The sequence below is a fragment of the Geodermatophilus nigrescens genome (genome assembly GCF_900129495.1).
In the GTDB taxonomy this organism is placed as follows: domain Bacteria; phylum Actinomycetota; class Actinomycetes; order Mycobacteriales; family Geodermatophilaceae; genus Geodermatophilus; species Geodermatophilus nigrescens.
In genome coordinates this window covers 1-56,046 of record NZ_FQVX01000001.1, presented here as the reverse complement: position 1 = coordinate 56,046, position 56,046 = coordinate 1, and the positions used below count along the sequence as shown (strand labels likewise).

Here is a 56,046-nt window from a genome sequence, read left to right as displayed (position 1 = left end):
CCCGCGGGCCATCATCAGGCCGATGCCGCGGGTGCCGCCGGTGACGACGGCGACCTTCCCGGTGAGGTCGAACAGGTCCACGCGGTGCCTCCTCTGGGTGGGTGCCGTGCGACGGCCCGGCCACTGTGCCAGCCTCTCCCCCCGTGACTCCCGGAGCCTCCCCGTCCCTCGGCGCGACCAGCGAGGTCGGCCGGCTGCGCACCGTCGTGCTGCACCGGCCGGGCGCCGAGCTGCGCCGGCTGACCCCGCGCAACAACGACCAGCTGCTCTTCGACGGCGTGCCGTGGGTGGCCCGCGCGCAGGAGGAGCACGACGCGTTCGCCGCGGCGCTCACCGCACGCGACGTCGAGGTGCTCTACCTCGGCCGGCTGCTGGCCGAGGTGCTGGAGGTGCCCGCCGCGCGCGAGGAGCTGGTGGCGGCCGCCGTCGACGACCCGCGGCTGGGCGCCACCCTGAAGCGCGCCACCACCGCGCACCTGGCCGGCCTCGCGTCCGACGACCTCGCCGCCACCCTGATGGCCGGCCTCGCGCACGACGAGCTGCGCGGCGGGCGCGGGCTGGCCTACGAGCTCATGGACCGCGGCGACTTCGTCGTCCCGCCGCTGCCCAACCTGCTGTTCACCCGCGACTCGTCGGTGTGGGTGGGCGACCAGGTGGCCATCACGTCGCTGGCCATGCCCGCGCGGCACCGGGAGAGCTCGATCACCCGGGCGATCGCCACCCACCACCCGCGCTTCGCCGGCACCGGCCAGCTCTACGACGCCTCGCTGGAGCACCTGGAGGGCGGCGACGTGCTGCTGCTCGCCCGGGGCGTGCTCGCCGTCGGCGTGGGCGAGCGGACGACGCCGGGGGGCGCGGAGCGGCTGGCCCGCCGGGTGTTCGCCCGCGGGCTGGCGCACACCGTGCTCGTCGTCCCGATCGCCCAGGAACGGGCGACGATGCACCTGGACACGATCGCCACGATGGTCGACGTCGACGCGATGGTCATGTACCCCGCCGTCGCCGACTCGCTGGTCGCCTGGACGGTCACCGCCGAGGAGACGCCGGACGACGACGACACCAGCGACCTGGTGGTGCGCGGCCCGCAGCCGTTCGTCGTCGCCGCGGCGCAGGCCATGGGCATCGACCGGCTCCGGGTGATCGACACCGGCCTGGACCCGGTCACCGCCGAGCGCGAGCAGTGGGACGACGGCAACAACACCCTGGCGCTCGCGCCGCGGCTGGCCGTGGCCTACGAGCGCAACACCGTCACCAACGCCGCGCTGGAGGCGGCCGGCATCGAGGTGGTCCGGATCGCGGGGTCCGAGCTCGGCAGCGGCCGCGGCGGCCCGCGGTGCATGTCGTGCCCCGTGTGGCGGGACGAGTCGTGACCGACACGGCGCGGCGCACGGGCCGCATCGCCGGGCTCGGGGGCGGGCTGGTCGGCTGGCTGGTCTTCGTCGAGTTCACCAGCGGCGTGCTGCAGGGCTACTACGTCCCGCTGCTGACCGACGTCGCCCGGCACCTCGACGTCCACGACGCCGACGTGAACTGGCTCGAGGCCGCCCAGCTCATGCTGTCGGCGATCGCCGTGCCGGTGCTGGCCAAGCTCGGCGACCTGTACGGCCACCGGCGGATGCTGCTGCTGTCGGCGGCCCTGGTCACCGCGGCCACCGGGGTGCTCGCCGTGGCGCAGGACTTCGGCGTGTTCCTCGCCGCCTGGGCGGTGCAGGGCGTCTACGCCGCGTGGCTGCCGCTGCAGGTGGCGCTCATCCACTCCCGCTCGCGCGGGCAGGCCGACGCCGCGGCCCGCACCCGCCGGGCCACCGGCCTGATCGTCGCCGCGCTGCAGGCCGGGGCGATCGTGGGCGCCCTCGGCGGCGGGCAGATCGGCGGCGCGCTGGGCGAGCGGTTCTGGCTGGTGCTGCTGGTCCCCGGCCTGCTCGTCGCGGGCGTCGTCGCGGTGGTGGCGCTGCGGGTGCCGGAGAGCACCGGCCGGCAGGACGGCGAGGTCGACGTCCCCGGCGTCGCGCTGCTCAGCGTGGTGCTGCTCGTGATCACCGGCGGGCTGACGTTCGTGCGGGTCAACGGCGCCGGCGAGCTCTGGCCGTGGCTGGTCACCGCGCTCGGCGTGCTGCTGGTGGTGCCGTTCGTGCGCTACGAGCTGCGCCGCACCGACCCGCTGGTCGACTTCCGGGTGCTGCGCTCGCCGAGCATGTGGCCGGTCCAGCTGACCGCCGGGCTCTTCGGCGTCAGCGTGCTGGGGGCGCAGGGGCCGCTGTCGACCTTCGCCCGCACCGACCCCGCGGTCCACGGCTACGGCCTGGGCCTGTCCACCAGCGAGGTGTCGATCGTCATCGGCGGCTACGTGGTGTCGATGCTGCTCGGGGCCGGCCAGTTCTCGCGGGTCTCGGCGGCCACCACGCCGCGGGTCACGCTCATCGGCGCCGCCACGCTCACCGGCCTGGGCTACCTGCTGCTCGTGCCGCTGCACGACACGCTGCCGCAGGTGCTCGGGGCGATGGTGGTCGCGGGGCTCGGCTCGGGCGCGCTGGTGGCGGCGCTGCCGGCCGCGGCCGCCGCGGCGGCGCCGGCCGGGCGCACCGGCGTCGCGACCGGGCTGACCAACACGACGAAGGTGCTCGGCGGCAGCCTCGCGTCGGCCGTGTTCGCCGTGGCGCTGGCCTCGGGCGCGCAGGGCACGGCCGGGTCGCTGTCGGGCTACGTGACCGTGTGGGTGGTCTGCGGGGTCACCGCGTGGCTGGCCGCGCTGTCGCTGGTGTTCGTGCCGCGGCTGGCGTTCTCCGACCGGCCCGAGGTCGCGGGCGTGCGGGAGGTCGCGTGAGGACCGCCCCGCTGCTGGCCGGCGCCGCGTCCGCGGGGGTGGCCGCCGGGGGCGCGGCGCTCGCCCGCCGGGTGGCCCGCTTCCGGCCCGCGCCGGCCGCCGTCCCGCCCGCCGACGCCACCGGCCTGGACGCCGACGCCGCGGCCGCCCGCCTCGGCGAGCTCATCCGCATCCCCACCGTCTCCGCGCGCGACCGGGCCCTCGTCGACGCCGGCGCCTTCGCCCGGTTCCGCGAGCGCCTCGCCGAGCTCTACCCGCACACCCACCGGGTGCTGGAGCGTGAGGTGCTCGGTCACGGGGCGCTCCTCTACCGCTGGCGCAGCGGCACCGAACGGCCGCCGCTGGTGCTCATGGCGCACCACGACGTCGTCCCGGTGACCGGGCAGGCGTGGACCCGCGATCCGTTCTCCGGCCTGGTCGAGGACGGCTGGGTGCACGGACGCGGCGCCGTCGACGACAAGGGCTCGCTCGTGGCCGTGCTCGAGGCGGTGGAGTCGCTGGCCGCCGCCGGGCACACCCCCGCCCGCGACGTCTACGTCTTCTCCGGCGACGACGAGGAGGTCGCCGGCGTCGGCGCGCAGCTGGCGGTGCAGGCGTTCCGCGACCGCGGGATCACCCCGTGGGCGGTGGTCGACGAGGGCGGCGCCGTGGTGAGCGGCGTCTTCCCCGGCGTGCCCGGCCCGATCGCCGTCGTGGGGCTGGCGGAGAAGGGCCTGCTCGGCGTCGACCTGGTGGCCACCGACCCCGGCGGGCACGCGTCCTCCCCCACCCCGGGCGGGGCGCCGGCGCGGCTGGCGCGGGCGGTGCTGCGGCTGGACGCCGCCCCGTTCCCGGCGCGGCTGCACGACGTCGTGCTCGGCATGGTCGACGCCGCCGGGCGGCACGCGCCGGGCGCGTACCGGGCGCTGTTCGCCAATGCCCGGGCGCTGCGGCCGGTGCTGGCGACGGCGCTGGCGCGGGCCAGCCGGGAGGCCAACGCGCTGGTGCGCACGACGGTCGCCGTCACCGAGCTCGAGGGCAGCAGCGCGCAGAACGTGCTGGCCACCCGGGCGCGGGCGCACTTGAACATCCGGATCGCGCTGGGCGAGACGGTGCAGTCGACGGTCGACCGGCTGCGGCGGGTGATCGCCGACCCCACCGTGGAGGTGCGGGTGACCGGCGGCAGCGACCCGTCGCCGGTGTCGCGCACCGACACCGAGGCCTACGCGGCGCTGGGTGCCGCGGTGCGGGCGGTGTACCCGGAGGCCGTCGTCGCGCCGTACCTGATGGTGCAGGCCAGCGACGCGCGGCACTTCGCGCAGATCAGCGACGCGGTCTACCAGTTCATGCCCTTCGACCTCTCCCGCGGCGAGCTCGACGCCCTGCACGCGGCCGACGAGCGGATCAGCGTCGCGGCGCTGCACCGGGGCGCGGTCTTCTTCCGGCACCTCATCCGCTCGCTCTGAGCGGTGCACGTGCCTCCCGGGCGGGTGTCCTCCCGGGCGGGGTCGTGCTCTGCACGCAGTGGTGTGCAGAGCACGAGCCGCCGCGGGAGGGCACACGGCCTCCCGGACGCGGTCGTGCTCTGCCCCGTCCGGCGGGGCAGAGCACGACCCGGCTCAGCGCAGGGTGACCTGGCGGGACAGCAGCCCGGCGCGGGCGCGGCGCTCGTCGGCCGACAGCGGGCCGGAGGCGGCCAGCGCCTGCTCCAGCCGGCCGGCGAACTCCCCGGCCGGGGCGTTCCACTCCTCCGCCGGGGTGTCGGCGGGCAGGTCCCACACCGGCACGACCAGCCCGTGGGCGCGGAAGGCGCCGGCGTAGCGGGTGCCCTCCCCGAGCACCAGCTCGTCGGCGGCCGACAGCCGGGCCAGCGCGTCGAGCAGCGACTCCTCGGCCTCGGGCCGCACCCAGCGCAGGTGCGCCCGCTCGCTGCCGGGCCGCACCCAGTACGCGGCGCCGTGCCCGTCGAGCCGGACCGTCGGCAGCACCGCCTCGTTGGCCTGCTGCAGGCCGGCCATGGCGGCGGCGCCGGCGTCGGTGCCCTCGAGCCAGAAGCCGAAGTCCTCGTGCACGGTCACCTCGAGCGGCTTCTCCAGGTCCAGCAGCTCCTGCAGCCGGGGGCCGGCGGAGCCCGCGGCGCCGATCGGGCCCGGGTCGACCGGCGCGCCCGCCGGGGCCTCGAGCGCCGCGGCCAGCGCCGTGCCGAGGTCGCGGCTCACGTCGTCGGAGGAGGCGGTGAGCTGGACGCCGAGCAGGATCTCGCCGTTGCTGCGCACCAGCGCGGGCGCCCCGCCGGGCAGCACGCTCGCGAGCGTGACGTCGCGACCGTCCGTGGTCGTCAGCGGCGCGGTGGCGGCGGGCACCAGCTCGCGCAGCGCCACCCAGTCGGGCTCGCCGGGCAGGCCCTCGAACGGGCGGGTCACCGGCGGCGCGTAGCCCGAGCCGTGGCAGTGCTTGTAGCGGCGGCCGGACCCGCAGGGGCAGGGGGCCTTGGGGTTGATCTCACCGGCGGCGGGCGCGGGCGCGGGACGGCGGCGGGTCGCGGAACGGGCCATGCGGCCCAGCGTAGAGAAGGGACCTCGCGCCCTAGGCTTCCCGCCGTGACCTCGCCGGCCGTCCCCCTCGACCTGACCGACGCGGCCGTCGTCGCCGATCCCTACCCGGCCTTCGCCGCGGCCCGCGCCACCGCGCCGGTGCAGTGGGACGAGCGCCTGGGCCTGTGGCTGGCCTTCACCCACGCCGAGAGCAACGCCGTGCTGCGCGACCGCCGGCTCGGCCGGATCTGGCGGGACCGCACGCCGGAGGAGCGGTTCGGGCAGTTCAACCTGATCCACCGCAACGCCATCCTCGAGATGGAGCCGCCCGAGCACACCCGGCTGCGGCGGCTGATCAGCGCGGCGTTCGCCCGCGGGCACGTCGAGCGGCTGCGGCCGTGGGTGCAGGAGCTGGCCGACTCGCTGGTCGACGGCCTGGTCGAGCGCTCCGGCGGCACCGCGGAGGTCGACGTCCTCTCCGAGATGGCCGAGGAGCTGCCGGTCGCCGTCATCGCCGAGCTGCTCGGCGTCCCGGCCGCCGACCGGCCGCTGCTGCGGCCGTGGTCCAACGCCATCGTGAAGATGTACGAGTACGGCCGCACCGACGCGGTGGAGGACGCCGCCGAGCGCGCCGCCGCGGAGTTCGTCGCCTACCTGCGGGAGCTCGCGGCCGAGCGGCGCCGCGCGCCCGGCGAGGACCTGCTCACCCACCTGGTCACCGTGCGCGACTCCGACGGCGACCGGCTGACCGAGGACGAGCTGGTCACCACCTGCATCCTGCTGCTCAACGCCGGCCACGAGGCCACGGTCAATGTGAGCGGCAACGGCTTGCTGGCGCTGCTGCAGCACCGCGACCAGCTCGCGCGGCTGCGCGCGGACCCGGCGCTGCTGCCCACGGCGATCGAGGAGCTCATGCGGTTCGACTCGCCGCTGCAGCTGTTCGAGCGCACCGCCACCGAGGACGTCGAGGTGGGCGGCGTGACCGTCCCGGCCGGGGAGAAGGTCGCCGCGCTGCTCGGCGCGGCCAACCGCGACCCCGCCGTCTTCCCCGACCCGGACACCCTCGACGTCGGCCGCACCGACAACCCGCACATCTCCTTCGGCGCCGGGGTGCACTTCTGCATCGGGGCGCCGTTGGCCCGCGTGGAGCTGCAGGCCTCCTTCGGCGCGCTGCTGTCCCGGACGTCGGACCTCCAGCTGGCCCGCCCGGCGCGGCGCCGTCCGGAGTTCGTCATCCGCGGCCTGGCCGAGCTGCCCGTCGTCCTCACCCGGTGACCGACGCCGCGGCGGTGCTCGGCCGGCTCCACGAGCTGGCCGACCCGGCGCGGCTGGCCGGCATGGCGCGCACCGGCGTCGGCGGCGCGCGGACCCTCGGCGTCACGGTGACCGAGCTGCGCGCCCTGGCCCGGGAGCTCGGCCGCGACCGCGCGCTCGCCGCGGCGCTGTGGGACACCGGCGTCCACGAGGCCCGGATCCTCGCGAGCATGGTCGAGGACCCGTCGGCGGTCGACGCCGCGCAGCTCGACGCGTGGGCCGCGGGGTTCGACGCCTGGGACCTGTGCGACCAGGTCTGCCAAAACCTGGTCCGGCACACCCCGCTCGCATGGGACCGCGCCCTCGCGTGGGCCGCGCGGCCGGAGCCCTACGTCAAGCGGGCCGGGTTCGCCGTCATGGCCGGCCTCGCGGTGTCGGAGAAGCGGGCCGGCGACGACCGGTTCGAGCCGTTCCTCCGGGCGGTCGCCGAGCACGCCGACGACGACCGGCCGGTGGTCCGCAAGGGGGCGAGCTGGGCGCTGCGACAGATGGGCAAGCGCAGCCCTGGCCTGCACGGACGCGCCGTGGCGACCGCCGAGGGCCTGCGCTCCGGGGGCCGGGGCGCCCGCTGGGTCGCCGCCGACGTCCTGCGCGAGCTGGGCCGGCGCACTCCCGGTAGATCGTGAGCGCCGTCACTGGCACGATGCCGCCATGCGCGGGCTCATGCAGGACTTCCCCCTCACCATCGACGCGATCTTCCGGCACGTCGAGCAGCACTACGGCGACGGGACGATCGCGACCAACAGCCCCACCGGCGTCACGCGGGTGACCTACGCCGAGTGGGCCGAGCGCACCCGGCGGCTGGGCGGCGTCCTGGACACCCTCGGCATCAGCGCCGACGGCCGGGTGGGCACGTTCGGCTGGAACAGCCAGCGCCACCTGGAGCTGTACTTCGCCGCCCCGTCGACCGGCCGCGTCCTGCACACGCTCAACATCCGGCTGTTCCCCGAGCAGCTGACCTACATCGCCAACCACGCCGAGGACGAGGTCGTGTTCGTCGACCGCTCGGTGCTGCCGCTGTTCTGGCCCCTGGTCGACACGATGAAGACCGTCCAGCACGTCGTCGTCATGGACGACGGCGGGGACAACGAGATCCCCGACGACCCGCGCGTCCAGGACTACGAGGCGCTGCTCGCCGACGCCTCGCCGGTCGACTTCCGCGTCACGGACGAGAACAGCGCCGCCTCGATGTGCTACACGTCGGGCACCACCGGCAACCCCAAGGGCGTCGTCTACAGCCACCGCTCGACGTTCCTGCACACCATGGGCGTGCTGCAGCGCAACGCCTTCGGCCTGGGCATCCAGGACGTCGCGATGCCGGTCGTGCCGATGTTCCACGCCAACGCCTGGGGCATCGCGCAGGCCGCCCCCGCCGCCGGCGCCTCGCTGGTCATGCCCGGCCCGATGATGCAGCCGGAGGCGCTGGCGAAGCTGATCGTCGACGAAGGCGTCACGTTCACCGCCGGCGTCCCGACCATCTGGCAGGGCGTGCTCCCCCACCTCGCCGGCAAGCCGCACAAGCTGCGCGACATCGGCTGCGGCGGCTCGGCGGTGCCCAAGGCGCTGTCGGAGGCCTACCGCGAGCAGGTCGGCCTGCCGATCCTGCAGGCCTGGGGCATGACCGAGACCCACCCGGTCGCCTCTTCCGGCATCCTGCCCCCGCGCTTCGCCGACGCCGACGACGAGACCAAGGCCGACCAGCGCGCCCGCGCCGGCATCCCGTTCCTCGGCGTCGAGGCGCGGATCGTCGACGCCGAGACGCTCGAGCCCCAGGCGTGGGACGACAAGGCCACCGGCGAGCTGCAGGTCCGCGGGCCGTGGTGCGCCCAGGACTACTACAACCCCGACGCCGGCGTCGTGCTCAGCACCGAGGACGGCTGGATGCGCACCGGCGACGTCGCCGCGATGGACGCGTTCGGCTCGATCCGCATCGCCGACCGGACCAAGGACCTCATCAAGTCCGGCGGCGAGTGGATCAGCTCGGTCGACCTCGAGAACGTGATCATGAGCCACCCGAAGGTGAAGGAGGCCGCCGTCGTCGGCATCCCGCACCCGAAGTGGGACGAGCGCCCGCTGGCCTGCGTCGTGCTCAAGGAGGGCGAGACGGCGACCGAGCAGGAGATCCTCGAGTTCCTCCAGCCGAAGGTGGCCAAGTGGTGGCTGCCCGACGCCGTCGAGTTCATCGACGAGGTGCCGAAGACCAGCGTCGGCAAGTTCTCGAAGAAGGACCTGCGCAGCCGCTTCGCGGAGTACGCGCCGAGGTCCTGAGGCGGAGGACTAGCGGACGAAGGGCGGCTGGCCGGTCTCGCTCACCAGGGGCCGGCCCGCCGCCTCCCACGCGCCCATCCCGCCGCCGACGTTCACCGCGTCGTAGCCGTTCTGGTTGAGCCAGGCGGCCACCCGCGCCGAGCGCCCGCCGCTGCGGCAGACGACGTAGAGCGGGTCGCCCTCGGGGACGTCGTCGAGGCGCGCGGGCACCTGGCCCATCGGGATGTGGGTGGCGCCCTCGGCGTGGCCGGTGACCCACTCGTCGTCCTCGCGGACGTCGAGGAGGACGGCGTCGGCGGGCAGCTCGTCGGCGGACACGGTCGGGACCTGCTGCGGCATCACGGCACCCATCCTCCCAGCCCGGACGCGCGGGCCGCCCTCCGCGCGGTCCTGGGAGGATGGGCCGTGATGTCCGCCGCCCCCGCGCCCCCGGTGTCCGAGCCGGCCTGGTCGCTCTCGCGCTCGGCGATCTGGCTCTGGGTGACCGAGGGGATCGTCGGCACGCTCGTCTACGGCGCGATCGTGACCGTCGCCGTGCTCCTGGTGCCGGCCTCGGTGGGCGGCCCGGTGCCGGTGCTGCGCTGGCTGCTGCCGGTGCTGGTCGGCGTCTACGCGGTCGTGGCGATCGGGATCCGGCCGTGGGTCCGCTACCGCGTGCACCGCTGGGAGGTCACCGCCGAGACGGTGCACACCCTCACCGGCTGGCTGACCCGCACCTGGACGCTCGTGCCGGTCGCCCGGATCCAGACCGTCGACGTCACCCGCGGCGTGCTGCAGCAGCTCTACGGCCTGGCCAGCGTCGCGGTGCTGACCGCGTCGTCGCAGGGCACCGTCCGGGTGCCGCACCTGGAGGTGGCGGTGGCCGAGCGGGTCGCCGAGGACCTGGCCCGCCGGGCCGAGCAGGTGCGGGACGAGGCCACGTGACAGGACCCGGCCCCTGGCCGGCGCCCACCACGCCGGTGGCCGCGCCGCCCGCCCCGCCGCCGCCCGCGCGCCGCACGTCGCCCCTCGTGGTGCTGCTGCACACCGTCACCTTCAAGCAGGCCCGGCAGGTCGTGCCGGCGGCGATCCCGGTGGTCGCCGCGGTCGGGATCGACGGGCCCGGCGTCGTCGTCGCGCTCGTGGTGGCGGTGACGGCGCTGTCGCTGCTGTTCGCCGGGCTCACCTGGTGGCGCACCACCTACGCCGACACCCCCGCCGCGGTGGTGGTCACCCGGGGCCTGCTCGCCCGCTCGGTGCGCACCGTCCCCAACGACCGCATCCGCGGCGTCGAGGTGGAGGCGCCCGCGCTGCACCGGCTGTTCGGCCTGGTCCGGGTGCGCATCGACGCCGCGGCCGGGGTGGGCACCGACGGCGACGAGGAGGTGGTGGTCGACGGCGTCCCGCGGGCCGAGGGCGACCGGCTGCGCGTCTCCGTGCTCACCCACCGCCGCTCGGCCCGGCCCGTGCCCCCGGGCGCCGACCCGGAGGCGCCGTTCGAGGAGCCGCCCGAGGAGGAGCTCGCCCGCTTCGACCCGCGCTGGCTGCTGTACGCGCCGCTGGTCGCGAGCTACCTGGCGGTGCCGCTGGCCGCCGTCGGGGCGCTGTCGCGGCTGCTGCAGGAGCTGCCGCGCGACCTGCGGCCCGACCTCGACGGCCCGGAGCTGACCGGCGGCGTGGTGGCCGTCGCCGTGGTGGCCGGGCTGGCGCTGCTCGCGGTCGGGGCGGTGCTCGGGGCGGCGGTGGTCAACTGGGGCTTCCGGCTGGTGCGCCGCGGCGGGTCGCTGGTGGCCGTGCGCGGGCTGCTCACCCGCCGGCACACCGAGCTGGAGGTCGACCGGGTCCGCGGCGGCACGCTGGCCGAGGGCCTGGGCATGCGGCTGGTGCGTGCGGCCCGGGTGAACGCGCTGGTCACCGGCCTGGGCGCGGCCAACCGGCGGGGGCAGCTGTTCCCGCTCGGCCCGCGGCCGGAGGCGGTGCGGCTGCTCGGCGTGCTCGTCGACGACCCCGGCCCGCTGCGGCCACACCCGCCCGCCGCGCGCCGGCGGGCCGTGTTCCGCGCGGTCCTGTCCGGCCTCGTCGTCACCGCGGGCGGGGCCTGGCTGTCGGCCGGCACCGGCTTCTGGGGCCTGCTCGCCGCCGGCATCGCGCTCACCGTGCTCGGCGTGCCGCTGGGGCTCGGGCGCTACGCCGCGCTTGGGCACGCCGCCGGGCCGCGGTCGTTCAGCGTGCGCAGCGGCCTGCTCGTGCGCGAGCAGGCGGTGCTGCAGCGCCGCGCCGTCGTCGGCTGGACGGTCCGGCAGACGTTCTTCCAGCGGCGGGCGGGGCTGGCCACGGTCACCGCCTGCGTGGGCGCCGGGGCCGGCGGCTACGCGGCCGTGGACATGGCCGCCGCCGAGGTCGCGGCGTTCACCGTGGCGGCGTCCGGCCCGTGGGCCGCCGCGGCGGGCGACGGCGCCCCGCCGGCCGCCGGCTGACCCGGCGTCCCGCTGGCCCGTCGGGGCCACCTTCCGGAACGCGGGCGTGTCGATCATGCGCCCGGGTAGCGGGGGCGCGATGCCCCCCGCACAGCCGGCTCCTGCTCAGCCCGGCCCGTCGGTCCCCTTCCGGAGGCCCGCGCGGCCGGCGAGTGCCGCCGCCTCCACGCGGGTCGCCACGCCCAGGCTGCGCAGCAGCGAGGCGACGAGCCGCTTGGCGGTGCGCTCCGAGACGTGCAGCGTCGTGGCGATGTCGACGGTGCTCGTGCCGTCGGCGACCAGCCGCCACAGCCGGCGCTCGTCGCTGGTGAGCCGGTCGGCGACGGTCTGCTCACCGGTCGGCGCGGCCTCGTCCAGCAGCTGGCGCAGCAGCGCCTCCGGCACCACCGACCAGCCGTCGAGGACCGCCAGCAGCGGGCGGACGAGGTGCTCGGGGTCGGCGGTCTTCGGCAGGAAGCCGGCCGCGCCCGCCCGCAGCGCCTCGAGCGCCGCGTCGGCCTCGGCGAGCCCCGACAGCGCCACCACGCGCACCATCGGGTCGGCGCGGCGGATGGCCGCGATCGCCCGCACCCCGCCCGGCGGCGGCATGTGCAGGTCCACGACGGCGACGTCGGCGTGGTGCCGGCTGACCATGGCCGCGGCGGCCGAGGCGTCGTCGGTGGTGGCCACGACGCGCACGCGACCCTCGCTCACCCCGGGCAGCAGCAGCGAGAGCCCCCGGCTGAACAGCGGGTGGTCGTCGACGACCACCACGTCCACGTGCCCGCCCATCTGCCCGTGGCGCCCAGCCCCGGCGTCGGTCGACCCCACGACCCTCCCGTCCTCCGCGGCCGGCTCCGCCGGCCGCACGCACCCCGGAGGTGCCCGTGACCCTCGGCCCCGACACCCCGCGCACGCAGCGGCCCAGCGGGCTGCTGCCCGATCTCGCCCGGGTGGTGCGCGACCACGTCGTGCGCGCCACCCGCCGCCGGCGCCCGGAGCAGGAGCTGCCCCCCACCCCGGAGACGGCGCTGCTCCGGGCCATGTGCCACGACATGCGCAGCCCCCTGGCCTCGCTGGAGGCGCTGCTGGGCACCCTCGACCGCGTCCCCGCCGACCGTCCGGAGCTGCTGGAGCTCGCCCGCGCGCAGACCGCGCACCTGTCGTCGATGCTGCGCACCGCCGACGCCACCGGCGGGGCGACCCGTCGCACGGGCGGCCGGCTGCTCGGCGACGTCGTCCGTGCCGCCGTGTCGGCCTCCGGCCTGCCGGCCGGGCAGTTGTGCCTCGCCCTGCAGGACCGGGCCGCCGACGTCCGGGTGGCCGACGCCCGGGTGCAGCGGATCCTCACCAACCTGCTGGAGAACGCCCACCGGCACGGCGACGGCGCCCCCGTGGTGCTGGCGGTGACCAGCCGCGGCGGCGTCGTGCGCCTGTCGCTGACCCAGGACGTCGCGCACCCGCACCGCGTCGTGCAGTACCTGCGCCGCGACGTCCCGCCGGTGGACCTGACCGGCCTGGGGCTGTGGTCGGTGCAGCGGCACACCCACGACCTCGGCGGCACCGTCGTCTGGGCGGTGACCGGCGCCGGCCTGACCCTCCGGGTGGACCTCCCGGACCGCTGAGGGGGTTCCGGACGATCTGGCACCGGGGGGCCACGGGACGGCACGGGTGGGCCAGCGGGCGGGGGCAGAACGGAGGTGTCACCGCAGCGGCGGCGACGCGACGACGCCCCGAGGAGAGCCCGTGTTCACGCACACCCACGCCCTGCAGTACGAGGCCAAGCCCGACGGCCCGGACCCGGACTTCGCCCGCAAGATGCAGGAGATCCTCGGCGGTCAGTGGGGCGAGATGACCGTCGCCACCCAGTACCTGCTGCAGGGCTGGAACTGCCGGCTGCCCGGCAAGTACAAGGACATGCTCCTCTCGATCGGCACCGAGGAGCTGGCCCACGTCGAGATGATCATCACGATGATCGACCGGCTGCTCGACCACGCGCCGCTCAAGCCCGACGCCGCCGACCGCACCAAGGAGGCCGCCGCCGGCTACGGGCAGCACAACCCGCAGCACCTGATCCAGAACGGCCAGGCGGCGTCCTACATGGACAGCATGGGCAACCCGTGGACCGGCGCGTACGTGACCGCCAGCGGGAACCTCTACGCCGACTTCATGTACAACGCGACGGCGGAGATGCAGGGCCGGCTGCAGGTCGCCCGGCTCTACAACATGACCGACGACCCGGGCGTCAAGGACATGCTCCGCTTCCTGATCACCCGCGACCACATGCACCAGCAGCAGTGGCTCGCCGCGGTCGAGCAGCTCAAGGAGGACGGCATCGAGGGCCTCCCGGTGCCGGAGGCCTTCCCGCTCGACGAGGAGATCGGCGACCTGGGCTACACCTTCATCCAGGCCTCCGACGGCCCCGAGGCCGCCAACGGCCGCTGGGCCTCCGGCCCGTCGATCGACGGCCGGAGCGAGTTCCGCGCCGCGGCGATCGAGGCCACCGCCGACGCCCCGGTCCTCCCCCCGGGCGACCCGCGGCTGTACAGCACCCCGCAGACCGAGGCCCACACGATGCTGCAGAAGGCCAAGGACCTGCTCAAGTGAGCCGCTGACCCCGCATCCCCCCGCGCCGCCGCCGCGCCGGTGGCCGAGCTGTCCGCAGCCCGGCCGCCGGCCCGGCGGGCGCGTCCCCGCTCGACCGGCAGTCCCCCGGAGGTCCCCCGTGCACCTGCCCTCCCCCGCCGTCCTGCTGACGGCGGTCTACGCCGCGGCGCTCACCGTCGCCGTGGCGGCCGCCGCCACCGGCTCGGTCCGCGAGGCCCTGGCCGGCCTCGTCGTCGCCGCCGCCCTCGGCACCCGGTTCGCGGTGCAGCGCTCGCGCCGCGCCGCCCGCTCGACCGGCTCGGCCATCACCGCGGTCGACGCCGCGCTGCCGGACACGCTGCCCGACGCGCTGCCGGCCCCCCTGCCCGACGCCGTCCCCGCCGTCCGCGCCGCCTGATTCCGGACGCGCGAGGCGCGCGCCCCCGGGTGGGGACGCGCGCCTCGGCCGGTGAGGTGCTGGAACCGGCCCCCTGGCAGGGGCCCGCCCCGAGCGGAGCGAGCGGTGGGGGGCCAGGGGGTCCTTCCGCTAGTGCTGGACGGCCTTCTCCGCACCGATCCCGGTGAGGGAGCGGACCTCGAGCTCGGCGTTCTTGTCGAGGTCCGGCTTCTCCTTGGACAGGATCGAGCCGAGCCAGCCGAGGAAGAACGACAGCGGGATCGACACGATGCCCGGGTTGTTCAGCGGGAACCAGTGGAAGTCCACGTCCTGGAACAGCGACGGGGACAGCCCGGTGGCCGGGTTGACCGGGGCACCGGACACGACCGGCGAGAAGACGATCAGCACGATGCACGCGATCAGGCCGCCGTACATCGACCACAGCGCGCCCTGGGTGGTGAACCGCTTCCAGAACAGCGTGTAGAGGATCGTCGGCAGGTTCGCCGAGGCGGCCACCGCGAACGCCAGCGCCACCAGGAAGGCGATGTTCAGGCCCGCCTGCAGCGCCAGGATGCCCAGGCCGATCGAGATCGCCCCGATGACGATCGCGGTGATGCGGGCGACCTTCACCTCCCCGTTCGGGGACACCTGGCCCTTCTTGATCACCGACGCGTAGACGTCGTGCGCGAAGGAGGCCGAGGCGGTGATCGTCAGCCCGGCGACCACCGCGAGGATCGTCGCGAAGGCGACGCCGGCGATGATGCCGAGCAGGATCGTCCCGCCCAGCTCGAAGGCCAGCAGCGGCGCGGCGGAGTTGACCGCACCCGGGGCACCGAGGATCCGCTCGGGACCCACGAGCGCGCCCGCGCCGTAGCCGATCACCAGGCTGAACAGGTAGAAGACGCCGATCAGCCAGATCGCCCAGACCACCGAGCGACGGGCGTCCTTCGCCGTCGGCACGGTGTAGAAGCGCATGAGCACGTGCGGCAGGCCCGCCGTGCCGAGCACCAGGGCGAGGCCCAGGGAGACGAAGTCGAGCTTCGAGGTGCCGGTGGCGCCGTACTGCGCACCCGGGGCGAGCACGTCGCGGCCCTCGACCGCCACCGACTGCGCGTCGCCGAGCAGCGAGGACAGGTTGAAGCCGAACTCCGTAAGCACCCACAGGGTCATCACCAGGGCACCCGCGATGAGCAGCGTGGCCTTGATGATCTGCACGTAGGTGGTGCCGCGCATGCCGCCGACCAGCACGTAGATGATCATCAGGGCGCCGACCAGGACGACGACGAGCGCCTGCGCCGCCTCGCCGGTGACCCCGAGCAGCAGGGTGACCAGTCCGCCGGCGCCGGCCATCTGGGCCAGCAGGTAGAACAGCGACACCGCGAGCGTGGAGATCGCCGCCGCGGTGCGCACCGGGCCCTGCCGCATCCGGAAGGCCAGGACGTCGGCCATCGTGTACCGCGCGGTGTTGCGCATGAGCTCGGCGACGAGCAGCAGCGCGACGAGCCAGGCGACGAGGAAGCCGATCGAGTAGAGGAAGCCGTCGTAGCCGTAGACGGCGATCGCGCCGGCGATGCCCAGGAACGACGCCGCGGACAGGTAGTCGCCGGCGATGGCCAGGCCGTTCTGCGTGCCGCTGATGTTGCGGCCGGCGGCGTAGTAGTCGGCCGCGCTCTTGTTGTTGCGGCTGGCGCGGAACGTGATCACCAGGGTGATCAGGACGAACGCGCCGAAGATCGAGATGTTGACGGCGGGGCTGCCGATGGTGGCGTCCGCCGCGAGCACGGTGGTGTCAGGCACGCGTGGCACCGCCCTTGCTGATGTCGGTGCCCGTGCGGCCGGAGCCGGCGTACTGGTGGCTCTCGAGCCGCTCGCGCATCTCGTCGGCGATGGGGTCGGTCCTGCGGTTCGCGTGCGCCACGTAGAGGTGGGTGATCACGAACGTGGAGACGAACTGCCCCAGCCCCAGCAGGACGCCGAGGTTCACGTTGCCGAAGACCTGCGTGGACATGAAGTCCGGCGCGTAGGTCGAGAGCAGGACGTAGAGCAGGTACCAGGCCAGGAAGGCCACGGTCATCGGGAAGGCGAAGCGCCGGAAGCGCCTGCGCAGCTCGGTGAACTCCGGCGAGTCCTGCGCCTGCCGGTACTCCTCCGGCGTCAGCAACCGCCGTTCGGCGGGTTCTGTCACGGGTTGCTCCCTCGTCGATCCGGAACGCCACTGGTCTTGTGACCGCGCTCACCTTAGGGGTCGAGAGGTTGCGTCGCGTACCACCGAAACTTTCGAGGCCGGGCCGTGACCTGAGCTTCTTCCTCGCGGAACGCGCCGGTAGCGCGGCGGCGCTGCAATGGGTCATGACCGCGACGCGGATGCCGTCGACCGCACGGTCGGCGGGCTGGTTCCCGGTGGCGCGCGCCGCCGAGGTGGGGACGACGCCGGTGCCGGTGGGCGCCGGCGGCCGGTCCTGGGTCGTCGTCCGGCTGCGGCCGGGCGCGGAGGTGAGCGCCTTCCCCGCCCGCTGCCCGCACCGGCTGGTGCCGCTCGCGGCGGCCACCGTGGTGGAGGGCCGGCTGCAGTGCCCGTACCACGGCTGGCGGTTCGACGGCGACGGCCGCTGCGTCGACGTGCCGTCGCTGGGCCCCGACGGCTCAGCGCCCCCGCGCGCGGACCTCGCCGTCCCGTGGGCGGTCGAGGAGCGGCACGGCTGGGTCTGGCTGGCGCCCGAGCGCACCGCCGTCGGCCTGCCCCCGGCGCCGTCGGCCGCCCCCGTCCCGGAGCCGGCGCCCGCCCCCGCGCCGCCGGCCGGTCCGGTGCTCGGCAACCTGCACCCGGCCCTCGAGCACGCCTGGCACCCCGTCGCGCGGTCCCGGGAGCTGCGCCCCGGCGGCTGGCTGCAGGTGCGGCTGCTCGGGCGCACGTGGACGCTGTCGCGCACCGCCGCCGGCGTGACCGCCGACCCGCCGGCGTGGGGCGTGCGCGAGCGGCTCGGCGTCGTCTGGCTGGCGCCGGCCGAGCCGCGCGGCGCCGACCTGGCGGTCCCCGAGGACGGCGACCGGCGGTTCGTGCGCGGCTGGCTGCCGCCGGCGCGGTCGGCCGGCCCCGCCGCGACGCTCGCCGACGCGCTCCTCGACGTCGCCCACCTGCCGTTCGTGCACGCGGACGGCGGCGAGCCGGAGGTCGCCGGCGGCACGGTGACCGCGGAGCCCGGCGGGTTCACGGTCGAGCGGACGGGCGGCGGGCGGCGGGTCACCTCGGTGTTCCGCGCGCCGTTCCTGCTGCGGCAGCGCACCGACCTCGACGACGGCTCCTCCCGGACGCTGCTGGTCCTCCTGCAGCCCGAGGACGCCGACTCCACCCGCGTGCACGCCTGCGTGCTGCTCGCCGCGCCGCCCGGGGCGCCTCTGCCCGGACCCGACGACGTCGCCGCCGCGGTGACCGCCGAGGCGCGGGCGCTCGACGAGGACCTCGACCTGCAGGCGCAGCTGGAGAGCCCGGGCCTGCCGCTGGACCTGCGCGCGGAGCTGCACGTGCGCGCCGACGCCGCCGGGGTGGCGCTGCGCCGCACGCTCGCCGACCTCGTCGCCGGCCGCTGACCTCGCTGCGCGGTGCCCGACCTCGCTGCGCAGCGCGAGGTCGGGCACCACGGCGCGAGGTCGGGCGCCGCACGATCAGGTGTCCTGATCGTGCCGCGTCCTGGCTCACCGCCGACCGCGAGCCAGGACGCGCTGCGGTGAGCCAGGACGTCACCGGAGCGAGCCGAGGCGGGCGTCAGTCCGCGGGGAGCTCCTCGCCGCACGCCGGGCAGCGGGTGGGCGGGTCCTCGTCGGCGAGCCGGCCGCACGCGGGGCAGACCCGCGCCAGCCAGCACGCCGGGTCGCCGCCCTCGTCCGTGGGCGCACGCGGGACCGGGACGACGTCGAGCCCGACGCCGGCCGCGAACTCGGCGAGCGCGGCCAGCACCGCCGCCCGCCGCCCCGGCGGCACACCGTCGAGCGCCGCGCGCAGCTCGGCCAGGCGCAGCGCGTCGTAGCGCCGGACGAGGTCCTCCCCCGACTCCGTCAGCCGCAGGCTCACCGCACGGCGGCTCGCCGGCGACGGTCGCCGGTCCACCCAGCCCGCGGCGACCAGCCGGTCGACCAGGCGGCTCGTGGTCGACACGCCTCCGCCGACGCCGCGGGCGAGCTCGGCCAGCGCGAGGTCGGGGCGCTGCCGGAGCACCGTGAGCGCCCGCAACTGCACCACCGACACGGTCCCCAGCTCACCGGCCGCCCGGGTGGAGACGCCCACCACCGCACGGGCCAGCCCGAGCAGGACGTCGTCCGCGTTCACGACCCCTCCTGAGTGTTGCAGTACGGCAACAGTTGGCATGCAACAGGTCTTTCCCCGGGCAGACGGTACGCACCCGACCGCTCACACGAGGAGGACGCGTGTCCCGCACCGCACTCGCCGCCCCCGCCGCGCTGCTGCTCGCCGTGGCCGCCTGCACCACCGGGGAGCCACTGTCCACCCCGAGCCCCGAGGTCGTCGGCGGCGCTGTCGGGCCGGACGAGGCCGTCACCGGCGACCTCTCGGTCCTGCAGGTCCAGCTGGAGTACCCGCTCGACGGCGTCCACGACGAGGGCGACGACGCCCGGCTGTTCCTCGGCATCGCCAACAGCGGCACCGCCGACGACGCGCTGGTCGACGTCACCGGGCCCCACTTCGCCGACGCCGTCGACGGGGACGGCGGGGAGGTCGACGTCCCCGTCCCGGCCGGGGACAACGTCTACGTCGGCGCCGAGGGCGCGCCGACGGTGACCCTCGTCGACCTCGGGCGCGAGCTCCGCAGCTCCCAGTCGATCCCGGTCACCCTGGTGTTCGCCGAGGCCGGCGAGGTGACGATCGACGCCGTCGTCGCCGCCGAGGGGCAGGACCCGACCCCGCCGTTCGACTTTCCCGACCCCGCCGAGGACGTCGACCCGTGACGACGACCTCCCTCCGGCGTGCAGCCCCCGTCCGGCGAGGGCTGGGATGCTGGGGGGCGTGCCGTCCCCGCGCCGAGCCCGTCGCATCGCCCTGACCGCCGCCCTCGCCCTGCCCGCCGGCTTCCTGGCCCGCGCCGCGTGGGGCCTGCCGACGGCGATCGGCGCCGGGCGCCGCGAGATCCGACCGACGGTGGCCGGCTCCCCGCAGTGGTCGGGCGGCCGGTTCTCCAACACGCTGCCCACGCCGGCGCTGCCGCCGCCCAACGCCCGCCGCGGGCTGCTGCGCCAGTGGCACGACGACCGGCACGTCGGTCTGCCCGCCCGACCGGTGCCGCTGGCCCGCCCGGAGATCCCGGCCGAGGCCGGCGAGCTCGCCGTCACCTGGTTCGGGCACTCGAGCGCGCTGCTGGAGGTCGACGGCGCCCGCGTGCTGGTCGACCCGGTGTGGGGCCACCGGGTCTCGCCGTCGCCGGTGTTCGGCCCCACCCGCCTGCACGAGCCGCCGGCCCCGGTGGAGACCCTCCCCCGCGTCGACGCGGTGCTGATCTCGCACGACCACTACGACCACCTGGACCTGCCCACCGTGCGGGCCCTGGTCGAGCAGCAGGACGCGCCGTTCGTCGTCCCGCTCGGCGTCGGCGTGCACCTGCGGCACTGGGGCGTCCCGGCCGACCGCGTCGTCGAGCTGGACTGGGACGGCGCGACGACGGTCGGCGCCCTGACGATCACCTGCACCGAGGCGCGGCACTTCTCCGGCCGCTACCTCACCCGCGACACCACGCTGTGGTCGTCCTGGGTGGTCGCCGGGCCGCGGCACCGCGTGTTCTTCGGCGGCGACACCGGCTACACGCCCGCCTTCGCCGGCATCGGCGCGCGGCTGGGCCCCTTCGACCTCACGCTGCTGCCCATCGGCGCCTACAACGACGCGTGGGCGCACATCCACATGGACCCCGAGCAGGCGGTGCGCGCGCACGGCGACCTCGGCGGCCGCGCCCTCCTGCCGGTGCACTGGGCCACGTTCAACCTGGCCTTCCACCGCTGGGCGGAGCCGGTGCAGCGGCTGCTGGCCGCCGTCGGCCCCGACGTGCCGGTGCTCGTGCCCCGCCCGGGTCAGCGGGTCGACGTGCTGGCCCCGCCGCCGCTGGAGGACTGGTGGAGCGCCGTCGACCCCGCCGGGGAGGAGCGGACCGCCGATGACGACGCCGGCGTCGGCGGCGCGGTGTTCGCCCGGCTGCTGTCGCGCCTGACCTCGTTGCTCGCCGGCTGACGGTCAGGCGCTGCGGCGCAGGACCAGCTCGGAGGGGAAGAACAGCGTCCCGTCCGCCGGGGCGCCGGTCAGCACCGCCCGCACGGCCGCGTCGGTGATCCGCTCGACCGGGTGGGTCGCCGTCGTCAGGTCGGTGACCTCGGCGAGCGGCGCGTCGTCGAAGCCGGTGACCGCGACGTCGCCGGGCACCTGCCGGCCGTGCCGACGCAGGACGGCGAGGACGCCGAGGGCGACGTCGTCACAGCTGCCGAGGACGGCGTCGGTGTCGGGCCACCGGGCGAGCACCTCCTCCGCGCCGGCCGCCCCGGCCGCGGCGTCGAACCCGCCCGGGACCGTGCGCACCGGCAGCCCGGCCGCGGCGACGGCGGCGCGGAAGGCCGCCACCGGCCGCCGGGTGCACGGCAGCCACTCCGGGCCGGTGACCATCGCGATCCGGCGGCGCCCCGACCGCACGAGGTGCGCGACGGAGGCGGCGGCCGCCGCGGCGGCGTCGACGTCGACCGAGGGGACGACGGCGCTGCCCACCCCGATCGACACGACCCGGCCGCGCAGCTCCCGGGGCACCGCGGCCAGCTCCTCGGCGGTGGTGTTCACCAGGACGACGCCGCCGACGGTGCGGTCACGCGCGAGCGCGTCGAGCTCGGCGGCGGGCGCGTGCAGCGGCAGCCGGCGCAGCGCCACGCCCAGGCCCTCGGGGGCCAGCAGGCGGGCGGCGGTGCTCAGCACCCGGCCGGTGTAGGCGCAGTCCAGCACCGCGTCGGAGGTGCCGGTCATGGCGACGACGAGCCGCGTGCCCGTGCCGCGGGCCAGCGCCCGGGCGATCGGGTCGGCCACGTAGCCCAGCGCCTCGGCGGCGGCGCGGACCCGGCGCAGGGCGTCGGCCGACACCGGCCCGGAGCCGGTGACCGCGCGGGACACCGTCGCGCGCGAGACCCCGGCCGCGCGCGCGACGTGCTCCAGGGTCACCACGGGAGGCGGCCGCTCTGCCACGGGTCCGTCGTACCACCCCCGGGGCGCCGGCGGACCCCCTCCGCGGACTGGGACCGCTCTCAGCGCAGCAGCTTGCTCATCCGGCGGTCGGCCAGCGGCTTGCCGCCGGTCTGGCAGGTCGGGCAGTACTGCAGCGAGGTGTCGGCGAAGCTGACCTCGCGGACGGTGTCCCCGCAGACGGGACAGGGCAGGCCGGTGCGCGCGTGCACCTGCAGGCCCGAGCGCTTCTCGCCCTTGAGGGTCGCCGCCTGCTGCCCGACCTGGCGCTGCAGGGCGTCGGTCAGCACCGCCCGGACGGCGTCGTGCAGCCGCAGGACCTCGTCGTCAGTGAGCTTGTCGGCCATCTTGAACGGCGAGAGCCGGGCGACGTGCAGGATCTCGTCGGAGTAGGCGTTGCCGATGCCCGACAGCAGGGTCTGGTCGGTCAGCGCGCCCTTGACCTGGCCGGAGCGGCCGGCCATCAGCCGGGCGAAGGTGTCGCCGTCGACCTCGAGGGCGTCGGGGCCGAGCCGCTCGATCCCCGGCACCTCGGCCGGCGAGCGGACGACGTAGACGGCGAGGCCCTTGCGGGTGCCCTGCTCGGTGAGGTCGAAGCCGTTCCCGTCATCGAGGTGCACGCGCAGGGCGAGCGGCCCCTTGCCGGGCTTGGGCGGCGCGGCGGGCAGGGCGGTGCGCCAGTGCAGCCACCCGGCGCGGGCCAGGTGGACGACGAGGTGCAGGCCGGAGACCTCGAGGTCGAGGAACTTGCCGTGCCGGGAGGCGCCGGTGACCTCCAGGCCGGACAGCGCCGACAGCGGCGGGTCGAACGTCTTCAGCGCCTGGAGGCCGGTCAGGTCGGTGCGCGCGACCACCCGGCCGACGGCGTTCTCGCGGAGGAACGCCGCCAGGGCCTCCACCTCGGGCAACTCGGGCACGGTGACATCGTCGTCCTCCGGACGACACCGCGGCCAATCACCGTCCCCCACCCGGGTGGAGCCCCGGCGTCAGCCGCTCGAGTCCCGGCGTCAGCCGCTCGAGCTCATCCGGTCGGTGACGGGGGCGGTCGCGCCCGGCTCGGCGCGGGCCTGGTCGGCGACGGCGGCGGCCACCGCGGGCGTGACCGCCGGGTCGAACACGCTCGGGATGACGTAGTTGGCGTTGAGCTGGTCGTCGCGCACCAGCGCCGAGAGCGCCTCGGCGGCGGCCAGCAGCATGCCGGTGCTGATCTCCGTGGCGCGGGCGTCGAGCAGGCCGCGGAACACGCCGGGGAAGGCCAGCACGTTGTTGATCTGGTTGGGCAGGTCCGACCGGCCCGAGGCGACGACGGAGGCGTACTGGCGCGCCCGCACCGGGTCGACCTCCGGCGTCGGGTTGGCCATCGGGAACACCACCGCGCGCTCGGCCATGCCGGCCAGCGCCTCGACCGGCAGCACGTTGCCGGCGCTCACCCCGATGAAGACGTCGGCGCCGGCCAGCGCGGCGGGCAGGTCGCCGCGCGTGCACGCGGGGTTGGTCCGCCGGGCCAGCGCGAGCTTGGCTGGGGACAGCCGCTCGTCGTCCGGCGAGAGGATGCCCTCGCGGTCCCACACCAGCACCTGCCCGGCGCCGGCCTCCAGCAGCAGGTGCACGATCGCCGTCCCGGCGGCGCCCGCCCCGGCGACGACGATCCGCACGTCGGGCAGCTGCTTGTCCACGACGCGCAGGGCGTTGCGCAGGGCGGCCAGCGCGACGATCGCCGTCCCGTGCTGGTCGTCGTGGAAGACGGGGACGTCGAGCCGCTCGCGCAGCCGGGCCTCGATCTCGAAGCAGCGGGGCGCGGCGATGTCCTCGAGGTTGATCCCGCCGAAGCCGGGCGCGATCAGCTCGACGGTGCGCACGATCTCGTCGACGTCCTGGGTGTCCAGGCAGATCGGCCAGGCGTCGATGTCGGCGAACCGCTTGAACAGCGCCGCCTTGCCCTCCATGACCGGCAACGCCGCGCCGGGCCCGAGGTCGCCGAGACCGAGGACCGCCGAGCCGTCGGTGACGACGGCGACGGTGTTGCCCTTGATGGTCAGCCGCCGCACGTCCTCGGGGTGCTCGGCCAGCGCGAGGCACACCCGCGCGACGCCCGGCGTGTAGGCCATCGACAGGTCGTCGCGGGTCTTGAGCGGCACCTTGGAGGCCACCTCCAGCTTGCCGCCGAGGTGCAGCAGGAAGGTGCGGTCGCTGACCTTGCGCACCGCCACGCCGGGGACGGCGCGCAGCGCGTCGACCATCTCCTCGGAGTGGGCGGCGTCCGCGGCCGAGCAGGTGACGTCGACGGTGAGCCCGTCGGAGCGGGAGTCGACGACGTCGATCGCGGTCACCGCCCCGCCGGCGGTGCCCACCGCGGTGGCGATCCGGCCGATGGACGCCGGGTCGCCGTCGGCGGTCAGCCGCACGGTGATCGAGTAGGACGCCGAGGTGACCGGCCCGCGGGGCGCAGCGGCCGGCTCGCCGGGCGCGCTGTCGCCGGTGGCGGTGGAGGGAGCGGTGCCGGTGGAGGGAGCGGTGTCGGTGCTCACCGGACCATCGTGACACCGCGACCGGAGCCGGACGTGGTTCCGGTCACAGTGGTCACGGCACCCGCCGCAGCGGCTCCAGCACGACCTCCAGGCCGCCGTCGGCCGCGGCGGCCACGAGAGCGGCGCCGTCCAGCGGCGGCGGTCCGACGAGGGCGGCGAGCGTCCGCTCCGGCCCCGACGGGAAGCCGACGGCGGCCAGCCGGGCGGGCGCCGGGCCACCGGCGACCGACCAGGTCACCCCCCGCGGGCAGACGACGACCGAGCCGGCCGGGCGGGCCTGCGGCGGGCCCGCCCCGACCGCGAGCGCCGGCGCCCCCTCCAGGACGACGAGCACCAGGTCGGCGCGGCGGGCGAGGTAGCGGTGCGCCGGGGTACCCGCCGGGAGGGTCAGCACCTGCGCGCCGGGGAGGACGGCGTCGATCGGCTCCATGTCCCGCACGGTGCGCCCGCGCGCTGGTGGGCCGCTGGTCGGCGCCGCGCCAGCCGGCGACCAGCACCCGACCAGCCCGGTCACCGAGCGTGGCCGCCATGACCTCCTCGCTGTCCACCCCCGCGGTGGCCGCCGCACCGGCGCCCGCCGTCCGCCCGTCCCCGTGGCGGGAGATCGGCGTCTTCCTCGCCGTCGTCGCCGCCCTGCTCACCGTCACCACCTCGGTCGCCGCGGCCGCCGGCGCCGACGTCACCCGTCTCGACGAGGCGCCGCCGCTGGTGCAGGCGCTGCTGTTCGGGCAGGCGCTCATCCCGCTGCTGGCCGCCGTCGTCGCCCGCCTGGTCGCCACCGGGACGCTGCGCCGGCCGGACTGGGGCGTCCGCCGGACGTCGCTGCGCAGCCTCGGCACCGCGTGGCTGTGGGCGCTGCTGCCCACGCTGGCCGCCGGCGTCCTGCTGTGGGTCACCGGCCTGGCCGGCTTCGCCTCCGGCGCGGTCGGCCCGGTGCTGCCGCTCGGCCTGACCGTGCTGGTGCTGCCCTACGTGGCGCTCGCGCTGGCCGAGGACGTCGGCTGGCGCGGCCTGCTCGTGCAGCGCCTCGCGCAGGTGGCGGGCCCGCGCACCGTCGTCCTGGTCAGCGGGCTGGCGTGGTCGCTGTTCCACTGGCCGCTGGTGCTCTTCGTCGGCGGGGCGCCCGCGGGTGTCCCGGTGGTCTTCGCGCTGGCCTGCCTGACGCTGGGCACGACCTCCCTCGGCGCGGTGCTCGCGAGCATGCAGCTGCGCTGGGGCATCTGGCCGGGCGTGCTGGCGCACGCGGTGCTCAACGCGCTGCTCTACCACGTGCTCGCGCCCCTCACGGCCGACAGCGGGCCCACCGAGTGGCTCTCCACCGAGACCGGCGCCATGGGCGCGGTCACCCTGCTGCTGGCCGCCCTCGCCTGGTGGCGGGTCGCCCCGCTGCGGCGGGCGCCCGGCGGCGGCACGGTCGCCGGCTGACCGCGGGAACGGGCCGCGAGCACCTACCCTCCTGCGCCGTGGAGCTGCGGCTGGACGTCCTCGGGCCGACCCGGCTGGCCCGGGACGGCGCCGAGCTGGACCTCGGCGGGCGCCGGCCCGCCGAGGTCCTGGCGCTGCTCGCGGCGGCCGAGGGCCGGACCGTCCCGGCGGGCGCGCTCGCCGACCGGCTGTGGCGCGGGGCCCCGCCGGCCACCGCCACGACGACGCTGCAGGGGCACGTCAGCCGCCTGCGCCGGCTGGTCGACCCGGGCCGCGGCGCCCGCGACGCGGAGGTCCTGGTCACCCGCGGTGACGGCTACGCGCTGGTCCTCCCGCGCACCGCCGTCGACGCGCACGCCTTCGCCGACCTGGTCACCGCGGGCACCTCCGGCGACGACCGGGAGGCCGCACGGCTGCTGCCCGAGGCGCTCGCCCGCTGGCAGGACCGCCCCTACGCCGACGTGGCCGACGTCGACGACGTCGTCCCTGTGGTCGCCCGGCTCGAGGAGCTGCGGCGGGTCGCCGTCGAGCGGCTGGCCGAGGCGCGGCTGGCGCTCGGCGGCGGCGCGGAGCTGGTGCCCGGCCTCACCGAGGCGGTGGCGGTGTCCCCGCTTCGGGAGCGCACCGCCGGCCTGCTGGCCCGGGCGCTGGTCCGCGCGGGGCGGCAGGCCGACGCCCTGGACGTGCTGCGCCGCGTCCGGGAGCGGATCGCCGACGAGCTGGGACTCGACCCCTCCGCCGAGCTGCGCGACCTCGAGGCCGCGGTGCTGCGCCAGGACCCCGCGCTCGGCGCGAGGCCGGCGCCCGCCCGAGCGCCCGGCGCGGCACCTCCTCCGCCCGCGCCCGCCCCGCCGGGGCCCGCCACGGACGGCTTCGTCGGCCGGCCCGCCGAGCTGGCCGCCCTCGGCGCCGCCTGGTCGGCGGCCTCCGCCGGGCGCGGCACCGCCGTCGTGGTCACCGGCGAGCCCGGCATCGGCAAGACCCGGCTGGTCGAGGCCTTCGCCGCCCGCGCCGGGGCGGCGGTGCGCTGGGGGCGCTGCGCCGAGATCGGCGGGGCGCCGCCGTACTGGCCGTGGCAGCAGGTGCTGGGCGGTCTGCCCGAGGCGGCGCTCGGCTCCGACACCGGCGCCCGCTTCGCGCTCGGCTTGGACACCGCCCGCCGGCTGCACGCGCTCGGGGCCGACGCGCCGCTGCTCGTCGTCCTCGACGACCTGCAGTGGGCCGACCGCGACTCCCTGCACGTGCTGGAGGTGGTGCTGTCCCAGCTGCACGACAGCCGGGTGCTCCTCGCCGTCACCTGCCGCGAGGAGGCCACCGGCGACGCGGCGCTGTCGCGGGTGCTCGGCGCCGCGGCCCGCCTGCCCGGTGCGCGCCGGCTGCGCCTGGGCGGCCTGGCGGCCGACGAGGTCGCCGACCTGGTCGGGGAGCTGCGCGGCGCCCCCGCCGAGGACGCCGCCGCGCTCACCGCGCGCACCGGCGGCAACCCGTTCTTCGTCACCGAGCTCGCCGCGCTGCCCGCTCCGTCCGGTCCCGCCGTCCCGGCGGGCGTGCGCGACGTCGTCCGGCTGCGGGTGGCCGCCCTCCCGGCCGGCGCGCAGCGCGTGCTGGCCACCGCCGCCGTCGCCGGGCGGGAGGTGTCGCTGGCGCTGCTCGGCGCGGCGCTCGGCCCCGGCGACCCCGCCGGGGTGACGGCGGCCCTGCGCACCGGGCTGCTGCTGGAGACGACGCCCGGCCGGGTGCGGGTGGCGCACGACCTGGTGCGGGAGGTCCTGCTGGCCGACCTCGGCCCGGTCGAGCGCGCCGCCGTCCACGGCCGGCTCGCCGCGGCGCTGGAGGACGGGCCGGCCGCGGCCACCTCCGCCGGGGCCATCGCCGTGCACCGCAGCGAGGCCGCCGCCGGCGGGCCGGACGAGCGGGCCGCCCGCGCCTGCCTCCGCGCCGCCGGTGAGGCCCTCGACCGGGCCGGCGTCGACGAGGCGGTCGCGCTCGCCGGGCGGGGGCTGGCGCACGTCCCGGCCGGCGCCTCCGCGCTCGGGGCCGACCTGCACCTGCTCCGCGGCGAGGGGCTGCGCCGGCTGGGCCTGCTGGAGGACAGCGGCGCCGAGCTGCGCACCGCCGCCGGCCTCGCCCGCGCCGCCGACGACCCCGCCCGGCTGGCCCGCGCCGCCGTCGCCTCGGCCGGGGGCGGGGTGGGCGGCTACTGGGCGTCGGTGGGCGCGCCCGCCGCCACCGACGTCGCGCTGCTGGAGGAGGCCGCCGCCCGCGCCGGGGAGCTGCCGCCCGCGCTCGCCTCGGCGGTGCTCGCCGCGCTGGCGGTGCAGCGGTCCTCCTCCGGCGAGCCCGGCGGCCGCGAGCTGGCCGACCGGGCACTGGCCGCGGCCGGCGACTCGCCCACCGCGCGCCCGCGGGCGCGGGTGGCCCGGTTCGTCGCCGACTGGACGCCGGCGCACGCAGCCGGCCGGGTGGCGCTGGCCCGGACGATGCTGCGCGAGTCCACCGGCGACCCGGCGGCCGAGGCGACCGCGCTGCACCTGCTGCGCTGCGCGCTCACCGAGACCGCGCAGGCGGAGGAGGCGGCGGTGGTCAGCCGGCGGTTCACCGAGCTGGCCACCCGCCGCGGCGACGGCGACCTGCTGCAGCTCGACGCCTGGTGGTCGGCCGGCCTGGCGCTGGCCCGCGGCGACGCCGACGGCGCGCGCCGGCTGGCCGACGCCGCCGTCGCCGACGCGCCCACCACCTCCCCGGCCGCCGCGGACGTCACCCGCATGTCCCGCCAGACGATCGAGGGCATCGCCGCCTGGCACGAGCGGCGGATGCCCGACCTGGTGCCCGAGGTGGTCGACCTGGCGGCCACGGTGGACCCCGGCTGGCTGGCGGTGCTCGCCCAGGCGCACGCGCAGGCCGGCCGCACCGGGGCGTCCCGCGCCGCCGTCGAGCGGTGGCTGGGCTTCCCCGCGCACGGCGCCCGCGAGCCGGTGCGCACCGTCCTGCTGGCCGACGTCGCCCTGGAGCTGCGCGCCCGCGACCTCGCCGCCACCGTGCTGCCCGCGCTGCGCTCCTACGGCGACACGGTGGTGGTCCTGTGGGCCGGGACGACGGTGCTCGGCCCGACGGCGCTCTACCGCGGCGGCGTGCTCGGCCTGCTCGGCGAGCCGGGCGCGGCCGCGGAGCTGGAGCGGGCGCTGGAGCTGTGCGACCTGTTCGGCTTCGCGCCGTTCGTCGCCCGCGCGCGGGCGCTGCTCGCCGAGTTCTGCTGAGCCTCAGCCCGGGCGCCGGGCCGACCGTTCGGCGCGCGCCCGGAGCCCCGCGCAGAACTGGCGGAACGAGGGGTTGAGGTCCGGCGTCGCCCGCTCGGTCACCCAGGCCAGCGGGCCGGTCTGGTCCTCCCGGACGGTGAGCACCGTGCCGCCGCCGTCCTGCCGGTCCAGGGTGTAGGTGCGCTCGATGACCGCCAGCCCGAACGGCAGGCCGCCGCGCCAGCGCATCGCCTCGCCCGGCCGCAGCTCGGTGACGGTGACCGCGAACGGGCGGCTGCGGATCATGGTCGCGTACAGGGTCAGCCGCTCGCCGAGCGCGACGCGGCCCTCGACCCGGTCGACGCCGGAGTCCCAGTCCCGCCAGCTGCCGACGTCGACCAGGTGCCGCCACACCTCGTCCGGCGCCGCGTCGATCCGCGTGGCCGCCTCGTAGCTGCGCATGGGGCCTCCTCCCGCCGCCCGCAGTCTGCCCGGGCTCAGGGGCGCGGGCCAGGGGCGCGCAGGCGGAGCGGCCGGTCCGGGTCGAGCGGCCCGCGCGCCCAGGCCAGCAGCCCGGCGACGTCGAGGCCGTGCGGCGGTGCGGCGGCGTAGGGGGCGACGTTGGCGGCGCCCCGCTCCACCAGCGTCGCGGCGCCGCGGGCGTTCCCGCGGGCGGCGTGGGTGAGGCCGACGGCGAGCTGGGCCAGACCGCGCCAGAGCTGCCGCTCCTCCCCGGGCGCGGCCTTCCACGCGTCCTCCAGCACCTCGTGGGCGTGGAACGGGCGGCCGTCGTCGAGCAGTGCCTGCGCCTCGGCCACCGCCTCGTCCGGGGTGCGCGGCACACCCTCGGGCGCCCGCTCGACGCCCTCGGCACCGCGCGGCAGCGGGCGGCCGAGCGCGTCGCGGGGGCGGGCGTTGCGGGCCCGGCCCTCCGGATCCCGGTCGCGGGAGACATCCACCCGGCGATCGTGCGACGAACGCGGGAGGACGGCACGACGACGACGGCCACGGGGGGTTGTCACCGCGGCCGTCGCGTGACTGGATGGGAGCCGAGGACGGCCGCGCACTGGAGGCCGCCCCCGCACCGACCCGCGGTCGCCCCGGCGACCGGTCCGGACCTGGAGGGGGGTGGGCGCCATGGCGCCCGTCGTGGAGGAGTGCACGGCGCTCGACCTGGACGCCGCCGTCGCGGCCGTCACCGCCGCCGCGCTGCGGCCGGGGCCCGTGAGCACCGTCGGCCTGGAGCTCGAGGCGCACCTGGTCGACCTGGACGCGCCCGCCGACCGGGTGCCGTGGGAGCGCGTCACGGCCGCGGTCGCCGGCCTGCCGCCGCTGCCCGGCGGCTCGCGGGTGACGCTCGAGCCCGGCGGGCAGGTGGAGCTCTCCGGCCCGCCGCTGCCCGGCGCCGGCGCGGCCGTGGCCGCCCTGCGGGCCGACCGGGCGGTGCTCGCGTCGGCACTGGCCGCGGACCGGCTGGCGCTCGCTCCGCTCGGCACCGACCCGCTACGGCCGCCCGCCCGGGTGAGCCCCGCCCCGCGGTACCGGGCGATGGAACGGCACTTCGCCGCCGTGGGCTGCGGCGAGGCGGGCGCCGCGATGATGACGGCGACCGCGTCGCTGCAGGTCAACCTCGACGCCGGCCCGCGGGAGGGCTGGGGCGCGCGGGTGTCACTGGCCCACCGGGTGGGCCCGGTGCTGGTGGCGCTGTCGGCCTGCTCGCCGCTGACCGCCGGGCGGGCCACCGGCTGGCGCTCGGCGCGCCAGCGGGTGTGGGGCGCGATCGACCAGCGCCGCTGCGGGCCGCTGCTCGGCGGCCCCGACCCGGCCGGCGAGTGGGCCGACTACGCCCTCGCCGCCCCGGTGATGCTGGTGCGCGACCCGGCGAGCGGCGCGGCGGAGCCGGTCCGCGCCCGGGTGCCGTTCGCCGACTGGGTCACCGGCGCCGCGCCGCTGGGCGGGCGCCGGCCGACGGCGGCCGACCTCGACTACCACCTGTCCACGCTGTTCCCGCCGGTCCGCCCGCGTGGCTACCTGGAGATCCGCTACCTCGACGCCGCCCCCGAGCCGTGGTGGCCGGCGCTGGCCGCGGTCACCACCGCGCTGCTCGACGACCCGCGGGCCGCCGACGCCGCGGCCGACGCCACCGCGCCCGTGGCCGGCGCCTGGACCCGCGCCGCCCGCGACGGGCTGGCCGACCCCGCGCTGCGCGCCGCCGCGGTGGCCTGCCTGGCGGCGGCGGTGCCCGCCGTCCCCGCGGCGCTGCGCCCGGAGGCCGAGGCGCTCGCCGCGCTCGCGGAGTCCGGGCGGTCCCCCGGCGACCTGCTGCCCCCCGATCCCGTCGCCGCCCTGCTCACCGCCACCCTCCCGATCCCCGGCCCGGAGGACCTGCCGTGACCGCGACTCCCGAACGGCTGGCCCGGGAGCTGGAGGCCGCCCGCCGGCGCACCCTGCTGCTCACCGACCACGACGCCCCGGAGCTGCTGCGCCAGCACAGCCCGCTGATGAGCCCGCTGGTGTGGGACCTCGCGCACGTCGGCCAGCAGGAGGACCTGTGGCTGCTGCGCGGCGGTGACGCCCGCCGGCCGGGCCTGCTGCCGCCCGCCGTCGAGGCGCTGTACGACGCCTTCACCCACCCCCGGGCGGTGCGCGACCGGCTGCCGCTGCTGCCGCCCGTGGAGGCACGCGCCTACGTGCGCGAGGTGCGCGGGCGGGTGCTGGACCGGCTGGAGCGCCTCGGGCCGGACGACGACCCCTTCGACGTCGCGATGGTCGTCAGCCACGAGGCCCAGCACGCGGAGACCATGCTGCAGACACTCGGCCTGCGCACCGGCCCGCCGCTGCTCGGCGACGGCGACCCGCTGCCGCCGGGCCGGCCGGGCGTGGCCGGGACGTCGGTGCCCGTGCCCGGCGGGCCGTTCGTGCTCGGCGTCGACGCCGCCGACGAGCCGTTCTCCCTGGACAACGAGCGGCCGGCGCACGTGGTCGACGTGCCCGCCTTCCGCATCGGCCGGGTGCCGGTGACCAACGCCGAGTACGCCGCCTTCGTCGCCGACGGCGGCTACGACACCCCGCGCTGGTGGTCGGCGCGCGGCTGGGCGCACCGGCAGGAGGCCGGGCTCACCGGGCCGCGGAACTGGAGCCCCGACGGCACGGTGCGCACCCGCTTCGGCGTGCTGGAGGAGGTGCCGCCCGACGAGCCGGTGCAGCACGTGACGTTCTTCGAGGCGGAGGCGTACGCCGCCTGGGCCGGCGCCCGGCTGCCCACGGAGGCGGAGTGGGAGAAGGCCGCCGTCTGGGACCCCGCCACCGGAGGGCGGCGGCGCTGGCCGTGGGGCGACGCCGACCCGACGCCGGCGGTGGCGAACCTCGGCGGCGGGGCGCTGCGGCCCGCGCCCGCCGGCGCCTACCCGGCGTCGGCCTCCCCGTGCGGGGCCGAGCAGATGATCGGCGACGTCTGGGAGTGGACGTCGTCGGACTTCACCGCCTGGCCCGGCTTCCGCCCGATGCTCTACGCCGACTACTCCGCGCCCTTCTTCGGCGGCGACTACAAGGTGCTGCGCGGCGGCGCCTGGTCGGTGGAGCCCTCGATCCTGCGGCCGAGCTTCCGCAACTGGGACCACCCGGTGCGCCGGCAGGTGTTCAGCGGGCTCCGGCTGGCCTGGGACGCGTAGGCGTGTGCCGCCACCTCGCCTGGCTCGGCCGGCCGCGGTCGCTCGCGTCGCTGGTGCTCGACCCGCCGTCGTCGCTGCTCGTGCAGTCGTGGGCGCCGCGGCGGCAGCGGTACGGCACCGTCAACGCCGACGGCTGGGGCGTGGGCTTCTGGGCCGAGGGGCGCGAGGGCCCGGCGCGGTGGCGATCGGCCCGGCCGCTGTGGGGCGACCCGTCGTTCGCCTCGGTGGCGCCGGTGCTCCGGTCGGGCTGCGTGGTGGCCGCCGTCCGCTCGGCGACCGTGGGCATGCCGCTGGAGGAGAGCGCGGTCGCGCCGTTCACCGACGGGCGGTGGCTGCTGTCGCACAACGGCCGGGTCGACCGGGCGGTGCTGCCGCCGGTGCGCGACGCGGAGTCCACCGTCGACAGCGCGCTGCTCGCGGCGCTGGTGTTCGCCCGCGGGCCCGAGGCGCTCGGCGACGTCGTCCGGGAGGTGGGGGCCGCCGACCCCGCCGCCCGGCTCAACCTGCTCGCCGCCGACGGCAGCCGGCTGCTGGCCACCACCTGGGGCGACACGCTGTCGGCGCTGGTCACCGACGAGGGGACGGCGCTGGCCAGCGAGCCGTGGGACGACGACCCGGCCTGGACCGACCTCCCCGACCGATCGCTGGTCGCGGTGACGCCCGACGGCCTCACCGTGACCTCCCTCGACCGCCCGAGCAGAGGAGCCCCGTGACCGACACGCAGGACCGCCTGACCCCATCCGACGCCGATGCGCTGGCCGCCGACGTGCGGGCCGGGCTCACCGCGACGCCGAGGTCGCTGCCGCCGCGCTGGTTCTACGACGCCCGCGGCAGCGAGCTGTTCGACGAGATCACCCGGCTGCCCGAGTACTACCCGACCCGCGCCGAGCGGGCCGTCCTCGAGGCGCACGCCGGCGACGTCGCGGCCGCCTCGGGCGCCGACGTGCTGGTGGAGCTCGGCAGCGGCACGTCGGAGAAGACGCGGCTGCTGCTCACCGCGCTCTCCCGCGCGGGGACGCTGCGCCGGTTCGTGCCGGTCGACGTCGACCCGACCGTGCTGGCGGCGGCCGGCACGGCGATCCGCGGGGAGTACCCGGGCGTCGTCGTCGAGCCGCTGGTCGCCGACCTCACCTGCGACCTGCACCGGCTGCCCCGCACCGGCCGGCGGCTGGTGGCCTTCCTCGGCTCCACGATCGGCAACCTCGAGCCGGGCCCGCGGGCGGCCTTCCTCCGGGACCTGGCCGCCACGCTGCGGCCCGGCGACTCCTTCCTCCTCGGCACCGACCTGGTCAAGGACCCGGCGCGGCTGGTGCGCGCCTACGACGACGCCGCAGGGGTGACCGCGGCGTTCAACCGCAACGTGCTGGCGGTGCTGCGCCGCGAGCTCGGCGCCGACGTCGACCCCGACGCCTTCGAGCACGTGGCGCTCTGGGACCCCGACGCCGAGTGGATCGAGATGCGGTTGCGCGCGCGCACCGACCAGGTGGTGGCGGTGCCGGCGCTCGGGCTGGAGGTGCCGTTCGCCGCGGGCGAGGACCTGCGCACCGAGGTGTCGGCGAAGTTCCGCCGGGAGGGCGTCGAGGCCGAGCTCGCCGCGGCGGGCCTGGCGATGACGCACTGGTGGACCGACCCGGCCGGCGACTTCGGCGTCTCCCTCTCCGTCCCCGCACCGGTGTCCTGAGCCGGGTCGTGCTCTGCACACACCGGTGTGCAGAGCACGACCTCGCCCGGGACTGCATCCGGACCTGGGAGGACGCCGGAAGAGGGGGTGTCAGCACACCCCGACCCCGGAGGTCCCCGTGACCCGCACCCGCACCCTCGGCATCGCCACCGTCGCCGGTACCGGCGCACTGCTGGCGCTCGGCGTCGCCCCCGCCTCGGCGGCCGACGCCACCGTCTCGGTCCTGCACGCCGTCCCGGACACCCCGGTGGACGTCTACGCCAACGGCGAGCGGCTCATCGACGACTTCCAGCCCGGCACCCTGACCGACCCGCTGTCGCTGCCGGCCGGCTCCTACGACCTGGCGCTCTTCCCCGCCGACGCCGCCGACGGCTCGGGCACCCCGCTGCTGTCGGCGAACGACGTCGCCGTCCCGTCCGGCGCCAACGCCACCGTCGTCGCCCACCTGACCGCCGAGGGCCAGCCGGCGCTCACCCCGTTCGTCAACGACGTCTCCGAGGTGGCCGCGGGCCAGGGCCGGGTCACCGTCCGGCACACCGCCGCCGCCCCCGCCGTCGACGTCCGCGCCGGCGGCCAGGTGGTCGTGCCCAACCTCGCCAACCCGAACGAGGCGTCGCTGGAGGTCCCGGCGGGCACCGTGAGCGCCGACGTCGTCCTGGCCGGCACCGGCACGGTCGCCATCGGCCCGGCCGACCTCGAGGTCGCCGAGGGCGCCACCACGATCGTCTACGCGTGGGGCTCCGAGGAGGCCGGCTACGAGCTCGCCGTCCAGACGATCGGCGGCGGCCACTCCTCGCCGTCCGGCGTCCCCGGCGGCAGCGCCGGCCTGGCCGACGACGAGGGCCTGCCGATGCCGCTGCTCGGCCTGTCCGCCCTGGGCCTGGTCGGCGCCGGCCTGGCCGCCCGCCGGCTCGCCACCACGCGGGCCTGACGGCCGTGCGACCCGCTGCCGCCGGCGTGGCCCTGGGCCTGGCCCTCGCCGTGGGCGTGCCCACCGCGTGGGAGCTGACCCGGCCCCCGGCGGCGGCGGGCGCGCCCGTCGAGCAGGCCCTCGCGGCCACCCCGACACCGACACCGACCCCGACGACGGCACCCCCGCCGTCGCCGGCCGTCCCGCAGGTGACCACCCGCGACGCCGCGCCGTCCCCCGCCGCCCAGGTGGTCCCGCCGGTCCGGGTCGAGATGCCCGCCCGCGGCCTCGACGTCCCCGTCGACGCCGTGGGCACCGCGGACGACGGGCAGATGGCCATCCCCGACGACGTCGACCGTGCCGGCTGGTACCGCTTCGGCCCGGCGCCCGGCGCGGCCGGCTCGGCGGTGGTCGCCGGACACGTCGACGACGTCGAGCAGGGCCTCGGCGCGATGGCGGCACTGCGCGCGGCCGAGCCCGGCGACGAGGTGCTGGTCACCGACGCCGCCGGCGCCGTCACCCGCTGGCGGGTCCTCGGCCGGGAGCTGCTCGACAAGGGCGCCCTGCCGGTCGACGACCTGTTCCGCCGCGACGGACCGCCCCGGCTGACCCTCGTGACCTGCGGCGGACCGTTCCTCCCCGACCTCGGCGGTTACCGCGACAACCTCGTCGTCGTGGCGGAGCCGGCGCCGTGACCGGCCTGCTCGAGCCCCGCACGGGCCGGTGGTCGCCTAGGGTCGGTGACGTGACCACCCAGGCCGAGCCGGTGCCCCCGGGCGCGGCGGAGCCCGACGACGACGAGGTCGGGCGCCGCTTCGCCGCGGGCGACGAGCAGGCGCTGGCCTGGGCCTACGAGCGCTGGGCCGCCCGCGTTCACGGCATGGCGGTGCGCGCCTTCGGCCCCGGCCCCGACGCCGAGGACGTCACCCAGCAGACCTTCGTCTCCGCCTGGACCGGCCGCGCCGGCTACCGCCCCGACCAGGGCCCGCTGCCCGCGTGGCTCACCGGCGTCTGCCGCCACAAGATCGCCGACACCTGGGCCAAGCGGGACCGCCAGCGCCGCGCCGCCGAGGCCGCGATCATCGAGGCCCAGGCCCGCCCGACCGGCGGCCCGCAGCCGGTCGACGCCGCCGTCGCCGACCGCGTGCTGCTGCTCGGCGAGCTGGACCGCCTGGGGCAGCCCCAGCGCGGCATCATCGAGCTGGCGTTCTTCGCCGACCTCACCCACGCGCAGATCTCCGAGCGCACCGGCCTGCCGCTGGGGACGGTCAAGAGCCACATCCGGCGCACCCTGGAGCGCCTGCGCGACCGGTTGGAGGTGGACGGTGCCGCACTGCACGCCTGAGGACCTCGGCCTGGCGGCGCTGCGCGAGCCGCTGGGCCCCGACGCCGCCGAGCACCTCGCCGGCTGCGCCTCCTGCACCGACGAGGTGGGCCGGCTGCGCCGCGCCGTCGACGTGCTCACCGTCCCCGAGCTGGCCGAGCCGACGGCGCCGGTCGCTCCCCCGCCCGCGCTGTGGGCCGGCATCGCCGCGGCCACCGGCGTCTCCAGCGCCCCGCGCCCGCAGGTGGTGGCGGCGTCGGCCCCGCCGGCCGGCCCCGTGCCCGACGCGCCGCCCGTTCCGCTCGCACCCCTGCCCGCGGAACCGGTCCCCCTGCGGCCGGCCGCCGCCCGGCCGCTCCCGCCCGAGCCGCCGGTCGCCCCGGTGGTGCCGCTGCGCCCCCGCCGCTCCCGGCTGCTGCTCGCCGCCGCCGCGGCGCTCGTGGTGGGCCTCGGTGTCGGGGCCGGCGCGGTGGCGCTGTCCGGCCGGGAGGACGAGGGCGTCGCGGTCGCGGCGGCGCAGCTCGACCCGCTGGCCGGCAGCGACGCCACCGGCACCGCCTCGGTCGTCGAGCGCGAGGACGGCACGCGGGTGCTGCGGGTGGAACTCGCCGCCGACGCGCCGGCCGAGGGCTACTACGAGGCCTGGCTGCTCACCGAGTCGGTGTCCGGGCTGGTCCCGCTCGGGGTGGTCCGCGCCGGCACGGAGGAGTTCGAGCTGCCGCCGGGCATCGACATCGGCGAGTACCCGGTCGTCGACGTCTCCGTGGAGCCCCTCGACGGCGACCCCGCGCACTCCGGCGAGTCGGTGGCCCGGGGGCTGCTGGAGTCCTGAGCGCTAGCGTCGCGGGGTGACCGCGCTCGACCTGCTGCTGCCGCACGACGACCTCGCCGACGCCTGGCGCGCCGGCCGCCCCCGCGCGGCCGGCCGGCACCTGGACTCCGCCGCGTGCAGCCGGCAGAGCGAGCGGGTGCTCGGCGCGGTCGCGCAGCACGCCCGGCACGAGGCCGAGCTCGGCGGCTACGTGGCGCAGGCGGCGGCCGAGCACCTGCTGCAGCAGGGCCGCAGCGTGATCGGCGGGCTGGCCGGCATGGCGGCGGCCGACGTGGTCTTCGTCGAGTCGGCGCAGGCGGCGCTCGGGGCGCTGCTGGCCGCCTGGCGGCTGCCGGCCGGGACGCGGGTCGCGGCGCCGACCGGCGAGTACGGGCCGAACCTGGCGCTGCTGCGGGCGGCCGGGCTCGAGGTGGTCCCGGTGGCGTCCGACGGCGACGGGCGGGTCGACGTCGCCGCGCTGGAGCGGCTGCTGGTCGCCGACCCGCCGCGCTTCGTGCACCTCACGCACGTGGGCAGCCACCGCGGCGTCGTCCAGCCGGCCCGCGAGGTGGCGGCGCTGTGCCGGGCGCACGGGGTGCCGCTGGTGCTCGACGCCGCGCAGTCGCTCGGCCACGTCGACGTCGACCTCGGCGCCGACGTCGTCTACTCGACCTCCCGCAAGTGGCTGGCCGGGCCGCGCGGCGTCGGGGTGCTGTGCGTGCGCCCGGCGGTGGCCGCGGAGCTCACCCCGGCGGTCCCGGCGCCCGGGGACGTGCCGCCGCTGCGCGCGCTGGAGAGCGGCGAGGCGCACGTGGCCGGGCGGGTGGGGCTGGTGCTCGCGGTCGGGGAGCACCTGGCCTCCGGCCCCGACCGGGTGCGCGAGCGGTTGGCGGCGCTGGGCCGGGCGGCGCGCACGGTGCTCGACGGCGCGGCGGGCTGGTCGGTGGTGGAGCCGGCCGGCGAGCCCACCTCGACGACCACGCTGCGCCCGCCGGACGGCGTCGACGTCGCGGCCACCCGGGCGCGGCTGCTCGCCGAGCACGGCGTCGTCACCACCGCGGCCGGCCCGGAGCGGGCGCCGGGCGAGATGACCGGGCCGGTGCTGCGGGTGTCGCCGCACGTGGACGCCACCCTCGACGACCTCGAGGCCCTCGCCGCCGCCCTCTGAGGGCCTTTGTAGCGCCAATGGCTCCCCGCCGAGGGGCCTTTGTAGCGCTATTGGCCCCTCAGACGGCGGCCTGCATGCGCTCGCTCACCCGGCGGTGGACGGCGAGCTGCTCGTCGAGGCCCGGGTGCACCGGCACGCCGTCCTCCACCACGAACCGCCCGCCGACGACGGTGTGCCGCGCGGCCACGGGCCCACAGCGCAGCCACGCCTCCACCGGGTCCGACAGCGCGCCCGCGAACGCCGGACCGGTGAGCGGCCAGACGGCGAGGTCGCCGCACGCGCCCACCGACAGCTGCCCGATCTCGCCGGTGCGCCCGAGGCACGCCGCGCCGCCGCGGGTGGCGATCTCCAGGGCGTCGCGGGCGGAGAAGGCGCCGGCGCCGTGCCGGAGCTTGCCCTGCAGCATCGCGGTGCGGGCCTCCAGCCACAGCGACGCCGCGTCCGCCGACGCCGACCCGTCGACCCCCAGCCCCACCGGCGCCCCGGCCGCCCGCAGCTCCGCCACCGGCGAGAGCCCGCTGCCCAGCACCATGTTCGACGACGGGCAGTGCGCCGCACCGACCCGCGCGGCCCCGAGCCGGGTCACCTCGTCCGCCGAGGGCCACACCACGTGCGCGAGCCAGGTGCGGTCGGTCATCCAGCCGACGTCGGCGAGGTAGTCCACGGGGCGGCGGCCGAAGCGCTCGAGGCAGAACGCGTCCTCGTCCTGCGTCTCGGCGAGGTGGGTGTGCAGCCGGACGTCGAGCCGCTCGGCGAGCTCCGCCGTCCGGGTCATGAGCTCCGTGGAGACGCTGAACGGCGAGCAGGGCGCCAGTGCCAGCCGGGTCAGCGCGTGCGGAGAGCGGTCGTGGTGGGCCTCCACCAGGCGCTGCGACTCCGCGAGGACCTCGTCGTCGTCCTGGACGACGGAGTCCGGCGGCAGCCCGCCGTCCTTCACCGACAGCGACATCGAGCCGCGGGTGAAGTGCGAGCGCATCCCGAGGTCCCGGGCGGCGCGCACCTCGGCGCCGATCAGGTCGCCGGCGCCGCGCGGGTGCACGTAGAGGTGGTCGGTGGAGGTGGTGCACCCGGCCAGCGCGAGCTCGGTCAGCCCGACGTACGCCGACACGTACGCGGCCTCCTCGTCCAGCCGCGCCCACAGCGGGTACAGGGTGACCAGCCACTCGAAGAGCCCGCCGGTCAGCGCGGGGGCGAAGGAGCGGGTGAGGTTCTGGTACAGGTGGTGGTGGGTGTTGACCAGCCCGGGCGTGACCAGGCAGCCGCGCGCGTCCACGGTGCGGGCGGCGTCCGGCCGCGGGTCGCCGGGCCCGCCGACGCCGCTCACCACCCCGCCGGTGACGGCGACCCAGCCGCCGGGGATCTCGCGCCGGCCGTCGTCGACGGTGGCGAGCAGGTCGGCACCGTGCACCAGCAGGTCGGCGGTCGTCTCCACGCGCCGCATCCTGCCCAGCCCGTGTGAACGCGGCGAGTCGCCACGTGACGGCGTGCAACCCGATCGGAACGCACCGGGGCTACCGTGGCCGTCCCCCGGGAACCCGGGGGCCTGAGCCACCGGGAGCGACGATGGACTTCCTGCAGCCCGCGACGTGGGCGGAGGCGCTGGAGGCGAAGGCCGCCGCCCGCGAGGCCGTCCCGATCGCCGGGGGCACCGACGTCATGGTGGCGGTCAACTTCGGCCGCCTGCGCCCGACGACGCTGATCGACCTCACCCGCGTCCCCGAGCTGCAGGAGTGGGGCCTCGACGACGGCGCGGTGCGGCTGGGCGCCGGCGTCCCCTACGCCCGGGTGATCACCGAGCTCGGCGGCCGGCTGCCCGGGCTGGCGATGGCGGCGCGCACGATCGGCTCGCCGCAGATCCGCAACCGCGGCACCGTCGGCGGCAACCTGGCCACCGCCTCGCCCGCCGGCGACGCGCACCCCGCGCTGCTGGCCGCGGGCGCCGAGGTCGAGGTCGCGTCGGTCCGCGGCACACGCCGGATCCCGGTGAGCGAGTTCTATCGGGGCGTCAAGCGCTCCGCCCTGGCCGACGACGAGCTGATCGCCGCCGTCCGCATCCGCCCGCCGGCCGGGCCGCAGCAGTACAGCAAGATCGGCACCCGCAACGCGATGGTCATCGCCGTCGCCGCCTTCGGCCTGGCCCTGCACCCCGACCGCCGCGCCGTCGGCACCGGCATCGGGTCGGCCGCCCCCACCCCGCGCCGCGCGCCGGAGGCCGAGGAGTTCCTCGCCGGCGAGCTCGACGGGCTGTGGGAGTCCCGCGGCGAGCTGCCGGCCGCCACCGCCGGTCGCTTCGGCGAGCTAGTCGCCGCGGCCGCCGCCCCCATCGACGACGTCCGGGGCACCGCCGCCTACCGCGTGCACGCCCTGTCCGTGATGGCCCGCCGCACCCTCACCTGGGCCTGGGCCGACTACCGCAAGGGAGACCCGACGTGCGCCTGAGCTGCTCGGTCAACGGCACGCCCCGCGAGGTCGACGACGTGTGGGAGGGCGAGAGCCTGCTCTACGTCCTGCGCGAGCGGATGGGCCTGCCCGGGTCGAAGAACGCCTGCGAGCAGGGCGAGTGCGGCTCGTGCACCGTCTACCTCGACGACGTCCCGGTCTGCGCCTGCCTGGTCGCCGCGGGGCAGGCGCAGGGCCGCGAGGTCGGCACCGTCGAGGGCCTCGCGCCCGCCGGCGAGCTGCACCCGGTCCAGGAGGCGTTCCTCGAGGCCGGCGCCGTCCAGTGCGGCTTCTGCACGCCCGGCCTGCTGGTGGCCACCGACGACCTGGTCGCCCGCACCCGCGCCGAGGGCCGCAAGCCCGCCGACGCCGAGATCCGCGAGGCGCTGGCCGGCAACCTCTGCCGCTGCACCGGCTACGAGAAGATCCTCGACGCCGTCCGCCTGGCCGCCGACCGCATGGCAGGTGACGCGCGATGAGCACCCCCACCCGCGCCCCGAGCGGCGCCCCCGCGCACCTGACCGGCGCCGGCGGCGGCATCGGCGCCGACGCGCAGCGCCCCGACGGCGTGCTCAAGGTCCGCGGCGAGTTCGCCTACGGCAGCGACCTGTGGATGGACGACATGCTGTGGGGCGTCACGCTGCGCAGCCCGCACCCCTACGCCCGCATCCGGTCGATCGACGTCGGCCCCGCGCTCGCCGTCCCCGGGGTGCACGCCGTCCTCACCAGCGACGACGTCCCCGGCGAGAAGGTCTACGGCCTCGAGCTCGCCGACCAGCCGGTGCTCGCGCTCGACGTCGTCCGCTACCAGGGCGAGCCGGTGGCGCTGGTGGCCGCCGACCACCCCGACACCGCCCGGCGGGCCGCCGCGCGCGTCGTCGTCGACTACGAGGTGTGGGAGCCGGTCACCGACGCCCGCACCGCGCTGGGGCACCCCACCTGGAACCAGGTGCACGAGACCCCCGCCGAGGTCACCGAGCTGAGCCGGGAGAGCGCCCACCTGCACCCGCAGGGCAACCTGGTGCGCCACCTCAAGATCCGCAGGGGCGACCCCGAGCCCACGGCCGACGTCGTGGTGATCGGCGAGTACGAGGTCGGCATGCAGGACCAGGCGTTCCTCGGGCCGGAGTCCGGGCTCGCGGTCCCGGCGGAGGACGGCGGCGTCGACCTCTACGTGGCCACCCAGTGGCTGCACGTCGACCAGCGGCAGATCTGCGCGGCGCTGGGCATGCCCGAGGACAAGGTGCGGCTGACCCTCGCCGGCGTCGGTGGGGCGTTCGGCGGCCGCGAGGACCTCTCGATGCACGTGCACGCCTGCCTGCTGGCGCTGCACACCGGCCGGCCGGTGAAGATGTCCTACAACCGCGAGGAGTCCTTCTTCGGCCACGTGCACCGGCACCCGGCCACCATGCGCTACGAGCACGGCGCCACCCGCGACGGCGACCTCGTCTACGTCCGGGCCACGATCTACCTCGACGGCGGCGCGTACGCCTCCAGCACCCCCGCGGTCGTCGGCAACGCCGGCACGATGGGCCTCGGCCCCTACGTCGTCCCGAACGTGCACGTCGACTGCTACGGCGCCTACACCAACAACCCGCCCTGCGGCGCCATGCGCGGGTTCGGCTCCGTGCAGACCGCCTTCGCCTACGAGTCGCAGATGGACGCGCTCGCCGCCGAGCTCGGCATGGACCCGGTCGAGCTGCGCTGCCGCAACGCGATGGAGGAGGGCTCGGTCACCCCCAACGGGCAGGTGGTCGACAGCGCGGCGCCGGTCGTCGAGCTGCTGCGCCGGCTGGAGGCCATGCCGATGCCCCCGGCGCCCGCCACCGGCGCCGACGTCGACCTGCGCGACATGCCGGGCGGGGTCTCCAACACCACCCACGGCGAGGGCGTGCGGCGCGGCGTCGGGTACGCCGTCGCCTACAAGAACGTCGCCTTCTCGGAGGGCTTCGACGACCACTCGACGGCGCGGGTGCGGCTGGAGGTCGTCGGCGGCGAGGCGGTGGCCACCGTGCACACCGCGGCCGCCGAGGTCGGGCAGGGCCTGGTCACCGTCGAACAGCAGATCGCCCGCACCGAGCTCGGCGTCGAGCGCGTCGTCGTCGCCCCGAAGGACACCGCCGTCGGCTCGGCCGGCTCCACCTCCGCGTCGCGGCAGACCTACGTCACCGGCGGCGCGGTGAAGGCCGCGTGCGAGGCGGTGCGGGAGCGGGTGCTGTCCCGCGCCCGGGACCTGGTGGGACGGGCCGTGCCCGACCTGCGGCTGGACGGCGGCAAGGTCGTCTCCGACGGCGAGGGCGTCGCGCTGACGCTGGCCGAGGTGCTCGCCGACGACGTCGTCGAGGAGACGCTGGAGTGGCGGCACCGGCGGACCGAGCCGATCGACCCGGAGACCGGCCAGGGCTTCGCGCACGTGCAGTACGCGTTCTCCGCGCACCGCGCCGTGGTCGACGTCGACACCGAACTCGGCCTGGTCAAGGTCGTGGAGATGGCCTGCACCCAGGACGTGGGCAAGGCGATCAACCCGCAGGCGGTGATCGGGCAGATCCAGGGCGGCACCGCGCAGGGCCTCGGCCTCGCGGTGATGGAGGAGATCCTGGTGCGCGACGGCCGGGTGCAGAACCCGTCGTTCACCGACTACCTGATCCCCACGGTGCTCGACATGCCGCCGATGCGCATCGAGGTCCTGGAGTACGCCGACCCGCACGCCCCCTATGGGCTGCGCGGCGTCGGCGAGGCGCCCAACATCTCCTCCGGCCCGGCGGTGCTGGCCGCGATCCGCCAGGCCACCGGCCTGCCGCTGACCCGCGTGCCGGTCCGCCCGGAGCACCTCACCGGGACGTGAGCGTGCGCTCAGCCCGGAGGGTGACGACGGCGTAGGCCGCCGGGGGTACCGGGGGGCGGTCCGGGATCGGCTCCTGCTCCGACGCGGGGGGAGGGCCTCCGGAACGAGGGTGGTCGCCGACCCGACCGCCCCGATCCGGAGAGCCGGCGCACGCACGGCCGGCCTGGATCGCCCCGCCGAGGAGCCCTCCCATATGGCCCCGACCCGCCTTGCTCCTGCCCGGCCCGCCCCTGCCCGGTCCGGGCGCCCCGTCGTCCCGGGCCGGGCACCGACCCGCTACGGCCGCGGCGGGCGCCCCCTGCGGAGGCGCCGCCCCGGCCCGGCCCGGCTGGCGGCGCTCGGCCTCGCCGTCGCCGCGGCCGTCGTCGTGGTGCCGGCCGTCCGGGACGCGGTCGGCGGCTGCGACCAGGACCCGGCGCTCCCGGCCGCGGCGGTGGACGCCGCAGCCCGGATCGGGGTGGACGCCGGGCTGCGGGTGGGCGTCGCCGTGGTGGACACCGCGACCGGCGCCTGCCTGGTGGCCGGCGACCAGGACGGTGAGTTCGCCACCGCCTCCGTGGTGAAGGTGATGGTCGCGGCCCGGCTGCTGACCGAGGGGGCGTTGACCGGTGAGACCGAGGCGCTGGCCCGTGCGATGGTCAGCCTCTCCGACGACGCCGCGGCGAACGTGCTGTGGGAACGGGCCGGCGGCCCGGACCTCGAGCCGTGGATCGAGGAGCACTACGACCTGCCGGAGCTGGGCTCCCCCAACGGGATCACCGGCCGCTGGGGCAACACCCACGTCACGCCCCTCGGCCTGGCGCGGCTCTACGCGGCCCTGCGGGCGGACCCGGTGGTCTGGCCCTGGCTCGGCGCCGCGCTGCACGACGTGCGGGCCCGGGCCGCGGACGGCACGGACCAGGGCTTCGGCCTGCAGTCCGTCGCACCCGGCGCCGCGGTCAAGCAGGGGTGGGCGAACGGCTCCGCCGACGACGCGGGCGACGCGGTGGTCAACAGCACCGGGCTCCTGGCGGGCGACCGCTACGTCGTCGTCCTGCTGACCGAGGGCGACGGGAACGTGTCCGGGTGCGACGGCCGTGGGTTCCACGCCGGCCAGGCGGCGGTCGTCACCGCCATGGCGCAGCAGCTCGTCCCGTCCCTGGCGGGATGAGGGGCCCTCAGCCCGAGATGCCGGCCAGGCGGTCCATCGCGGCCAGCACGCGGTCCTGCAGGCCGGGGTCCTCCAGCGTGCCCGGTGTCCGGGCAGGGCGGCGACCGGCGGTGTAGCCGCCCGGCCAGTCGCCGGCCGCGGCCAGCGCCACCCGCGCGCCGCCGTCCTCGACGTCGCCCGGCGCGCCCGCGGAGGCGAGCTTCGTGCGCACCCAGCCGGGGTCGACGGCGCCCACCCGCAGGTGCGGCAGGCGGCGGGCCCAGCCGAGGGACAGCACGACGTCGAGGGCCTTGGAGTCGGCGTAGGCCCGGCGGGAGTCCCGCGGGGTGCCGAGGTCGTCGGGGTCGACGCGACCCGAACCGACCATGCCGCTGCCGAGGAAGACCAGCCGCTCGCGCACCCGGTCGCGCAGGAGGGCGGTCAGCAGGTGCGGCGCCAGCGCGTTGACGGCGAAGGCGATCTCGTGGCCCTGCGCGCTGGGCGCCGCGCCGTCGGCCGGCCACACGCCGGCGTTGTGCACGAGCGCGTCCACCTCACCGATCCGGTCGGCCAGCGCGCGCACCTGGCCGAGGTCGGCCAGGTCGCCGGTGACCAGCCGGACGTCGCCGAGCCGCCCCAGCTCCTCGGCCACCGGCGCACCCCGGGCCTCGCCGCGGGCGTGCAGGACGACGGTGTGCCCGTCGCCGAGCAGCTGCCGTGCGGCCGCCCGGCCGATGCCGTCGGTGGACCCGGTGATCGCGATCGTCGCCACGGGCGCCACCTACCCGCTGCTCCGCGTGCCATCCCCGGGACGTTCCCGCGGGAACGCCTCGGAGCGTGTGCGGCGACGCCGCGTTCCGGACCCCGGGATGCCGCGCCGGCGCACACGCTCGGCCCCTCAGCGCCTGGCCGTGGCCTCCCACCGCTGCTGCAGGGCGGCGCGGCCGGCACCGGTCGGGCGGCCCCACAGCCGCAGCCGGGCCATGCCGCCGTCGGGGAACACGTCCATCCGGACCGAGGTCACCGCGGCGTCGCCAGGGAGCACGAAGCGGTGCCGGGTGTCGGGCTGCATCGGCGTGCGGGGCAGCAGCTCCACCTCGGCGCCGTCCGCCGTCCGGCCGGTCAGCGACGCCGCGCCGGGCGCGTTGCCGAGGAACCAGGAGGTGTCGAGCTCGGCGAGGGTCACCGTGCCCTCGCAGGCCAGCGCGACGTCGACCCAGTCGTTGCCGTCGTCGCGGCGGCGGGCGTTCTCCCAGCCCTCCCCCATCGAGCGGGCCTCGCCGCGGCCGATGAGCTGGTGCGGGCTGCCGTAGAAGGCGTTGCTCACCCCGGTCACTCGGCCGCCGTTCTCCAGCGCCGCGAGGTCGCAGGGGCCGGCGTCGAGCAGCCGCGGGTCGGGCACGACCTCGCCGTGCACCCGCAGCCGGGCGACGCCCCCGTCGGGGTGAATCGACAGCCGCACGTGCGTCACCCGCGGCCCCGGCTCGACGGCGAAGCGGTTGGCGGTGCCGCCGGCCAGGTCCGACAGCGGCAGCAGCGGCACCCAGTCGGCGCCCGCCAGCGCGGACGCCGGCGGGTGGCCCTCCACCGCCGCCCCCTCCAGCGACGCCCGCGGCGGGTAGTTGCCGAGGAAGAACGCCGTGTCCACGACGACGGCGCGCACCACCCCCGGCATGCCGAGCCGCACGACCGCCTCGTCGTGCCCGGGCTCGCGCCGGCGCCGGGTCTCCCAGCCGTCGTACTCCTTGCCGCGGGCGCCGAAGTCGTCGCGGGCGCGCGCCGGGCCGGGCAGGACGAGGGCCTCCTTGCCGGCGAAGAACTCGTCGTTGGCGGCGACCACGGCACCGCCCTGCGTGCGCACGGCGAGGTCGGGCAGGTCGAACGGGTCGCTCACGGCTCTCCTCCGGGGTCGGCGGGGGTCACTGTGTCACGGGCGGGGTAGGGGTCCGGTGTTCCACCAGACCCCGAGGAGGACCCGTGTCCGAACCGACCGACGACCTGCGCGAGCGCGCCCGCGAGCACGTCCGGCAGATGCCCGCCGAGACCGCGCTGGGCAACGCCGACCCCGCCGGGGGCTCCACCGACGACCCGAAGATCATGGACGACGCCGCCCGCGAGGAGGGCGAGCAGCAGTCCTGATCAGCGGTCCCCTCGGCCGAGCAACCGGCCGAGGGGGCTGCCGTCGGCCTCCCGCCCGCGCAGCCAGGTCCGCCGGACGACGCCGGTGAGCTCCCGCCCGGCGTAGGGCGTCACCGGGTTGCGGTGCTCCAGCCGTCCCACGGCGAACGGCTCGTCGGGGGCGAAGGCCACCAGGTCGGCGTCCCGCCCGACGGCGATCGCGCCCTTGCCCGGGAGCCCGGCCAGCCGCGCCGGCGCCTCCGCCATCCACCCGACCACCTGCGGGAGCGGGATCCCGCGGGCCCGCGCCCCGGTCCACACCGCGGGCAGGGTCACCTGCAGGCCGGCGATGCCGCCCCACGCCAGCCCGAAGTCGCCGACGTCGAGCCGCTTGAGCTCGGGCGTGCACGGCGAGTGGTCGCTCACGACCAGGTCGACGTCGCCGGCCGCCAGCGCCGCCCACAGCGCCTCCCGGTGCGCCGCCTCGCGGATCGGCGGGCAGCACTTGTAGGCGGTGTCGCCGTCGGGCACGTCCTCGGCGGCGAAGGTCAGGTAGTGCGGGCAGGTCTCCACGGTGACGCGCACGCCGTCAGAACGGGCGGCGCGCAGCAGCGGCAGCGCGTCGCCGTCGGCCAGGTGGACGACGTGGCTGCGCGCGCCGGTGTCCCGCGTGGCCGCGACCAGCCGGCCGATCGCCGTCTCCTCCGCCGCGGGTGGCCGGGAGGCGAGGAACGCCGCGTAGCTCGCGCCCGCGGGCTCCGGCGCCGCGTCGATGACCGCCTCGTCCTCGGCGTGCGCGATGAGCAGCCCGTCGAACGCCGCCAGCTCGGCCAGCGCGGCGCGCAGACCGGCGTCGTCCAGCGGCGGGAACTCGGGCACCCCGGAGTCGAGCAGGAAGCACTTGAACCCGACGACGCCGGCCTCGTGCATCGGCCGCAGCTCGGCGAGGTTGCCGGGCACCGCGCCGCCCCAGAACGCCACGTCGACGGCGACCTGCCCGGCCGCCACCTCGCGCTTGACCCGCAGCGCGTCGAGCGTGGTGGTCGCCGGCACGGAGTTCAGCGGCATGTCCACGATCGTGGTGATCCCGCCGGCGGCCGCGGCCCGGGTGGCGCTGGCGAAGCCCTCCCACTCGGTGCGGCCCGGCTCGTTGACGTGCACGTGGCTGTCGACCAGCCCCGGGATCAGGACCTCGTCGTCGGCGAGGGTGACCGCGCCGGGCGGGACGTCGTCGAACGCCGTCACCGCCGTGACGACGCCGTCCCGCGTGTGCACGGCCGCGGCACGCTCGCCGCCCGGCAGCACCACCCGCCGCGCCCGCACGACGAGGCTCACGCCACCGCCTCCACCGCGCGCACCACGGTGTGCAGCTCGGCGCCCCAGGCGGTGGCCACCCACCCGGTGTCCAGCGGCAGGCGGACGGCGTCCCCGGCGGTCAGCACCCCGGCAGCCTGCCCCACGTGCACCGTGGACGCGTAGGCACGCGGCGCGACCGGCGGCAGCCAGGCCGGCGCTCCCGGGCCGAGACCGACGGTCGTGTGCACCAGCGGCCGCCCGTCGGCGACCACCCGCGTGGTGCCGGTCCACCGGCCGGGCTCCTCGCCGGTGCGGCCGAGCAGCACCTGCTCGGTGGCGGTCAGCACGGCGCCCGCCGCGAGCTCCGCCGTCAGCCCGGCGCGGTGGTGCGCGCCCCGGGCGACGACGGTCGGCTCCATCCGCAGGTCGAGCTCCCCGGCCACCTCCGCGAGGACGCGCTGCACCGAGGGCCGGTCGCCGTCGCGGGCGGGCAGCGCGACGGCGGCGGCCACCGAGCGCACCGCGAGCACGGCGCCCTCCTCGACCACCAGCCGGATCTCGGCGTCGTCGCCGCCGAGCGGGCCGAACGCCGTCGCCACGAGGTGGACGGCGGACGGACCGGTCCGGCGCACCGCCAGCTGCCCGCTCCCGCGGACCACCGGCAGCACGGTGCGCCCGCCGGGCCCCCGCCGCGCGACGACCTCGACCCGTGTCCTCACGCCTGCTGCAGCTGCCGCGCCCGCACCTGTGCGCGCACCCACTCGGCCACCTCGGTGGCGGCCGGGTCCTCGCGCAGCGAGATGAGCAGGGTCGGCTTGTCCCCGCGCACCACCGCGGAGTCGCGCCGCATGACGTCGAGGTCGGCGCCCACCAGCGGCGCGAGGTCGGTCTTGTTCACCACGAGCAGGTCGCTCGCGGTGACCCCGGGCCCGCCCTTGCGCGGCACCTTGTCCCCGCCGGCGACGTCGACGACGAACACCTGCACGTCGACCAGCCCGTAGCTGAAGCTCGCCGTCAGGTTGTCCCCGCCGGACTCCACGAGCACCAGCTCCAGGCCGGGGTGGCGGGCCTCGAGCAGCTCGACGGCGTCGAGGTTGGCGGTGATGTCGTCGCGGATGGCGGTGTGCGGGCAGCAGCCGGTCTGCACCGCCTCGATCCGGTCGTCGGGGAGGACGGCGTTTCGGCGCAGGAAGTCGGCGTCCTCGGTCGTGTAGATGTCGTTGGTGACGACGGCGAGGTCGTACTCGGCGCCGAGCGTGCGGCACAGCGCGGCGGCGAGCGCCGTCTTGCCCGAACCGACCGGGCCGCCGAGCCCGACGCGCAGCGGCCCGCCGTGCCGGTGTCCGTGCTCGTAGGCGTCCACGTAGTCGTCCAGGTTGTGGTCAGGTGGCATGTGTCCTCCGGTTGGTGATCATGACGCGAAGAAGCGGTCCCCTCTCGTGGCGTGCACCTCGGCCAGCAGGTCGAGGAGCGGGTCGGTGTCGGCGGACAGCTCGCCGTCCGCGCGCGAGAGGCAGTCCTCGGCGACGGCGTCGATCTCCGGCGCGAGCCGCGCGGTGACGGCGGCGACGGTGAGCGGGTCCATGGCGAGCAGCCGCTGGGCCGCGGTCGCCGGGCCGCTGACCGACAGGTAGGCGGCGGCCGCGGCGGCGTCGCGGGGCGTCAGCCCGCCGGCGGCCGCGGCGACGCCGAGCGCGACGGGGTGGTGCGGCGCGGCGGGCAGGGCGTCCCAGAGCGGCGAGGGCCAGGCGCGGCGGCCCACCCGCACGAGCCCGCGGCCCTGCTGCCGGGAGGCGGCCCGCAGCGCCGGCGACGGCGTCCGCGCGTCGGCCTCCGCATCGAGCACCGGGAGGTTCCTTCCACGGCACGCCGCTGCAGCGAGCCCGGCCGCCACAGCGCCGGACGTCACCAGCCGGCGCAGCAGGAAGGCGGCCAGCGACGCCGGGTCGCGCACCAGCCCGGCCGCGATCGCCTGCTCCACCCCGCCGGAATGCGTGTGCCCGCCCGCGGGGAGCCGCGAGTCGGCCAGCGTGAGCAGGGAGGCCGTCATCAGAACAGGAAGTACCGCTGCGCCATCGGCAGCTCGCGCACCGGCTCGGGCTCCCACACCTCGCCGTCCACGGTCACCGTGAAGGTGTCCGGGTCGACGCGGATCTCCGGCAGCGCGGTGTTCTCCGGCATGTCGGCCTTGGTGAGCCGGGTGGTGTCGGTGACCGCGGCCAGCCGCCGGTCGATGGCCAGCCGGTCGCCGAGCCCCGCCTCCAGGGCCGCCGGCGCCACGAAGTGCACCGAGGTCAGCGCCGGCACCTTCCCGTACGCGCCGAACATCGGCCGCGGGAGCTGCGGCTGCGGCGTCGGGATGGAGGCGTTGGCGTCGCCCATCTGCGCCCACGCGACCATCCCGCCCTTGAGCACCGCGTGCGGGCGGACGCCGAAGAACCGCGGGTCCCACAGCACGAGGTCGGCGAGCTTGCCGGGCTCCACCGAGCCCACCTCGCCGTCGATGCCGTGCGCCACCGCCGGGCAGATCGTGTACTTCGCGACGTACCGGCGGGCCCGCAGGTTGTCCGCGGCGCCGTCGCCGGCCAGCGACCCGCGCTTGCGCTTCATCACGTGCGCCGTCTGCCAGGTGCGCATCACGACCTCGCCCACCCGGCCCATGGCCTGCGCGTCGGAGCCGATCATCGAGATGGCGCCGATGTCGTGCAGCAGGTCCTCGGCGGCGATCGTCGTCGGCCGGATCCGGCTCTCGGCGAAGGCCAGGTCCTCCGGCACGGAGGAGTCCAGGTGGTGGCAGACCATGAGCATGTCGAGGTGCTCGTCGAGGGTGTTCACCGTGTGCGGCCGGGTCGGGTTGGTCGACGACGGCAGCACGTTCGGGTGCCCGGCGACGGTGATGATGTCCGGTGCGTGCCCGCCCCCGGCACCCTCGGTGTGGTACGCGTGGATCGACCGGCCGGCGATCGCCGCCAGGGTGTCCTCGACGAACCCGGCCTCGTTGAGCGTGTCCGAGTGCAGCGCGACCGGGACGCCGTTGCGCCCGGCCACGGTGAGGCAGGCGTCGATCGCCGCGGGCGTGGAGCCCCAGTCCTCGTGCAGCTTGAACCCGCTGGCACCGGCGCGGAGCTGCTCCTCCATCGACTCGAGCGAGACCGTGTTGCCCTTGCCGAGCAGCGCGACGTTCACCGGCCACGGGTCCATCGCCTCGAGCATCCGGGCCAGGTACCAGGCACCCGGGGTGATCGTGGTGGCCTTCGACCCCTCGGCCGGTCCGGTGCCGCCGCCGATGAGCGTGGTGACCCCGGAGCCGAGCGCCGTGGGGACGATCTGCGGGCAGATGAAGTGCACGTGGCAGTCGATGCCGCCGGCGGTGAGGATCCGGCCGTTGCCGGCCATCACCTCGGTGCCCGGGCCGATCACCAGGTCGGGGTGGACGCCGTCCATGGTGTCGGGGTTGCCGGCCTTGCCCAGCGCCACGATCCGCCCGTCGCGGATGCCGACGTCGGCCTTGACGATCCCCCAGTGGTCCAGGACGACGGCGCCGGTGATGACCAGGTCGGGTGCGCCCTGCGCGCGGGTGGCGCGGCCCTGGCCCATCGACTCGCGGATCACCTTGCCGCCGCCGAACACCGCCTCCTCGCCGGCGCGGCCGGGGCCGCCGCAGCGGTCCTCCTCGACCTCGATCAGCAGGTCGGTGTCGGCCAGCCGGATGCGGTCGCCCGTCGTGGGGCCGTACAGCTGGGCGTAGCGCTCGCGGGACAGCTGCACCATCAGCCGAGCCCTCCCTCTGCGGTCAGGCCGGGGACGACGCGCGCGCCGGCCAGCGGCACCAGCGCCACCGTGCGGGTGATGCCGGGCTCGAAGCGGACGGCGGTGCCGGCGGCGACGTCGAGCCGGTGGCCGGCTGCCGCGGCCCGGTCGAAGGCCAGGGCGCGGTTGGTCTGCGCGAAGTGGAAGTGCGAGCCCACCTGCACCGGCCGGTCGCCGGTGTTGGTCACCTCGAGCTCGATCCGCGGGACGCCGGGCAGCGTCTCGATCGTCCCCTCCGCGGGGATGACCTCACCCGGGACCACGGGCCCCACGCTCACGGGATCGGGTGGTGGACCGTGACCAGCTTGGTCCCGTCCGGGAAGGTCGCCTCCACCTGCACCTCCTCCAGCAGCTCGGGGACGCCGTCCATCACGTCGTCGCGGGTGAGCACCGTGCGGCCGGACTGCATGAGCTCGGCCACCAGCACGCCGTCGCGGGCGCCCTCGAGCACGTGGTCGGTGACGATCGCCGTCGCCTCCGGCAGGTTGAGCCGCAGGCCCCGCGCGCGCCGTCGTCGTGCCAGCTCGGCGGCGTAGGAGAGCAGCAGGCGCTCCTGCTCGTGCGGGGAGAGGTGCACGCGGGGTCCTCCGGGGGTCGGCGGAGCCCGGACGCTAACCGCCGGATGTGTCGCGGCGGTTACCTGAGCGGGCGGAAGAACTCCCGGACGTCGGCCAGCAGCTCGCCCGGCCGTTCCATCGCCGCGAAGTGCCCGCCGCTGTCGTGCTCGCGCCAGAGCCGCAGGTCGGTCAGCTGCCGCTCCACCCACGCCCGCGGCGGCACGAAGATCTCGTGCGGGAACAGCGAGACGCCGGACGGCACGTCCACCTGCGGTGCCCGCTCCTCCGGCGCCCGGGCCATCTCCCAGTACATCCGCGCCGACGACGTCGCCGTCCGCGTGAACCAGTAGACCGAGACGTCGTCCAACAGCCGGTCGAGCGCGATCGCGGAGGTCGGGTCGCCGTCGTTGTCGGTCCAGGCGGCGAACTTCTCGAGGATCCACGCGGCCTGCCCGGCCGGGGAGTCGGTGAGGCCGTAGCCGAGCGTCTGCGGCCGGGTGCGGTGCTGGTGGCTGTAGGACGACCCGTCCGTGCGGAAGGTGCGCATCCGGTCCAGGGCGCGCTGCTCGCGCTCGTCGAACTCGGTCTGCCCGGGCGGCGGCTCGGTCACCACCATGTTGAGGTGCACGCCGGCCACCCGGTCGGGGTGGCGCGCGCCCAGGTTGGCCGACACGAACGAGCCGATGTCCCCGCCCTGCGCCCCGAAGCGCTCGTAACCGAGCCGGCGCATCACCTCCGCCCACGCGTCCGCGGTCCGCGCCGGACCCCAGCCGGGCGCCTCCGGGTGCCCGCTCCACCCGTAGCCGGGCAGCGACGGCACGACGACGGAGAACGCGTCGCGCGGGTCCTCGGGGTCGGTGAGCGGGCCGAGGAGGTCGAGGAACTCGAGCACCGACCCGGGCCAGCCGTGCGTGAGGACCAGCGGCAGCGCCCCGGGGTGCGGCGAGGGGACGTGCAGGAGGTGGACCGCCAGCCCGTCGACGACCGTCGTCAGCTGGGGGACGGCGTCCAGCCGGGCCTGGCAGGCGGACCAGTCGTACTCCTCGGCCCAGTACCGGCAGACCTCGCGCAGCCAGTCCAGCGGCACGCCCTGCGACCAGTCACCGACCGTCGCGGCGTCGGGCCAGCGGGTGCCGCGCAGCCGGCGGCGGAGGTCGTCCACCTCCTCCGCGGGGACGTCGACGGCGAAGGGCGTCAGTGCGTCGTCCACGGCGCGACCGTAGCCGCTCTTGACGGTCGAGCTCCACCACCCCTACGGTTCACTACATGAGTAATGAACCCCGGCACCGGGACGAGCCGGCGGGACACCGGGGCGCCGGGTGAACGAGGACGCCGGCCCGATCTTCCGGCAGGTCGCGGCCCAGATCGAGAACGCGATCGTCGACGGCTCCCTCCCCGAGGAGAGCCAGGCGCCCTCGTCGAACGAGCTCAGCGCCTTCCACCGCATCAACCCCGCGACAGCCGCCAAGGGCCTCAACCAGCTCGTCACCGACGGGGTCCTCTACAAGAGACGAGGAGTCGGGATGTTCGTCGCCACGGGCGCCCGGGAGCAGCTGCTCAAGCGCCGCCGCAGCGAGTTCGCCGACCAGTACGTCCGCCCCCTGATGACCGAGGCCTCCAAGCTCGGCATCTCCACCACCGAGCTGGCCCGCATGATCGACCGCTGGGAGGACGAGCGATGACCGCCGCCGCGACGCTGACCGACGTCACCATGCGGTACCGGGAGCACACCGCCCTCGACGCGGTGACCACCTCCTTCGCCACCGACGGCATCACCGGCCTGCTGGGCCGCAACGGCGCCGGCAAGACGACGCTCATGCAGCTGCTCGCCGGGCACCGCGTGCCCAGCAGCGGCCAGGTGCGGGTGCTCGGCACCGACCCCTACGAGGACGACGCCGTCCTCCAGCAGATCTGCTTCGTCAAGGAGAGCCAGCGCTACCCCGACCACTTCCGGGTGCGCGACGCCCTCTCGGCGGCGGCCACCCTCTTCCCCACCTGGGACGAGGACCTGGCCCGCTCGCTGGTGGCCGACTTCGACCTCCCGGCCCGCCGGCCGGTGGTCAAGCTGTCCCGCGGGATGGTGTCGGCCGTCGGCATCACCATCGGCCTGGCCTCCCGGGCGCCGGTGACCTTCTTCGACGAGCCCTACCTGGGCCTCGACGCCGTCGCCCGCCAGCTCTTCTACGACCGGCTGATCGCCGACTACGCCGAGGAGCCCCGGACGATCGTCCTGTCCACGCACCTCATCGAGGAGATCAGCGGACTGCTCGAGCACGTCGTCCTCCTCGACGGCGGCCGAGTGCTCCTCGACGACGACGTCGAGACCCTGCGCGCCTCCGCCCTCACCGTCACCGGCCCGACCGGGCGCGTCGAGGCGCTGGCACGGGAGCACGAGGTGCTCACCCGGGACGCCCTAGGCGGGTCCACGCGCGCTGTCCTGCGCCTCGGCCGGCCGCTCGAACCGGCCGACCTTGCGGCGTCCGGCCTGGCGGCGGAGCCGACGCCGCTGCAGCAACTCGTCGTCGCCCTGAGCACGCGCGCCACGGGGACTGCCTCGGCGGCCGCCGCGGCCCGCACCGCCCGTTCCTCCACGCCCTACGAGGGAGCCACCCGATGAACCGCGTCCTGGCGTCCGCCCGGCTGCACGCGATGAACCCACTGCTGACCGTCGGCATCCCCTGGGGCGTCGTCTCGCTCAGCTTCGTCATCAACCTGGCGGTGTGGTCCCTGACCGACGCCGGCACGCAGCCGGGCGGCGGCATCACCGGCGGCGTCGCGTCCCTCTACATCACCGTCCTGGTGGTCTTCATCCAGTCGGTGACCCAGGTGATGCCCTTCGCGATGGGGATGAGCCTGAGCCGGCGCACCTTCTACCTGGGGACGGCACTGGCCGCGCTGGTCGCGGCGCTGGTCTACGGGGTCGCCGTGGCGCTGCTCGTCGCGATCGAGGACGCCACGGGCGGCTGGGGGATCCGGCTGAACTTCTGGGCCCCCGGCCAGATGGACGTCGACAACGTCGCCCTGCAGGTGCTCGTCTCCGGCGCCCCGATGCTCGCCGCGGCCTTCCTCGGTGTGGCGATCGGTGTGGTGATGAAGCGCTGGGGCCAGTACGGCATCTGGGGCCTGGTGATCGGCGCGATGGTCGTCTTCGGCGGCCTGGCCGTCCTGGTCTCCTGGCGCGGCTGGTGGGGCGACGTGGGCACCTGGCTGGTGGACCAGTCGACCCTCACCCTGGCCGTCGCCATCCCGGTGGCCCTGGCGGCCGTGGCAGCGGCGCTGTCCTTCGCCGGCCTCCGGCGGGTCGTCCCCTGACGGCGCACGACCGACGCCCGCGGCCCCGGTTCCGTCCTGACGGAACCGGGGCCGTTGCCCATTCCGCGACCGTTCCGGATGAATGGTCCCGGAAATGCAGGAAGGGCCCCCACCGGGTGGTGAAGGCCCTTCCTGTGAAGAGTTGTCCGGCGGCGTCCTACTCTCCCACCCCGTCTCCAGGGCAGTACCATCGGCGCTGAGAGGCTTAGCTTCCGGGTTCGGAATGGGTCCGGGCG

57 protein-coding genes and 1 rRNA gene (1 of these 58 only partly in view) are annotated in these 56,046 nt (G+C 76.8%); 33 read left to right on the top strand and 25 right to left on the bottom strand.

Annotated features, from left to right (window positions below; genetic code table 11):
• Nucleotides 1–81 carry the 5' portion of an SDR family oxidoreductase gene (locus BUE37_RS00285; RefSeq protein ID WP_073417804.1) on the bottom strand. Its footprint begins 687 nt before the window's first position, so only the first 81 of its 768 coding nucleotides appear in the window; the start codon lies at nt 79–81; its stop codon lies beyond the left edge, outside the window.
• A 62-nt stretch (nt 82–143) separates the two neighbouring features.
• On the opposite strand from BUE37_RS00285, the gene BUE37_RS00280 reads away from it, so the two are divergent.
• The 3 genes from BUE37_RS00280 to BUE37_RS00270 are packed head-to-tail and all read left to right on the top strand — an operon-like array spanning nt 144 to nt 4,269.
• Nucleotides 144–1,370, top strand: a complete 1,227-nt coding sequence (locus BUE37_RS00280) for an arginine deiminase (RefSeq protein ID WP_139252773.1) — start codon at nt 144–146, stop codon at nt 1,368–1,370.
• Nucleotides 1,367–2,824 (top strand): MFS transporter, encoded by a 1,458-nt coding sequence (locus tag BUE37_RS00275; RefSeq protein ID WP_073417802.1) that lies wholly within the window; start codon nt 1,367–1,369, stop codon nt 2,822–2,824. The genes BUE37_RS00280 and BUE37_RS00275 overlap by 4 nt, the downstream gene beginning before the upstream one ends.
• The gene (locus BUE37_RS00270) at nt 2,821–4,269 is read left to right on the top strand and encodes a M20/M25/M40 family metallo-hydrolase (RefSeq protein ID WP_217651085.1); all 1,449 of its coding nucleotides are present in this window, start codon (nt 2,821–2,823) and stop codon (nt 4,267–4,269) included. Before BUE37_RS00275 ends, BUE37_RS00270 begins: the two co-directional genes overlap by 4 nt.
• 153 nt (nt 4,270–4,422) lie before the next feature.
• Here BUE37_RS00270 and BUE37_RS00265 read toward each other — a convergent pair whose 3' ends face one another.
• Entirely contained in the window at nt 4,423–5,358 is a 936-nt protein-coding gene (locus BUE37_RS00265) for a DUF5926 family protein (protein WP_073417800.1), read from the bottom strand.
• 45 nt (nt 5,359–5,403) lie between these two features.
• On the opposite strand from BUE37_RS00265, the gene BUE37_RS00260 reads away from it, so the two are divergent.
• The 3 genes from BUE37_RS00260 to BUE37_RS00250 are packed head-to-tail and all read left to right on the top strand — an operon-like array spanning nt 5,404 to nt 8,919.
• A complete protein-coding gene (locus BUE37_RS00260) occupies nt 5,404–6,612 on the top strand; it encodes a cytochrome P450 (RefSeq protein WP_073417798.1) in 1,209 nt (402 codons plus the stop codon).
• The gene (locus BUE37_RS00255; protein WP_073417796.1) at nt 6,609–7,277 is read left to right on the top strand and encodes a DNA alkylation repair protein; all 669 of its coding nucleotides are present in this window, start codon (nt 6,609–6,611) and stop codon (nt 7,275–7,277) included. The genes BUE37_RS00260 and BUE37_RS00255 overlap by 4 nt, the downstream gene beginning before the upstream one ends.
• 25 nt (nt 7,278–7,302) lie before the next feature.
• Complete coding sequence (locus BUE37_RS00250; RefSeq protein WP_073417794.1) at nt 7,303–8,919, top strand: long-chain fatty acid--CoA ligase; 1,617 nt, start codon at nt 7,303–7,305, stop codon at nt 8,917–8,919.
• Between the two features lie 9 nt (nt 8,920–8,928).
• On the opposite strand, the gene BUE37_RS00245 is transcribed toward BUE37_RS00250, so the two are convergent.
• Entirely contained in the window at nt 8,929–9,258 is a 330-nt protein-coding gene (locus BUE37_RS00245; RefSeq protein WP_245794356.1) for a rhodanese-like domain-containing protein, read from the bottom strand.
• A 69-nt stretch (nt 9,259–9,327) separates the two neighbouring features.
• On the opposite strand from BUE37_RS00245, the gene BUE37_RS00240 reads away from it, so the two are divergent.
• Together BUE37_RS00240 and BUE37_RS00235 are read left to right on the top strand one after the other, a co-directional pair.
• Complete coding sequence (locus tag BUE37_RS00240; protein WP_073419402.1) at nt 9,328–9,843, top strand: PH domain-containing protein; 516 nt, start codon at nt 9,328–9,330, stop codon at nt 9,841–9,843.
• The gene (locus BUE37_RS00235; protein ID WP_245794213.1) at nt 9,840–11,375 is read left to right on the top strand and encodes a PH domain-containing protein; all 1,536 of its coding nucleotides are present in this window, start codon (nt 9,840–9,842) and stop codon (nt 11,373–11,375) included. The genes BUE37_RS00240 and BUE37_RS00235 overlap by 4 nt, the downstream gene beginning before the upstream one ends.
• Nucleotides 11,376–11,480: 105 nt before the next feature.
• Here BUE37_RS00235 and BUE37_RS00230 read toward each other — a convergent pair whose 3' ends face one another.
• Nucleotides 11,481–12,185, bottom strand: coding sequence for a response regulator (locus BUE37_RS00230; RefSeq protein WP_245794212.1), 705 nt, complete (start codon nt 12,183–12,185; stop codon nt 11,481–11,483).
• Nucleotides 12,186–12,241: 56 nt separating this feature from the next.
• On the opposite strand from BUE37_RS00230, the gene BUE37_RS00225 reads away from it, so the two are divergent.
• The 3 genes from BUE37_RS00225 to BUE37_RS00215 all read left to right on the top strand — a co-directional run bounded on the left by BUE37_RS00225 (nt 12,242) and on the right by BUE37_RS00215 (nt 14,358).
• On the top strand, nt 12,242–12,979 hold the full coding sequence (locus BUE37_RS00225) for a sensor histidine kinase (protein WP_073417787.1): 738 nt from the start codon (nt 12,242–12,244) through the stop codon (nt 12,977–12,979).
• Nucleotides 12,980–13,100: 121 nt separating this feature from the next.
• Nucleotides 13,101–13,961 (top strand): manganese catalase, encoded by an 861-nt coding sequence (locus BUE37_RS00220; protein ID WP_073417785.1) that lies wholly within the window; start codon nt 13,101–13,103, stop codon nt 13,959–13,961.
• 118 nt (nt 13,962–14,079) lie between these two features.
• Complete coding sequence (locus BUE37_RS00215; protein WP_073417783.1) at nt 14,080–14,358, top strand: hypothetical protein; 279 nt, start codon at nt 14,080–14,082, stop codon at nt 14,356–14,358.
• A 129-nt stretch (nt 14,359–14,487) separates the two neighbouring features.
• Here the strand turns inward: BUE37_RS00215 and BUE37_RS00210 are convergent, their stop codons facing one another.
• The gene (locus BUE37_RS00210; protein ID WP_217651084.1) at nt 14,488–16,134 is read right to left on the bottom strand and encodes a solute symporter family protein; all 1,647 of its coding nucleotides are present in this window, start codon (nt 16,132–16,134) and stop codon (nt 14,488–14,490) included.
• Nucleotides 16,127–16,522: a DUF485 domain-containing protein gene (locus tag BUE37_RS00205; RefSeq protein ID WP_073417781.1), complete on the bottom strand. Its 396-nt coding sequence runs from the start codon at nt 16,520–16,522 to the stop codon at nt 16,127–16,129. The genes BUE37_RS00210 and BUE37_RS00205 overlap by 8 nt, the downstream gene beginning before the upstream one ends.
• 164 nt (nt 16,523–16,686) lie before the next feature.
• On the opposite strand from BUE37_RS00205, the gene BUE37_RS00200 reads away from it, so the two are divergent.
• Nucleotides 16,687–17,925, top strand: coding sequence for a Rieske 2Fe-2S domain-containing protein (locus BUE37_RS00200; RefSeq protein WP_245794211.1), 1,239 nt, complete (start codon nt 16,687–16,689; stop codon nt 17,923–17,925).
• 175 nt (nt 17,926–18,100) lie between these two features.
• Here the strand turns inward: BUE37_RS00200 and BUE37_RS00195 are convergent, their stop codons facing one another.
• A complete protein-coding gene (locus tag BUE37_RS00195) occupies nt 18,101–18,661 on the bottom strand; it encodes a MarR family transcriptional regulator (protein WP_073417779.1) in 561 nt (186 codons plus the stop codon).
• Nucleotides 18,662–18,759: 98 nt separating this feature from the next.
• Here BUE37_RS00195 and BUE37_RS00190 point away from each other — a divergent pair, with 98 nt between their 5' ends.
• Together BUE37_RS00190 and BUE37_RS00185 are read left to right on the top strand one after the other, a co-directional pair.
• Complete coding sequence (locus tag BUE37_RS00190) at nt 18,760–19,296, top strand: copper chaperone PCu(A)C domain-containing protein (protein WP_073417777.1); 537 nt, start codon at nt 18,760–18,762, stop codon at nt 19,294–19,296.
• Between the two features lie 58 nt (nt 19,297–19,354).
• On the top strand, nt 19,355–20,563 hold the full coding sequence (locus BUE37_RS00185; protein WP_245794210.1) for an MBL fold metallo-hydrolase: 1,209 nt from the start codon (nt 19,355–19,357) through the stop codon (nt 20,561–20,563).
• 3 nt (nt 20,564–20,566) lie between these two features.
• On the opposite strand, the gene BUE37_RS00180 is transcribed toward BUE37_RS00185, so the two are convergent.
• The 4 genes from BUE37_RS00180 to BUE37_RS00165 form a co-directional block, all read right to left on the bottom strand.
• Nucleotides 20,567–21,553 (bottom strand): LacI family DNA-binding transcriptional regulator, encoded by a 987-nt coding sequence (locus BUE37_RS00180; protein WP_073417773.1) that lies wholly within the window; start codon nt 21,551–21,553, stop codon nt 20,567–20,569.
• Nucleotides 21,554–21,612: 59 nt separating this feature from the next.
• On the bottom strand, nt 21,613–22,467 hold the full coding sequence (locus BUE37_RS00175; protein ID WP_073417771.1) for an Fpg/Nei family DNA glycosylase: 855 nt from the start codon (nt 22,465–22,467) through the stop codon (nt 21,613–21,615).
• 90 nt (nt 22,468–22,557) lie between these two features.
• Nucleotides 22,558–24,078 carry an NAD-dependent malic enzyme gene (locus BUE37_RS00170; RefSeq protein ID WP_139252771.1) on the bottom strand — a complete coding sequence of 507 codons (1,521 nt, stop codon included), beginning with the start codon at nt 24,076–24,078 and terminating at the stop codon, nt 22,558–22,560.
• Nucleotides 24,079–24,130: 52 nt separating this feature from the next.
• A complete protein-coding gene (locus BUE37_RS00165; protein WP_073417769.1) occupies nt 24,131–24,508 on the bottom strand; it encodes a hypothetical protein in 378 nt (125 codons plus the stop codon).
• 98 nt (nt 24,509–24,606) lie between these two features.
• On the opposite strand from BUE37_RS00165, the gene BUE37_RS00160 reads away from it, so the two are divergent.
• Both BUE37_RS00160 and BUE37_RS00155 read left to right on the top strand, forming a co-directional pair.
• Nucleotides 24,607–25,503: a type II CAAX endopeptidase family protein gene (locus tag BUE37_RS00160; protein ID WP_139252770.1), complete on the top strand. Its 897-nt coding sequence runs from the start codon at nt 24,607–24,609 to the stop codon at nt 25,501–25,503.
• Nucleotides 25,504–25,541: 38 nt separating this feature from the next.
• A complete protein-coding gene (locus tag BUE37_RS00155) occupies nt 25,542–28,760 on the top strand; it encodes an ATP-binding protein (protein ID WP_175562756.1) in 3,219 nt (1,072 codons plus the stop codon).
• A 3-nt stretch (nt 28,761–28,763) separates the two neighbouring features.
• Here BUE37_RS00155 and BUE37_RS00150 read toward each other — a convergent pair whose 3' ends face one another.
• Both BUE37_RS00150 and BUE37_RS00145 read right to left on the bottom strand, forming a co-directional pair.
• Nucleotides 28,764–29,201, bottom strand: coding sequence for an SRPBCC domain-containing protein (locus BUE37_RS00150; protein WP_073417763.1), 438 nt, complete (start codon nt 29,199–29,201; stop codon nt 28,764–28,766).
• 35 nt (nt 29,202–29,236) lie between these two features.
• Nucleotides 29,237–29,698 (bottom strand): DUF309 domain-containing protein, encoded by a 462-nt coding sequence (locus tag BUE37_RS00145; protein WP_073417759.1) that lies wholly within the window; start codon nt 29,696–29,698, stop codon nt 29,237–29,239.
• Between the two features lie 178 nt (nt 29,699–29,876).
• Here BUE37_RS00145 and egtA point away from each other — a divergent pair, with 178 nt between their 5' ends.
• The 9 genes from egtA to egtE all read left to right on the top strand — a co-directional run bounded on the left by egtA (nt 29,877) and on the right by egtE (nt 38,304).
• On the top strand, nt 29,877–31,133 hold the full coding sequence (egtA, locus tag BUE37_RS00140) for an ergothioneine biosynthesis glutamate--cysteine ligase EgtA (protein WP_073419398.1): 1,257 nt from the start codon (nt 29,877–29,879) through the stop codon (nt 31,131–31,133).
• Entirely contained in the window at nt 31,130–32,410 is a 1,281-nt protein-coding gene (gene egtB, locus BUE37_RS00135) for an ergothioneine biosynthesis protein EgtB (protein WP_073417757.1), read from the top strand. The genes egtA and egtB overlap by 4 nt, the downstream gene beginning before the upstream one ends.
• Before the next feature lie 2 nt (nt 32,411–32,412).
• Nucleotides 32,413–33,123, top strand: a complete 711-nt coding sequence (gene egtC / locus BUE37_RS00130; protein WP_073417755.1) for an ergothioneine biosynthesis protein EgtC — start codon at nt 32,413–32,415, stop codon at nt 33,121–33,123.
• Nucleotides 33,120–34,091: an L-histidine N(alpha)-methyltransferase gene (gene egtD / locus BUE37_RS00125; RefSeq protein WP_073417753.1), complete on the top strand. Its 972-nt coding sequence runs from the start codon at nt 33,120–33,122 to the stop codon at nt 34,089–34,091. Before egtC ends, egtD begins: the two co-directional genes overlap by 4 nt.
• A 118-nt stretch (nt 34,092–34,209) precedes the next feature.
• Nucleotides 34,210–35,022, top strand: a complete 813-nt coding sequence (locus BUE37_RS00120) for a DUF4397 domain-containing protein (protein ID WP_073417751.1) — start codon at nt 34,210–34,212, stop codon at nt 35,020–35,022.
• 5 nt (nt 35,023–35,027) lie between these two features.
• Nucleotides 35,028–35,696, top strand: coding sequence for a class F sortase (locus BUE37_RS00115; protein WP_073417749.1), 669 nt, complete (start codon nt 35,028–35,030; stop codon nt 35,694–35,696).
• Nucleotides 35,697–35,746: 50 nt separating this feature from the next.
• Entirely contained in the window at nt 35,747–36,346 is a 600-nt protein-coding gene (locus BUE37_RS00110; RefSeq protein ID WP_073419397.1) for an RNA polymerase sigma factor, read from the top strand.
• Nucleotides 36,327–37,157, top strand: coding sequence for an anti-sigma factor (locus BUE37_RS00105; RefSeq protein WP_073417747.1), 831 nt, complete (start codon nt 36,327–36,329; stop codon nt 37,155–37,157). Before BUE37_RS00110 ends, BUE37_RS00105 begins: the two co-directional genes overlap by 20 nt.
• A gap of 16 nt (nt 37,158–37,173) precedes the next feature.
• A complete protein-coding gene (gene egtE, locus BUE37_RS00100; RefSeq protein ID WP_073417745.1) occupies nt 37,174–38,304 on the top strand; it encodes an ergothioneine biosynthesis PLP-dependent enzyme EgtE in 1,131 nt (376 codons plus the stop codon).
• Nucleotides 38,305–38,362: 58 nt separating this feature from the next.
• On the opposite strand, the gene BUE37_RS00095 is transcribed toward egtE, so the two are convergent.
• Nucleotides 38,363–39,745, bottom strand: coding sequence for an 8-oxoguanine deaminase (locus BUE37_RS00095; RefSeq protein WP_073417743.1), 1,383 nt, complete (start codon nt 39,743–39,745; stop codon nt 38,363–38,365).
• Nucleotides 39,746–39,867: 122 nt separating this feature from the next.
• On the opposite strand from BUE37_RS00095, the gene BUE37_RS00090 reads away from it, so the two are divergent.
• From BUE37_RS00090 to BUE37_RS00075, 4 genes are all read left to right on the top strand, one after another.
• On the top strand, nt 39,868–40,743 hold the full coding sequence (locus BUE37_RS00090; protein ID WP_073417742.1) for an FAD binding domain-containing protein: 876 nt from the start codon (nt 39,868–39,870) through the stop codon (nt 40,741–40,743).
• Entirely contained in the window at nt 40,734–41,222 is a 489-nt protein-coding gene (locus tag BUE37_RS00085) for a (2Fe-2S)-binding protein (RefSeq protein WP_073417740.1), read from the top strand. The genes BUE37_RS00090 and BUE37_RS00085 overlap by 10 nt, the downstream gene beginning before the upstream one ends.
• Nucleotides 41,219–43,588 (top strand): xanthine dehydrogenase subunit D, encoded by a 2,370-nt coding sequence (gene pucD / locus BUE37_RS00080; protein WP_073417739.1) that lies wholly within the window; start codon nt 41,219–41,221, stop codon nt 43,586–43,588. Before BUE37_RS00085 ends, pucD begins: the two co-directional genes overlap by 4 nt.
• Before the next feature lie 193 nt (nt 43,589–43,781).
• Nucleotides 43,782–44,738 (top strand): serine hydrolase, encoded by a 957-nt coding sequence (locus BUE37_RS00075; RefSeq protein ID WP_073417737.1) that lies wholly within the window; start codon nt 43,782–43,784, stop codon nt 44,736–44,738.
• A gap of 7 nt (nt 44,739–44,745) precedes the next feature.
• On the opposite strand, the gene BUE37_RS00070 is transcribed toward BUE37_RS00075, so the two are convergent.
• Nucleotides 44,746–45,489 (bottom strand): SDR family NAD(P)-dependent oxidoreductase, encoded by a 744-nt coding sequence (locus BUE37_RS00070; protein ID WP_073419396.1) that lies wholly within the window; start codon nt 45,487–45,489, stop codon nt 44,746–44,748.
• Between the two features lie 126 nt (nt 45,490–45,615).
• Nucleotides 45,616–46,611 (bottom strand): allantoicase, encoded by a 996-nt coding sequence (gene alc, locus BUE37_RS00065; RefSeq protein ID WP_073417735.1) that lies wholly within the window; start codon nt 46,609–46,611, stop codon nt 45,616–45,618.
• An 83-nt stretch (nt 46,612–46,694) separates the two neighbouring features.
• On the opposite strand from alc, the gene BUE37_RS23550 reads away from it, so the two are divergent.
• On the top strand, nt 46,695–46,856 hold the full coding sequence (locus tag BUE37_RS23550) for a hypothetical protein (protein ID WP_175562755.1): 162 nt from the start codon (nt 46,695–46,697) through the stop codon (nt 46,854–46,856).
• Here the strand turns inward: BUE37_RS23550 and allB are convergent, their stop codons facing one another.
• The 8 genes from allB to BUE37_RS00025 are packed head-to-tail and all read right to left on the bottom strand — an operon-like array spanning nt 46,857 to nt 53,708.
• Nucleotides 46,857–48,170, bottom strand: coding sequence for an allantoinase AllB (gene allB, locus BUE37_RS00060; protein ID WP_073417733.1), 1,314 nt, complete (start codon nt 48,168–48,170; stop codon nt 46,857–46,859).
• A complete protein-coding gene (locus BUE37_RS00055; RefSeq protein WP_073417732.1) occupies nt 48,167–48,850 on the bottom strand; it encodes an urease accessory protein UreD in 684 nt (227 codons plus the stop codon). Before BUE37_RS00055 ends, allB begins: the two co-directional genes overlap by 4 nt.
• On the bottom strand, nt 48,847–49,524 hold the full coding sequence (ureG, locus tag BUE37_RS00050) for an urease accessory protein UreG (protein WP_073417730.1): 678 nt from the start codon (nt 49,522–49,524) through the stop codon (nt 48,847–48,849). Before ureG ends, BUE37_RS00055 begins: the two co-directional genes overlap by 4 nt.
• An 18-nt stretch (nt 49,525–49,542) precedes the next feature.
• On the bottom strand, nt 49,543–50,181 hold the full coding sequence (locus tag BUE37_RS00045; RefSeq protein ID WP_073417728.1) for an urease accessory protein UreF: 639 nt from the start codon (nt 50,179–50,181) through the stop codon (nt 49,543–49,545).
• On the bottom strand, nt 50,181–51,902 hold the full coding sequence (locus BUE37_RS00040; RefSeq protein WP_073417726.1) for an urease subunit alpha: 1,722 nt from the start codon (nt 51,900–51,902) through the stop codon (nt 50,181–50,183). Before BUE37_RS00040 ends, BUE37_RS00045 begins: the two co-directional genes overlap by 1 nt.
• Nucleotides 51,902–52,219, bottom strand: coding sequence for an urease subunit beta (locus BUE37_RS00035; protein WP_245794209.1), 318 nt, complete (start codon nt 52,217–52,219; stop codon nt 51,902–51,904). Before BUE37_RS00035 ends, BUE37_RS00040 begins: the two co-directional genes overlap by 1 nt.
• Nucleotides 52,216–52,518 carry an urease subunit gamma gene (locus tag BUE37_RS00030; RefSeq protein WP_073417724.1) on the bottom strand — a complete coding sequence of 101 codons (303 nt, stop codon included), beginning with the start codon at nt 52,516–52,518 and terminating at the stop codon, nt 52,216–52,218. Before BUE37_RS00030 ends, BUE37_RS00035 begins: the two co-directional genes overlap by 4 nt.
• Nucleotides 52,519–52,577: 59 nt before the next feature.
• Nucleotides 52,578–53,708 carry an epoxide hydrolase family protein gene (locus BUE37_RS00025; protein WP_073417722.1) on the bottom strand — a complete coding sequence of 377 codons (1,131 nt, stop codon included), beginning with the start codon at nt 53,706–53,708 and terminating at the stop codon, nt 52,578–52,580.
• Nucleotides 53,709–53,817: 109 nt separating this feature from the next.
• Between BUE37_RS00025 and BUE37_RS00020 the strand changes: the two genes are divergently transcribed.
• The 3 genes from BUE37_RS00020 to BUE37_RS00010 are packed head-to-tail and all read left to right on the top strand — an operon-like array spanning nt 53,818 to nt 55,810.
• A complete protein-coding gene (locus BUE37_RS00020) occupies nt 53,818–54,180 on the top strand; it encodes a GntR family transcriptional regulator (RefSeq protein WP_073417720.1) in 363 nt (120 codons plus the stop codon).
• Entirely contained in the window at nt 54,177–55,115 is a 939-nt protein-coding gene (locus BUE37_RS00015; RefSeq protein ID WP_073417718.1) for an ABC transporter ATP-binding protein, read from the top strand. Before BUE37_RS00020 ends, BUE37_RS00015 begins: the two co-directional genes overlap by 4 nt.
• Nucleotides 55,112–55,810 (top strand): hypothetical protein, encoded by a 699-nt coding sequence (locus BUE37_RS00010; RefSeq protein ID WP_073417716.1) that lies wholly within the window; start codon nt 55,112–55,114, stop codon nt 55,808–55,810. The genes BUE37_RS00015 and BUE37_RS00010 overlap by 4 nt, the downstream gene beginning before the upstream one ends.
• Nucleotides 55,811–55,954: 144 nt before the next feature.
• Here the strand turns inward: BUE37_RS00010 and rrf are convergent.
• Nucleotides 55,955–56,046, bottom strand: a 5S ribosomal RNA gene (gene rrf / locus BUE37_RS00005); the annotation flags it as partial.

Excerpts from the sequence above, each read along its gene's own strand:
- BUE37_RS00160 (WP_139252770.1), top strand. The coding sequence starts at position 24,607 with ATGACCTCCTCGCTGTCCACCCCCGCGGTGGCCGCCGCACCGGCGCCC.
- ureG (WP_073417730.1), bottom strand. The coding sequence starts at position 49,524 with ATGCCACCTGACCACAACCTGGACGACTACGTGGACGCCTACGAGCAC.
- BUE37_RS00240 (WP_073419402.1), top strand. The coding sequence starts at position 9,328 with ATGTCCGCCGCCCCCGCGCCCCCGGTGTCCGAGCCGGCCTGGTCGCTC.
- BUE37_RS00250 (WP_073417794.1), top strand. The coding sequence starts at position 7,303 with ATGCGCGGGCTCATGCAGGACTTCCCCCTCACCATCGACGCGATCTTC.
- BUE37_RS00095 (WP_073417743.1), bottom strand. The coding sequence starts at position 39,745 with ATGCGGCGCGTGGAGACGACCGCCGACCTGCTGGTGCACGGTGCCGAC.
- BUE37_RS00265 (WP_073417800.1), bottom strand. The coding sequence starts at position 5,358 with ATGGCCCGTTCCGCGACCCGCCGCCGTCCCGCGCCCGCGCCCGCCGCC.
- BUE37_RS00165 (WP_073417769.1), bottom strand. The coding sequence starts at position 24,508 with ATGGAGCCGATCGACGCCGTCCTCCCCGGCGCGCAGGTGCTGACCCTC.
- BUE37_RS00200 (WP_245794211.1), top strand. The coding sequence starts at position 16,687 with ATGACCGCGACGCGGATGCCGTCGACCGCACGGTCGGCGGGCTGGTTC.
- BUE37_RS00040 (WP_073417726.1), bottom strand. The coding sequence starts at position 51,902 with ATGGTGCAGCTGTCCCGCGAGCGCTACGCCCAGCTGTACGGCCCCACG.
- BUE37_RS00245 (WP_245794356.1), bottom strand. The coding sequence starts at position 9,258 with ATGCCGCAGCAGGTCCCGACCGTGTCCGCCGACGAGCTGCCCGCCGAC.
- BUE37_RS00045 (WP_073417728.1), bottom strand. The coding sequence starts at position 50,181 with ATGACGGCCTCCCTGCTCACGCTGGCCGACTCGCGGCTCCCCGCGGGC.
- BUE37_RS00150 (WP_073417763.1), bottom strand. The coding sequence starts at position 29,201 with ATGCGCAGCTACGAGGCGGCCACGCGGATCGACGCGGCGCCGGACGAG.
- BUE37_RS00090 (WP_073417742.1), top strand. The coding sequence starts at position 39,868 with ATGGACTTCCTGCAGCCCGCGACGTGGGCGGAGGCGCTGGAGGCGAAG.
- egtA (WP_073419398.1), top strand. The coding sequence starts at position 29,877 with ATGGCGCCCGTCGTGGAGGAGTGCACGGCGCTCGACCTGGACGCCGCC.
- BUE37_RS00010 (WP_073417716.1), top strand. The coding sequence starts at position 55,112 with ATGAACCGCGTCCTGGCGTCCGCCCGGCTGCACGCGATGAACCCACTG.
- pucD (WP_073417739.1), top strand. The coding sequence starts at position 41,219 with ATGAGCACCCCCACCCGCGCCCCGAGCGGCGCCCCCGCGCACCTGACC.
- BUE37_RS00015 (WP_073417718.1), top strand. The coding sequence starts at position 54,177 with ATGACCGCCGCCGCGACGCTGACCGACGTCACCATGCGGTACCGGGAG.
- BUE37_RS00075 (WP_073417737.1), top strand. The coding sequence starts at position 43,782 with ATGGCCCCGACCCGCCTTGCTCCTGCCCGGCCCGCCCCTGCCCGGTCC.